The sequence below is a fragment of the Rhodococcus sp. NPDC060090 genome (assembly GCF_042729855.1).
GTDB lineage: Bacteria > Actinomycetota > Actinomycetes > Mycobacteriales > Mycobacteriaceae > Rhodococcus.
This window is the reverse complement of the sequence record NZ_JBHWXB010000001.1, coordinates 1-57,671: the sequence shown is the minus strand read 5'-3', so window position 1 is coordinate 57,671 and position 57,671 is coordinate 1. Positions and strand designations below refer to the sequence as shown.

Below are 57,671 nucleotides of genomic sequence, written 5' to 3'. Positions count from 1 at the left end.
GCGAGCTGTAGCAGCGCTTCGACTCTCGCGTGCCGGGCGAGTTTCGTGTCGTACACGGCATACGTGTCGCCGGTGCGGACGAGGAAGTCGCAGAAGCCCACGAACCGGCCGTCGAAGAAGGTGCCCTGGTAGATCACGTCGGCACCCGCGCGGGCAGCGTCGACCGTGGCACGCGCAGCCGCTTCGTAGCCGTCGCGCGTGTGGTCGGGGCGGGGGATGTGCACGACACCGTCGCCGAATTCGTCGCGGTAGCCGTCGAGGACGCGCTGCTCGTGGGCGTTCCCGAGACGGGCGGTGCGGTCGAGCATCCGATCGGCGACCCTCGCGGGACGCTGCCCTCGGCCGAGCACTGCGTCTACTGCGCTGAGCAGTGAGAACTCGCACTGGGCGGCATCGGCCAGATCCCGTGAGCTGTAGACCAGCACATCGTCGAGCAGAAACATCGGCGCAGCCTCCCGCGTGGTGTCGTTGCCCGACTATGGCAGACGCGGGTGACAGGCGGCGGTGACTGCGCGGATGTGTCTCCTGCGCAGATTCACCTGTCAGCGGTGATGCGAGGCCGCTGCGAGTGACGAGCAGCGGAGCTGTTCCCGATGGGCGATCGATCGGGCGCGCATGGCCTCCCGGTGGGCCAGGGTGGTGGCGCGCGTGGCCTCCCGTCGTGCGTCGTGTGCGCGTGAGGTACATCCGCCGCCCTCGATTCCGAGCACGGTCCGGCCGAGGAGTACCAGCCCCCACGGTCCGATGACCCACAGTGGCCACGGGTAGACCATCGATGTCGTCCCGAGCGATACGAGCGCCCAGACCAGCACGTTGATCGCACTCACGCCGAGCCAGGCGGACCATTCGACCCGTTGGTGGAGCGGCAGCCGAGGAGAGCGCGCGGTGACCGGCGGTGCGGGCGGGGTGCTCTGGGGAAGATCGGAAAACTGCGCACGCGCCTCGGCGACGATCTGCGAGGCGTAGACGGCAGCCGCCCTCCGGTCGAACTCTTCGATCGTGAGACGACCGGTACCGACATGCTGCGAGAGTTCACTGACGTACTGATCGCGTTCCGAATCGGAGAGTCTGTCGGAGTCGGAAGCGTAGGGGCTCTCGGTTGCCATGGGTCCTCCAGGCGGGATGCTCCATTGTGGAATGTCGTACTGTCCATGATGGATATGCCACAGTGGAATGTCAACACTTTTCGTGGTGACCGTTGAGGGAGGGAGCGCGCAATGGCCGGACGGCCACTGAATGCGACCGCGGCGTCGCTGCTGGGTTTTCTGCACGAGGGTCCGAAAACGGGCTGGGATCTGGTGACCACGGCGCAGGAGCGGATCGGCAAGTTCTGGTCGCTCACGACCAGTCAGGTGTACCGCGAACTCGCCGCGATGGAGCGCGACTGCCTGATCGAACCCGGCGAGAAGGGGCCGCGTGACCGCAAGCCCTACGCGCTCACCGACGCAGGCCGGGAGGCGTTCAGCGAGTGGATCGGCCGAGAACCCGGACCGGAGAACATCCGGCACCCGTTACTGCTCACCGTTGCGTTTGCTGAGCACCTGCCGCCGGAACGCCTCGCGGAGATGCTCGCCCACTACCGCGCAGCCCATGAACGTCAACTCGCGGGCTATGAAGATCTCCTGTCCCACCACGACCTGCCGAACTACTCGGCCGCCACCGTCGAGTTCGGAATCGCCTACGAACGCGCCGTCCTCGCTTGGATCGAAAGCATGGACAAGCGACTCGCGAACGAGGGATGACGACGGTCACCGCAGCGGGTCGAAGTGCCGCAGCATCGGATCGGTGGTATCGCCCGTCATCGAATCCGCGAGCAACCTGCCGGTCAGCGGGCCGAGCGCGACACCCCACATACCGTGACCGCCTGCGACGAACACCCGCGGCGACCGGGTGGCCCCGACCAGAGGCAGTCCATCGGCCGTGCACGGCCTCGAACCGACCCATTCCTCGGCCCGATCGTTCCAGTCGATATCGCGCAGGAGCGGACGGGTCGTGTCGACGATCGCCTGTATCCGTCGCGGATCGAGCGGTGCGTCGGGTTTCCGGAACTCCATCATTCCGGCGATGCGGAACCGATCGTGCAGGGGAGTGCACGCCACTCGCTGTACCGGGAAATACACGGGGTTCTTCGGCAGTTCGTCGGGCACCACACTGAAGCTGTACCCGCGACCGGCCTGAACCAGGGTGCGTACACCGAACTCGTGGGCCAGGGTGTTCAGCCGGGCACCCGTCGCGAGCACCACAGCATCGACGGACACGTCGTACCCGTTCGCGGAGATCACGTCGACCACGCCGTTGCCGGGGTCGCGCACTTCGGTCACGTCGAAGCCGGTGAGGATCTCACCGCCGCGTGCTCGTACCGCATCCGCGAGCGAGGCGACGAATCTCGGTGGATCGATGAATCGCTGGCCCCTGATCCGCACTCCCGCGCGCACCTTGTCGCCGAGCAGGGGTTCGAGCGAGTGCACCGCGTCGGCATCGAGGACATCGAAGTCGACTTCGCCACCCGTCGCCCGCACGTGATCGAACTCCTCGAGCAGGTGGTCGCGGTCGGTCTCCGCGGTGAATGCCGCGAGGAAAGGGTCGGCGTCGCGGGTCTGTTCGGCGACGCCGCCGTCGGCCAGGTCGTCGTACGCTCGCAACGCAACCCTGTTGGCCTGGGCAAATATTTCCAGCGACGCCATCTGATGTCGTCGGGTGCAGTGCCGGGCGAAGTCCACGAGGAAGCGGATGAGCTTCGGGTCGAGTGTGGGCGGCACATACACCGGTGACGACGGCGTGAACATCGATCGCAGCCCGTATTTCAATACCGACGGCTCCGGTAGCGGCAGGGTCAGGGCGGGCGCGAGCCAACCTGCGTTGCCCCACGACGCGCGGTCGCGAGTGGTATCGGCTCCGGGGCCGGTCCGGTCGACGACGGTGACGGCAAGGCCCCGTTCCTGCAGAAACCACGCGGTGGACAGCCCCACGATGCCGGCACCGGCCACAACCACTCGACGAATCGCCATGATGCACTCCTGTCGACGCAGAGGTACCTCTTACATCCATGATGGCCCACACGGGGTGTTCTGCACGCCAGGGCTCGGGCCGTCCTAATATTCGAGGAGGAAATCTGCTTGTCGAAGGGGACAGTGAGTTGAGTACACACGTCGAACAGCGCGAGTTCCAGGCCGAGGCGCGCCAGTTGCTGGATCTGATGATCCACTCGATCTACTCCAACAAGGACACCTTCCTGCGGGAGTTGATCTCCAATGCGTCCGACGCGCTGGACAAACTCCGCCTGGAGTCTTTCCGGAACAAGGACCTGAACGTCGACACGTCCGATCTGCACATCGAGCTCGTTGTCGACAAGGATGCCCGCACCCTCACCATCCGGGACAACGGCATCGGCATGTCGCGCGACGAGGTCGTCGACCTGATCGGCACCCTCGCCCGATCGGGCACCGCTGAGATGCGCAAGAAGCTGCGCGAGGCAAAGGACGCCGCGGCATCCGAGGAACTGATCGGCCAGTTCGGCATCGGTTTCTACTCGGCGTTCATGGTGGCAGACAAGGTCACGCTCATCACCCACAAGCCGGGGCAGGATGCCGGAACCCGGTGGGAGTCGAGCGGTGAATCCACCTACACGATCGAAGACGTCGAGGACGCGCCGCAGGGAACCTCGGTGACGCTTCACCTCAAGCCCGAGGACGCCGACGACCACCTCTACGACTACACGTCGCAGTGGAAGCTCGAGGAGATCGTCAAGAAGTACTCGGACTTCATCGCCTGGCCCGTCCGCATGGAGGTCTCCCGGACCACCAAGGGTGAAGACGGCACCGACGAGGTCACCTTCGAGACCAAGACCCTCAACTCGCAGAAGGCGCTGTGGGCCCGCTCGCGCGACGAGGTGTCGGACGACGAGTACCACGAGTTCTACAAGCACGTCGCCCACGCGTGGGACGACCCGCTCGAGATCATCCCGATGCGGGCCGAGGGCACCTTCGAATATCAGGCGCTGCTGTTCATTCCGACGCACGCCCCGTTCGACCTGTTCGCCCGCGAACGCAAGACGGGTATCCAGCTCTACGTCAAACGCGTGTTCATCATGGACGACTGCGAAGACCTCATTCCCGAGTACCTGCGCTTCGTCAAGGGCGTCGTCGACGCGCAGGACCTGTCGCTGAACGTCTCCCGCGAGATCCTGCAGCAGGACCGCCAGATCCGGGCCATCCGACGTCGTCTCACGAAGAAGGTCCTGTCCACTGTCAAGGACATGGCATCCCAGGACGCCGACAAGTACCGGACCTTCTGGAACGAGTTCGGCCGAGTGCTCAAGGAAGGGCTGATCTCCGACACCGACAACCGCGACACTCTGCTCGCGGTCTCGTCGTTCGATTCCACGGCGAGCACCGACGAACAGACCACCCTCGCCGGATATGTCGAGCGCATGAAGGACGGCCAGGACGAGATCTACTACATCACCGGCGAGTCCCGGCAGCTGCTCGAAAGTTCCCCGCACATGGAGGCGTTCACGGCGAAGGGCATCGAGGTCCTGCTGCTGACCGACGCGGTCGACGAGATGTGGGTGACGTCGGTTCCCGAATTCGAAGGCAAGGCCTTCCGGTCGGTGGCGAAGGGCGAGGTGGACCTCGACACCGAGGACGAGAAGAAGGCGGCCGAGGCCGGACGAGAGGAGCAGGAGAAGGAGTTCGGTGATCTCCTGACGTGGATGAAGGATGCGCTCGACGAGCACGTCAAGGAGGTGCGTCTGTCGTCGCGTCTGACGACGTCGCCGGCGTGCGTCGTGGGCGACACGTTCAGCATGTCCCCGGCACTCGAGCGCATGTACAAGGCGTCGGGTCAGCCGGTGCCGCAGACCAAGCGGATCCTCGAACTGAACCCCGGGCATCCGCTGGTGTCGGGGCTGCGCGCGGCACACGGTGACCGCACGGATGATCCGGCGCTCGCCGAGACCGCGGAGCTGCTGTACGGGATGGCCCTGATCGCCGAGGGCGGGGAGGTCGACGATCCCGCGCGCTTCACGCACCTGCTCGCAGACCGGCTCGCTCGCACCGTCTGAATCGGCACGGTCCGATTCGGCTTCCCCCCGGGCGATAGGCTCGGGGGTATGAGCGATGTGGCTGGAGTGTTGTTCGACATCGAGGGCGTGATCGTGACGTCGTGGGAGCCGGTGCCCGGCGCCGCAGACGTCCTCGCGGAGCTCCGCGCGAGCGGAGTGCCGCGGGCCTTCCTGACGAACACGACGTCGCGGACGTGTGCCGAGATCGCTGCAACGCTCAGCGATCTCGGCATGCCCGTCGACGCGAACGAGATCGTCACGGCCGCGTCGCTCACGGCGGAGTATCTGAAGCAGACCTATCCGGGTCGCCGATGCTGGGTGCTCAACGACGGCAACGTCGATGCCGATCTCGACGGGATCGATCGCGACGACGCCGACCCCGACGTGGTGGTACTCGGCGGTGCGGGGGAGGGGTTCACGCATCGGACGTTGAGTCGCGTTGCCGAGCTGATGCTCGACGGTGTGCCGGTCGTCGCGATGCACCGCGCGGCCAGCTGGCAGGGGCCCGACGGTCTGCGCCTCGACACGGGCGCCTATCTGCCGGGGCTCGAGGAGCTCAGCGGTCAGATGGTGGTGGCGGTGGGTAAGCCCTCGATGCAGGGCTTCCTCGCGGCCGCGGACCTCATGCGCGTCGAGCCGGATCGCATGGTGATGGTCGGCGACGATCTGTACGGCGAGGTGCTGCCCGGACAGCGGCTGGGGATGGCGGGAGTTCTGGTGCGTACCGGAAAGTTTCGTCGGTCCGTGCTCGAGCTCGCCGTCGACAAGCCGGACCACGTGATCGACTCCGTCGCCGATCTTCCGGAGTTGCTTCGATCGATGTGAAGTGGGTCTCGCCTGCGACTCGTGTGACCGGTACCCTGCGCCCGAGGGTTCTCTCCCTCCTTCTTCCAGCGCAGAGGAGCTCTTCTTGTCCATTCGTTCTCTCCGATCCGGCCTCTCCGGTCGTCGTGTTGCGCAGATCTTCGCGGCGGCTGCCGTCAGCGCGGCATCGATTGCCTTGGTGGGTGCCGGTACGGCGTCGGCCGCGCCCGTGACGTGTGTGTCGCCGCCGTCCGAGAATCAGATCCTGGTGTCGGATACGGCGAGCTGTGGTGCGACGGCCAGTGGTGAGGGCTTTGCGCGGGCATCGGCAGCCGACAGTGGCACTGCAGTATCGGTCGCCGAGTCCGCGGGTGCCGCCGAATCCCAGGCAACCGGGTTCGGTACCGCGCTCAGTGCGGCCCGTGACGGTGGACGCTCGTACGCGTACGCCCTCGGTGGCGGTCTGAGCCATTCGTGGGCGCAGGGTCCGGCGACCACGTTGTCGGTGGCCGGCTGGGGTTCGGGAGCGACGGCCGACACCACCGGTGTGACGTGCGTCGGTGCTCAGTCGTTCGCTCTCAACACCGCCACGGGGCAGTGGTGCGCCGTGGGCGTGGGCTCCACGCCTCGTTGATCGATGTGGTGCAGGGACCGTCTGCACCGTGACGAGGGTGGTGAGTGCAGGTAACCTTGCACTCACCACCCTCGAGTGCTAAAAATGCAGTTGGCACTCACGACAAACGAGTGCCAGGTCGGGACGGTGAGACCGGGAATTATCGACACCCCTGGTCGTCCGTCGCGGGCACTGATTCCGGCCGAAGGCGTTACTTGGGGCGACCGACCATTGGTCGTCCTGCGTGTCACCCCGATATCCGGAGGATCACTTCGCAATGGCCAAGATCATCGCGTTCGACGAAGAGGCCCGTCGCGGTCTCGAGCGGGGCCTGAACAGCCTCGCCGACGCTGTCAAGGTGACGTTGGGCCCCAAGGGTCGCAACGTCGTGCTCGAGAAGAAGTGGGGCGCCCCCACGATCACCAACGATGGTGTGTCCATCGCCAAGGAGATCGAGCTCGAGGACCCGTACGAGAAGATCGGCGCAGAGCTGGTCAAGGAAGTCGCCAAGAAGACGGACGACGTCGCGGGCGACGGCACCACGACCGCTACCGTGCTCGCCCAGGCGCTCGTGCGCGAGGGTCTGCGCAACGTTGCTGCCGGCGCGAACCCGCTCGGCCTCAAGCGCGGCATCGAGAAGGCCGTCGAGGCCGTCACCGCCAAGCTGCTCGACACCGCCAAGGAAGTCGAGACCAAGGAGCAGATCGCAGCGACCGCAGGCATCTCCGCCGGCGATCCCGCGATCGGTGAGCTGATCGCCGAGGCCATCGACAAGGTGGGCAAGGAAGGCGTCATCACCGTCGAGGAGTCCAACACCTTCGGCCTCCAGCTCGAGCTGACCGAGGGCATGCGCTTCGACAAGGGCTACATCTCCCTCTACTTCGCCACGGACGCCGAGCGTCAGGAAGCCGTCCTCGAAGACGCGTACATCCTGCTCGTCAGCTCCAAGATCTCGACGGTCAAGGACCTGCTGCCGCTCCTGGAGAAGGTCATCCAGTCGGGCAAGCCGCTCGTCATCATCGCCGAGGACGTCGAGGGTGAGGCTCTGTCCACCCTCGTCCTGAACAAGATCCGCGGCACCTTCAAGTCCGTCGCCGTCAAGGCTCCGGGCTTCGGCGACCGCCGCAAGGCTCAGCTCGCCGACATTGCCATCCTCACCGGTGGCGAGGTCGTCAGCGAAGAGGTCGGCCTCTCCCTCGAGACCGCAGGCCTCGAGCTGCTCGGCCAGGCCCGCAAGGTTGTCGTCACCAAGGACGAGACCACCATCGTCGAGGGCGCGGGCGATCCCGACGCCATCGCCGGTCGCGTCAACCAGATCCGCGCCGAGATCGAGGCATCGGATTCCGACTACGACCGCGAGAAGCTGCAGGAGCGCCTGGCCAAGCTGGCCGGTGGCGTTGCAGTCATCAAGGCCGGCGCTGCGACCGAGGTCGAGCTCAAGGAGCGCAAGCACCGCATCGAAGATGCCGTGCGCAACGCCAAGGCTGCCGTCGAAGAAGGCATCGTCGCCGGTGGCGGCGTGGCCCTGCTGCAGGCCGCTCCGGTTCTCGACGACCTCAAGCTCGAGGGCGACGAGGCCACGGGTGCCAACATCGTCAAGGTCGCACTCGAGGCTCCGCTGAAGCAGATCGCCTTCAACGCAGGCCTCGAGCCCGGCGTCGTCGCCGAGAAGGTGCGCAACCTTCCCGCCGGCCACGGCCTCAACGCCGCAACCGGTGAATACGAGGACCTCCTCGAAGCCGGCATCAACGATCCGGTCAAGGTCACCCGCTCTGCGCTGCAGAACGCTGCGTCGATCGCGGCTCTGTTCCTGACCACCGAGGCCGTTGTGGCCGACAAGCCGGAGAAGGCCGCCGCTCCCATGGGCGACCCGACCGGTGGCATGGGCGGCATGGACTTCTGATCCGGTCCTGACTGCTCGACCCAGAGCCGTACTGCGAGGCCCGACCCCACTCCGGTGGGGTCGGGCCTCGCTGCGTTGCACACCTCGATCTTTGTGGCGAGTGCCAAGATCTTGACTCTTTCGTGACCTTTCGGTGGGGACCGTGTAAAAACAACGGTGTAATTCCGGGCTGGTCGGGGAGCGCCGGACGAGTCCTCGCGACTCGTCGTGGGACGAGACGGTTTTCGAAGGGTGGGGTTTTGGGATCGATGTGGTTCCGGCGTGCGTGTGGCGTCGTGACGGTCGGATTGGCGGCCGCAGTATGTGTACCGGCGGGGGGATCGGCCGACCCGGTTCCAGGATCGTCGACCGTGGGGGAGCGAGCTTCGGAGCTGTCGCACATCGAGGTCGAGGACGACCGTACGGTCATCGCCCACGTGTATTCGGCGTCGATGGATACCGTCGTGCCGCTCCGGGTACGGACACCGGCCGACACCAGCGAGCCGCGGCCCACCCTCTACCTGCTCAACGGATCCGGCGGCGGGCAGGGTATTGCCACCTGGGACGAGCAGACCGACGTGGGCGAATTCTTCGCCGACAAGAACGTCAACGTGGTGACTCCGCTGGGCGGACGCTACAGCTACTACACCGACTGGGAACAGGACGACCCGGAGCTCGGCCGCAACAAGTGGACGACGTTCCTCACCGAGGAAGTGCCGTCCATCATCGACGAGCAGTTCGGGACCACGGGGGCCAACGCCATCGCGGGCCTGTCGATGTCGGGCACGTCGGTGCTCGGCCTGGCAACCGCTGCCCCCGAGTTGTACCGCGCTGTCGGTGCATACAGCGGATGCGCCGAGACGAGCACTCCCGTCGGGCAGGCATACGTCCAGGCTGTGGTGCGGGTCAAGGGCGGCGACCCCGAGAACATGTGGGGTCCGGTCGGTGGGCCGGGGTGGATCGAGAACGACCCGTATCTCAATGCGGAGAAGCTCCGCGGGGTCGAGTTGTATGTGTCGGCGGCGACGGGTCTTCCAGGTGAGCACGATCAGTTGAGTTCGAGGTCGATCAACTACGACCCGCTCGGCCTCGTGGGGCAGATCGTTGTCGGCGGGACCATCGAAGCGGCCGTCCATCACTGCACGGCCCGCCTTGCGGAGCGGCTCGAGGAGTTGGAGATTCCCGCACACTTCGAATGGCGGAACGGTACGCATTCCTGGGATTACTGGGAGGACGATCTGCACAAGTCGTGGCCCATGATGGCGGCAGCCATCGGGTTGTGACGGTGGCGGCAGCCATCGGGTTGTGACGGTGGCGGCAGCCATCGGGTTGTGACGGTGGTGGTAGCCATCGGGTTGTGACGGTGGCGGTAGCCATCGGGTTGTAGGACGGCATGATCTTCGGGCCGGCTCCGTCAGGGGGCCGGCCCGTGTGCTGTTCGGTGTCTGCAACTCGAGTTCCGCAACTTTGACCGTTTCGTGATCATTGTGGGTCTTCGTGGTGTAGAAATGGTTTCACCCCGGTCGGGCGAGACTCCGTAATCCAGGCTCGCCCGACCGGTTCCAAGGATTTGGGAGGCGGTCGGGTGGTCTCGTTTCGGCGAGCTTGTGCTGCGTTGTCCGTGGTTGCGCTCACGTGTATACCCCCGGCTCTTTTGGCAAATGAAGTTGCAGCACAGCCTGTTTCGAGCCTGTCTCACATCGAGGTCGAGGGTGATCGCACCGTCGTCGCACATGTCTATTCGGCGGCCATGGATCGCGTCGTCCCGCTGAGGGTGCGCACGCCGGCGGATGTGAGCGTTCCGAGACCTACGCTGTATCTGTTGAACGGGGCGGGCGGTGGTGAGGGGCAGGCAACGTGGGATGCCCGGACGGATATCGATGAGTTCTTCGCCGACAAGAACGTCAATGTCGTCACGCCCTTGGACGGATCCTTCACCTACTACACCGACTGGATACGCGACGATCCGGTGCTCGGCCGCAACAAGTGGACGACGTTCCTCACCGAGGAGTTGCCGCCGATCGTCGACGCTGCCTTCGGTACCTCGGGTGTGAATGCGATAGCGGGTCTGTCGATGTCGGGCACATCGGTGTTGAGTCTCGCGATTGCAGAACCGGAGCTGTATGAGGCGGTCGGCGCATACAGTGGGTGTGCCGAGACGAGTACGGAGCTCGGACAGCTCTACGTTCGCACGGTTGTCGAGAGTCGTGGCGACGCGGACGTCGAGAACATGTGGGGTCCGCTCGACGGGCCGGGTTGGGCCACCAACGACCCGTACGTCAATGCGGAGAAGTTGCGGGGCATCGATCTGTACGTCTCGTCGGCTACAGGGCTGCCCGGGCCGCACGAGAATCTGGGTGCGCAGTCGGTCGAGGGCGATCCGGGGCTTCTTGTGAATCAGATCGTGATGGGCGGCATCATCGAGGCTGCAGTGAACGACTGTACGCACCGGCTGGCTGCTCGCCTCGACAGCCTCGACATCCCGGCCACTTTCGAATTCCGTTCACACGGAACGCATTCATGGGGTTATTGGCAGGACGATCTGCATGCGTCCTGGCCGATGATCGCGAACGCTGTCGGGGCCTGATTCCTCGACGGACCGGCTGTGCTCGGCCGGGAAGGTTTCATTGTGATGGCGCATGTCGAAAATGTATGTGCGATAGTGTATTTCATACTTCGGAGCCCGAAAAGTAGTTTCGCGCAACATCTTGACGGTGCAGTTATCTCGCCGTAATGTGAAGTGCGGCACACCGTCACTGTAAGTGGTTGTGTCGCAGTGTCTTCGCTCATCCGACTGCAGGAGGAAGAATGGGTAGCACAACAATTACCGAAGTCATCGAGTTCATCTTCAACATACTCGGCCAGATGGCGACGTTCCTCAGCTGATTTACTCGCATGTCCCGGCCAGGGGTGAGTTCCCCGGCCTGATCGATCCGACACAGGAGGAACAATGGGTAGCATCTCGGCAGGCTTCGAAGCCATCAGCTCTTTTGTCCAGCTAATTCTCGCGATTGCTCCCGTGCTGCTGACAGGTTCGCTGTAGCGCGGATATATCACGAAGGCTGTGGATCTCGGGGATTCGGGATCCACAGCCTTCGTGGTGGTCATTCCGGGATCAGCATCCAGAGTGCGAGGTACAGCAGAACTGCCGTGCCGCCCGTGACGAATGCTGCGAGAACCGCGCCGGCCCGGACGAGATTGATGTCGACGGAGAAGTATTCGGCGATACCGCCGCACACGCCGCCGAGCATGCGCTGAGAGGTCGAGCGAGTGAAGGAGCGGGATGTGTTGCTGTCGAAGGTCATGATGGCCTCGTCTTCCTGTCGAATGGGTATACGGTCGGGTGGGTGTCAGCGGCAGACGACCGTCAGGCCGATACCGCGCCAGATCTTCGTTTCCTTGCGATCCCAGCTGTCGGTGCTGGAGTTGTACGTCGATTCGGTCTCGGTCCGGTAGCCGCGGTCGCGCTGCTCGGTCACCGTGCAGGCGCCGGAAACGCTTCCCGCACGGTTGGTGATCGAATAGGGCGTGCCCTGTGCGGTGAGCTTCGCGGTGGCAGCATGCTCTTCCATCCCGACGACGCTCGGCGCGGAATCCGCTGCGGCGACGCCGGTTCCGATGGTCAGTGCGGCAGCGCCTGCGAGCAGTGCAGTCATGATGGTCTTACGCATTGGCTTCTCCCGAAGTGTGTGTGAGGCTCGTTGGCTCGATGTATCGATCGTGCGCCACGGAGTCCCTCAGGCACATCGGGGACAGACCCCCGTCTGTACCCTGAACTTTCGATCAGGGTTACCGGTCTTCGACCGGAAGATGTCAGCGTTCGGTGCGCTTGGCGAGTGTCTTCCTGAAGACGATGAAGGGCAGCAGCAGCCGTGCAATCAGTGCCACGGCCCACACGATGACGGTCGCGAGAATCCAGGTCGTGATGCCCTCTATCCGTAGACCGTCGCTCACGATCGCCGTGACGATGAGCGCGAGCAGCGTCGAGATCAGCGCGCTGCTCCCGATGAGCACCGGCGTCTTGGTCATCGCAACCTGACGGATGAGGGGATCGAGGAGAATGGTCGCGACGGTGAAGATCACGACGGCGATGACGAACGCGAACGAACTCAGTGTCATGCCGGGAAGAACCCAGGCGCCGACGATCAGAGCAATCGCATTGGCGATCAGCGCGACAACCGTGCTGGCAAGGAGCCGGATCATGGTGAGAGCGTATCCCGGTGAGCTTCGGATCACCGGGAATTGCGGTGTGGAATCGAGTGCGTGGGGACGACCTCGAACATGGTACCGCCGGGAGTCATGGCACCATCGAAGACATGGCCGATCGGATGCGTGTTGCCCTTGCCCTCGGTAGTGGAGGAGCCCGCGGTTACGCCCACATCGGCGCGATCCAGGTGCTCGAAGAGCGCGGGTTCGAGATCGTCGGTATCGCAGGCTCGTCGATGGGCGCCCTCGTCGGCGGGGTGTACGCCGCAGGCATGCTCGATGAGTACACCCGCTGGGCGGAGAGTCTGACCCAGCTCGACGTTGTCCGCCTGCTGGACGTGTCGGTCACTTCGCCGGGCGTCATCCATGCGGAGAAGGTACTCAACAAGGTCCGCGATCTCATCGGTGATGTCGTCATCGAGGATCTCCCGATTCCGTTCACAGCTGTCGCGACCGATCTGGCAGCCGGACGCTCGGTGTGGTTCCAACGGGGACCGGTCGACGTGGCGATCCGCGCGTCGATTGCGATCCCCGGCGTCATCACGCCCTATGTCCTCAACGGCCGCGTGCTCACGGATGGCGGGACGTTGACCCCGCTGCCGGTGGCCCCGACGGTCGGAGTGTCGTCCGACCTGACGATCGGGATCAGTCTCGGTGCCGAGGAGCGAGGTCGGACGCAGTCGCCCGAGAACGTCAGTGCCGAACCGCGGCCTGCGGAGGAGTGGGTGGGGCGTTTCCGCAGATCCGCGTCGCAGTTGCTCGACAGCGATATCGTCCGCTCGGTGGTCGGCCGGTTCGGCGGGGCTGCATCCGACGAGAGACTCGACCCGGACACCACGGACACCGACACCGGCACCACGGAGACCGAAACCGCGGGCGTCGACGACGACATGCCGATCGGTCCGGAGGCGGTCGCGGCCCCGAAATTCAGCCGCGTCGCGGTCATGAACCGCTCGCTCGACATCATGCAGTCCGCTCTTGCCCGTCATCAGCTCGCCGCGTATCCGCCGGATGTCCTGGTCGAGGTCCCGCGCACCGCGTGCCGCAGCCTCGACTTCCACAAGGCCTCGGAAATGATCGCGCTGGGGCGGTCGCTCACCGAGTCTGCGCTCGACGCCGCAGGACTCGGAATCAACTCACCTCGGTCTGCCGACCAGGAAGACGATTCGGGCCTAGTCTGAATCGGTGGAAACCGTACCGATTCAGCTTCCCGACGGCACGACGACGACGGTCCGCTTGTTTTCCGGACCTGATCACGACCACGAGACTCGACTCGACTCGTCGCGGGCCGTCGTGGTGATCGTTCCGGGACTCGGAATCCCCGCCGGCTACTACGAACCGTTCTCGCGGGCCCTCACCGACCACGGATTCGACGCCGCGATCTGCGAACTCGCCGGTCAGGGCGACAGTCGACCGAGGCCCGGACCCGACAGCGAATACGGCTACCACGAGATCGTCGCCGTGCACTTCCCGGCGATGTTCGAGGTGGTGCGCGAACGATTCCCCGACTCCACCCCGTTCCTGCTCGGGCATTCGATGGGCGGTCAGCTCGGCGCGCTGTACGCGTCCCGCATTCACGGTCGGCTCGGTGGGCTCGTGCTCGTCGCCTCGGGCACCCCGTACTACCGACACTTCCCCGGCGCACACGGCCCCGGTCTGCTGTTCGGTTCCACGGCGATGTCGCTCACGGCGAGCGTGGCCGGGTTCTGGCCCGGTGACCGGATCGGTGTCGCGGGCTTCGGACGGCAGTCGCGTCCCCTGATCTCCGACTGGGCGCGGCTCGCGCGCAGCGGCCGGTTCGAGCCGTCCGCCGCCGACATCGACTACGAGAAACACCTGGCCCGATTGAATCTTCCGGTCCTGTCGATCACGATCGAGGGCGACGATATGACGCCGGTGGCCTCTGCTCGACACCTCGTGGACAAGCTGCCCGCAGCCGAGGTCACCACCTGGCACCTCGATCGGCCGCTCGGTCACAACGGCTGGATCCGCGACAACGACGACACGGTCGAGCGCATCGTGGTCTGGCTGCGCGACCGGTGAGGCACTGAGATCCATCGTGTGGATCCGAGCAACCGGGCTCGGATCCACACTGTTCGTTACAGCTTCTCGGCCAGGAACGTGAAGGTCAGCGCTGATTTGAACGCCGCCTGCGCGTTGTCGGCGGCGCCGCCGTGCCCGCCCTCGATGTTCTCGTAGTACCAGACCTCGTGACCCTGCTCCTCGAGGAGCGCCACCATCTTGCGGGCATGCCCGGGATGCACGCGGTCGTCACGGGTGGACGTCGTGATCAGGATCGGTGGGTACGTCGCATCGGGATCGGTGTTCTGATACGGCGAATACTCGGACAGGAACGTCCACTCGTCGGGGTCGTCGGGGTCGCCGTATTCCGCCATCCACGACGCGCCGGCGAGCAGCAGGTGATAGCGCTTCATGTCGAGCAGCGGGACCTGACACACGATGGCGCCGAACAGCTGCGGATAGCGGGTGAGCATCACACCCATGAGCAGTCCGCCGTTGCTTCCGCCCTGGACCCCGAGTTGTTCGGTCGTCGTGACACCTCGCGCAACAAGATCCTTCGCGACCGCGGCGAAGTCCTCGAACACCTTGTGGCGGTTCCCCTTCAGCGCCTGCGTGTGCCAAGTGGGGCCGTACTCGCCGCCACCGCGAATGTTCGCGATCACGTAGGTGTTTCCGCGTTCGAGCCACGCCCGGCCCACACCGCCGCTGTATGCCGGGACCATCGAGTTCTCGAATCCGCCGTACCCGTACAGCAAGGTCGGTGCCGCCGTGTCGGTGTTGCTGCCGACGACGAAGTAGGGGACCTGCGTGCCGTCGTCGGAGGTCGCGAAATGCTGTGTGACGGTGATGTCGCCGGAGTCGAAGAACGAGGGGGCCTGCTTGATCGACTCGAGCGGTTTCCCCACCGTGCCCGACAACAGGGTCGCAGGGGTCGTGAATCCGCTGGAGTTGAGGAAGAATTCGTCGCCCTCGCGAGGGTCGACGTCGATGATCGACGTCGTCGTCGCATCCGGGAGCCCGTCGAGTTCCTCGTCGGTCCATCCGTCGGGGCCCGGGGTGAGGACGCGCATGCGGGTCTGGACGTCGCGCAAGGTGACCATCAGCAGATGGTTCTGCGTCCAGGTGTACTGCTCGAGCGACGTGTGCTCGTCGGGAGTGAACAGCACGGTCATGTCGCGCGAGCCCTCGAGGAACGAGGGGTAGTCGGTCGCGAGCAGGGAGCCTGCGGGATGGCCGAGCCACTCCGAACGGGGACGCACGAGCATGTGGTCGCGATACACGCTGACCCGCGCGTCGTCGGGGACGTCGAGCTTGATCAGGGTGCCGTCGGGCTTCAGTTCGTACTGGTACGCGGCGTAGAAATCGATGGCGCGGTCGACAAAGCTGCGCTCGTAGCCCGGGGTGTTGTCGTGGCCTGCGCCGACGGCGACGTCGGTGGTCTCGCCCTCGAACACCGTTTCCGCGTCCGCGATCGGGGTGCCGCGGCGCCAGCGTTTCGCGATCCTCGGATAGCCCGAATCGGTCAGGGAACCGTCTCCGAAGTCGGTTCCGACGAAGACGGAGTCGACGTCGATCCAGCTGATGTCGGTTTTCGCTTCGGGGAGTTCGAAACTGTCCGCACCCGACACGAACTGTCTTGTCAGCAAGTCGAATTCGCGGATGACGGTCGCATCAGCGCCGCCACGCGAAAGGCTGATCAGCGCGCGATTCTGGTCGGGTCGCAGGACCTGAGCGCCCGACCACACCCAGTTCTCCCCCTCTTCCGCAGCCACGGCGTCGAGATCTACGAGGACATCCCACTCGGGGTCGTCGAGGACGTACTGGTCGAGGGTGGTGCGTCGCCACAGGCCACGTACGTGCTCCGCGTCGCGCCAATAGTTGTACAGGTACCGGCCGCGGCGTCGGGCGTAGGGGATACGTGCGTCGGTGTCGAGGATTTCTCGGATCCGCGATTCCAACGTCGTGAAGTCGTCGGTGCGGGTGTAGCCGTCGACGGTGCGGTCGTTGCGTGATCGCACCCAGTCGAGTTGCTTCTCGCCGGTGACGTCCTCGAGCCAGAGGTGGGGGTCGGTGGTGTCGCTCATGACCCTATTTCTACCTGGACCGGAGCGGATGGCGGCCGACGGCGAGGTCCGGGGAGGTGTCGACGGTACGCTCACGACCGTGCAACTCACCCCCTCCGACGCACAGATGTACTGGCTCGCGGAGCGGATTCGCAGTGATCAGTTTCTGCTGTACTGCTTCGCGGGCGATGCCGACGCCGATGCGGTGCGTACCGCCGTCCGGCGACGTGTCGCGCGGGTGGGGGAGCTCCGGTGCAGAATCCGCGACGTGCCGAAGAACCTCGACTACCCGTATTGGGAACCGAGGGAGTACGGCGACGACCTGGTGGTCGAGCACACCCTGACCGACCACACGTGGGCCGAGCTGCAGGGGTGCCTGGGGCCGCTCGTGGCCACCTCGATCGATGCGCGGACGAGCCCGTGGCGGGTGCACGTCTTCGCGGGTGTCCGCGACGCTCCTCGCTGTGACGGGTCTGCAGTTGTTGTGGTGTTCCAGGTATCGCACGCATTCGCCGACGGTGCTCGGGCGACGGAATTGGTGCGCGCACTGCTCGGCACCGAGGAGCCACCGCGCTCATCGGCTCCGGACGTCGTCTCGATGCCTGCGATGCTGGCACGGTCGCTCCGGTTCCCGGTCCAGTTCGCGCGACTCGTTGCGGCCGGTCGCAGAGCCGCAGCCGCGTATCGGGCCCTGGCCGATGCAACGACCGCCGGTGAGATTCCCCCGCCCGCTGCAGGGCGACTCCTCGTCGGTGTCAATACCGACCCGGGGTTCGAGCGAGCCGTACGCACGGTCGTGTGCCCAGCCGAGGACTTCCGCGGAGCCGGCGTCACCGTCACCGTGTCGGCGCTGACTGCGATCTCCGTCGCCCTGCCCCGCTTCCTGGAGTTGCGCGGTGAGACGGTGCCGGATCGGCTCGGCGCCGAGGTCACCATCGCGGTCGACGCGATAGGGGAGTCGAACAACAACTACCGCAACGCCGGTGTCGACCTGTTCGTGACCGAACCGGATCTGTCCGCGCGGGCCGCGCTGATCGCTGACGACATCGCTGATCGTCGCGCACGACTGGCGAGCCCGCTGTTGGCACAACGTGATTCGGCGAACGAGTTCGTTCCGGCGCCGCTGCTGAAGTTCGGGGTCGATCGGTACTCATTGGGCGAGGTTCCCGAGACCGTCACAGGGAACACGGTGGTATCGAGCGTGAACCGCGGCCGCGCCGACCTCGAACTCGCGGGTGCCCCGGTCGTATTCAGCGCGGGATTCCCGGGGTTGTCACCGGTGATGGCCCTGACCCACGGCGTGTACGGCCTCGGCGACACCGTCACGATCGGTATCAACTCGAGCCCCCGTGTGGTGCCCGACGTCGACGAGTACGAGTCGATGCTGCGGGACGCGATCGGCGAGGTCCGGGTCGCGCTCGGCGGGTGACCGCGACATACGCGCGCTCGGAAGACACGGGCGTCCCGTCGGCGCGGTGTGCCTATCCGTATGGGTCGCGGTATGCCTATCCGTGTGGGTCGCGGTTGTGTGATGTCTTCCGGCGTCGCGCGTCCTCGTGGGCATGGCGGAGGAGGTCGGCGGCGATGGCCGACGTCCGGGCGCCGGAATCGACGATCGCGATCCATCCCTGAGCTCGATAGACCGGATGGGGAAGGACGGTGTCGGCGCCGCGGACGTCCACCGCGGACTCCGTTGCCCGTGGGTCTTCGCCGGTGAGTTCGGTGAACTTCGCACGGCCGACGTGGATGTTCAGTCTCCACCGGTCGGGTGGGTCCAGCTCGGACTCGGTGTCGCCGGGATAGTTCTTCGTCACGATCGTCGCGAAGGGCTGCTCGCGCTGGGGGACCCGTCCGTCGGGGGAGAAGTAGAAGAAGTGATCGCCCCACGTGGCTTCCGGAAACTCGCTGCCTGCTTCGGGAGCGAGTTCGACGACGCCCTCGAAGCCGCGCACCATCTCGAGAATCTGCTTCATACTCATGGTTCAAGTGTGTAGTTGAAGTGCTTATGGAGGGTTTCGGCAATGGTGCGCGTCGATGCGGTTGACCTGAGCACGCGCGCTGTCGCTGCGGCCACGGGCTATTCGGTACAGCAGATCCGAGACCTCGAAGCACACGGCGTCCGACGCTGCACCCAGAAAACACAATGGATACCGCGTGTTCTCCGCGCGGCACATCCGCGACCTGCATGCCTACCGCGACCTAGCGGTGGCCGTCGGTCCGGTGGAGGCGCGGAGAGTGATGCGTGAGATTCGTGTCCTCCCGCCGGCCGATGCGCCTGTCCCTGTGGCATTGCTCCACGTCGAACTCGCTTGCGAGCGCGATCACGCACTCGAAGCACGGCGGGCTCTTCTCCTCATCCGTGCGGAGTCGGAGATCGACGTCGAGCCCGCCGAGAGCGACACCATGACGATCACCGAACTCGCCGGGGCCCTCGGTGTTCGTGCCTCGGCACTGCGCTTCTGGGAGAAAGAGCGTCTCGTGACGCCGCGGAGGGTGGCCACGAACGCGGGATCCGCCCGCCGCTACCCGCTCGCAGCGATCCGCGAGGCTCGCATCGTCGCGACGTTGCGCGCCGCCGGCTACCGCATACCCGACGTCCGCAGAGCCCTCACCGATCTTCGCGACCTCCAGGACATCGACGTGTCGCTGAGGGCGCTGGACTCGAGGATCGACGACATCGCCGCGCGAACACTGTCGCTGTTGCGTGCCGGGGCCGTCCTTGCCGAGATCATCGCCCCTCGATGAGACGGCCGGGGCCACATGTTGTACTGGTCGGCACGACGTGAAGGGGGACACATGGGTACGTATGTAGTGACGGGTGCGGCATCCGGGATGGGCAAGGCCAGTGCCGAGCGACTGCGCGCGGCGGGGCACACGGTGATCGGGATCGATCTGAGGGATGCCGACGTCGTCGCGGATCTGTCGACGACCCAGGGGCGGTCGGCCACGATCCGGCAGACGCTCGACCTTGCCGACGGACGCCTCGACGGCGCCGTCCTCGCGGCAGGGCTGGGCCCGATCGCGGGGAAGGAAAAAGTGATCGCCGAGGTCAACGTGCGGGGCGTGATAGACCTGCTCGTCGGCTGGCGACCGGCCCTCGCTGCGACCGGCAACAGCAAAGTGGTGGTGTTCGGATCGAACTCGACGACGGCGACACCCGGTGTGCCGAACTCGGCAGTGAAGGCTTTCCTCGCAGGAGACCTCGACAAAGGCGTCAAGCGTGCAGGACGCATCTCCGCTGCGGCAGCCCCGTTCACGTACGCGGCGACGAAGATTGCGGTCACCCGGTGGGTTCGTCGCAATGCGGTCACCGACGACTGGGCCGGTTCCGGGATTCGCCTCAACATCATTGCACCGGGTGCAATTTCGACGCCATTGCTGGAAACGCAGCTGGCCGGTCCGCAAGCGAAGCGGGTCGAGGGCTTCCCGGTGCCGATCGGTGGTTTCGGTGACGCCGAGCAGATCGCCGAGTGGGTCGAATTCATGCTGTCCCGCGCAGCGGATTTCATGGTGGGAAGTATCGTGACGGTGGACGGCGGGACAGAGGCGTACTTCCGCTCGGGCGACTGGCCTGTTGCCGTTCCGCTCAGTGGAGTGCCCCGGTACCTGCTCCAGATGTTCCGTTTCCGTCCCTGACACTCCGTGCACGCCCGCCCGCATCATCCGATCGGCTGATACGGATCCGACCCGCTCGGTCGATGTGAACACCCGGGGCCGGCGGGCACGCTCTATGCATGCCCATCGTTGAAGTGACAGACCTGTACAAATCGTACGGAGATCGCACGGTCGTCGACGGCGTCAGTTTCGACGTCGACGACGGAGAGATCTTCGGGATCCTCGGCCCGAACGGGGCGGGGAAGACCACCACCGTCGAATGTGTGTCCGGTCTGCGGGCACCCGACCGAGGCACGGTCCGTGTGGCAGGGCTCGATCCCGTCGCCGACCATCGCGCCGTCACCGAAATACTCGGCACGCAACTTCAGCAGAGTGCGCTGCAACCGAAGCTGACCGTGCGCGAGGCGCTCGGCTTGTACGCGTCGTTCTATCCCGATCCGGCAGACGGCATGGTGCTCGCGGAGCGACTCGGTCTCGCGCCGGTCTTCGGCACCCGATTCGCGAAGCTGTCGGGTGGTCAGCAACAACGGCTGTTCATTGCCCTCGCCTTGATCGGACGGCCGCGCGTGGTGGTGCTCGACGAGCTCACCACAGGCCTGGACCCGCGCGGTCGACGGGAAACCTGGTCGCTGATCGAGGAGGTCCGCGACTCAGGGGTGACGGTTCTGCTCGTCACCCATTTCATGGAAGAAGCTCAGCGCTTGTGCGACCGCGTCGCAGTATTCGACGCGGGTGCGATCAAAGCGCTCGGCAGTCCCACCGAGCTGGTCGGACGGTCGGCCTCGGCCGTTGTCGTGTCGTTCCGCCCGACCGGTGGGTTGCTCGATCGGTCCGAGTTCGAAGCACTTCCCGGCGCATCGGCGGTGCGGGGCGACGGCGAGCGGATCGTCATCGAGGGCAGCGACGACACCGTGGACGCGGCGCTGTCACTACTCGCGCGACGCGGACTGTCCGCCGAGCGACTCCGCGTCACCGACGCCACACTCGACGACGCATTCCTCGACATCACCTCCTCGGAGCCCGGACATGCAGGGAGCTGACATGCAGACCACAACCAATCCAGCGGTGGCAGTACTGAGCACCGAAGCCCGGCTGTTCGGGCGTGAGCCCGCCGCGATGTTCTGGATCCTCATCTTCCCCGTGGGGCTGCTGACGATTCTCGGGGTCATTCCGATGTTTCGGGAGACCGACCCGAATCTCGGCGGCCTCCGCCTGATCGACCTGTACGTGCCGGTGACCGTTCTCCTGGCGATGATCGTGGCCGGCATTCAGACCATGCCCGGTGTGTTGTCGTCGTATCGGGAGCGCGGAATCCTGCGGAGGCTGGAGGCGAGCCCCGCGAAGCCCACCTATTTGTTGATGGCGCAGATCGTCGTGCATGCGGTGGCTGTCGCTGTCTCCGTCGTTCTCGCGTTGCTCGTGGGTCGTGTCGTGTTCGACGTCGCGCTACCGGCGCAACCGTTCGGCTACGCGCTGGCCGTCGTCCTCACGCTCGCCGCCGCCCTGAGCATGGGTGCGGCGATCGCGGCGGTGTCGTCGTCGATGCGGGTGGCGCAGACAGTGGGCACGATAGTGTTCTTCCCCATGATGTTCTGCGCGGGAGTGTGGCTTCCGGTGCAGACGATGCCCGACCTGCTCCGCCGGGTCGTCGAAGTGACACCGTTCGGTGCTGCCTCACAGATCCTCGATCAGGCGGCGTCGGGTTACTGGCCGAGCATGACCGGTGTCGCGGTGGTGGCGGGCTGGGCGATCGTGCTCACGGCAGCCGCAATCAAGTGGTTCCGTTGGCAGTGACGGATTCGCCGGTCACTCTGGAGACTGTGACTGCATCTCGTCCGGGAACCTCGTGCGTGGAACCGGCATCGCATTTCGGGGAAGACTCGTGGAGCCGGTTCCACCGCTGGAGCCCACCGGTATTGCTTGCACTCGGGATCGTGCTGTGTGTCGGGACGGCGTCGATGGTGATGACGCCCGCCGAATGGATTCCGGTGTCGGTGCTGACGGTCGTCGCGGCGGCCTTGGAAGTATGGTGGTGGCGCACCGGTCCGGGCACCGGGGCTGTGTACTACATCCTGCGGACTGTGATTGCGTTCGCCTTGAGCTGGTTCAATCCGTTCTTCGCGATCTACGCTCTGGTGGGCTATTTCGATGCACCGTGGTTGATCACCGAACGCTGGGCCCGTCTCGGTCTGCTGGCGACGGCAGTGACGATGGCCGGGTCACAGTCGGGAGGTCTACCTCCTTCGAATTCGATGCAGTGGACAGTGTTCGGCTTGCTGTTCGTGCTCAATGCAGTGATCTCGATGGTGATGTACCGGATCGGCGAGCGCGACCTGCGCCGGACCGAGGAACGGATCGAGGCCATCACCGAACTCGAACGTATGAACACCCGCCTCGAACAAGCACTTTCCGAGAATCGTGCGTTGCACGCCCAGCTGGTACAGCATGCGCGTGAGGCGGGGATCGACGACGAGCGGCGTCGTCTTGCGGCCGAGATCCACGACACCTTGGCGCAGAGTCTCACCGGGATCATCACGCAGCTGCAGGCCGCAGGGGACGCCGAGGATCCCGATGCGGCGCGGCGCCATGTCACTGTGGCGGCAGACCTCGCACGGCGCAGCCTCGGTGATGCGCGGCGCTCGGTGCAGAATCTCGCACCGGAAGCACTCGAACACGACACACTCGAGTCGGTGTTGGCCGAGTCGGTGGATCGCTGGTCCGTCGAGCACGGGATCCGGACGGACTTCACAGTGACGGGGGATGCGGAACCGCTGCACGACGACATCGCCGTAACGTTGCTGCGAATCACCCAGGAGGCTCTCGCGAATGTCGCCAAGCACGCTTCGGCGCACCGTGTCGGTGTCACAGTGTCGTACATGGGCGACGAGGTGAGTGTCGATATCCGTGACGACGGGCTCGGCTTCGATCCGGCGGCGGTGTCGGCGGACGGATTCGGGATGAAGGGGATGCGTTCCCGTGTTGCCCGCGTGGCCGGTGTCATGGACGTCGAGTCCGAAATCGGCGCCGGAACAGCGGTCTCGGTGCGGGTACCGCAGGTGCGTGCGGGATCGGTGTCGTGAGCAGCGGATCGCGGGGGATCACCGTGCTGATCGTCGACGACCATCCCGTGGTCCGCGACGGCCTGCGCGGAATGTTCGCGGCCTCGGGCGAGTTCACGGTTCTCGGTGAAGCGGGGGACGGGCGTGAAGCGGTGGCGCTCGTCGCCCGGCTGGATCCCGATGTGGTGCTGATGGATCTACGGATGCCGCGAGGCGGCGGTGTCGACGCGATCGCCGAACTCTCGTCGAGACAGGTTCGTAGCCGGGTCCTGGTGCTCACGACCTACGACACCGACGCCGACACCATTCCCGCGATAGAAGCGGGTGCCACCGGGTATCTGCTCAAGGACGCACCGCGCGACGAACTGTTCGCTGCCGTGCGTGCGGCCGCGGAGGGGCGTACGGTGCTGTCGCCGGTGGTGGCGTCGCGCTTGATGTCCCGGGTGCGGGGTGCAGACACTCCACGGTCGCTCAGCTCCCGCGAACGGGAGGTGCTGGCGCTCGTGGCGAAGGGGACGTCCAATCGCGAGATCGCGCGGGTGTTGTTCATCAGCGAGGCGACAGTGAAGACGCACCTCACCCATATCTTCGGGAAGCTCGAGGTGTCGGACCGCGCCGCGGCGGTGGCCGCCGCCTACGAGCGCGGAATCCTCGGCTGAGCTTGCGAATCGGGTGGTGCGATGCCGAAGAGCATCGCGTCGATGCCCGCGACGAACGCCGCGTCGTTGTCGAGTGGAGCGGCCGGGGAGTCCGGGCCGGCGCCGGTGAACAGCGCTGCCAGGTGCGGATAGTCGCCGTGCGCGAGCATGGACGCCACATGTCCGGCACCGCCGCCCGACCGGGAGGCGACCACCCCGACGGATTCTTGTCGGGCGAAGTTCGCCACCCATCCGCTCAGCAGTGCGACACCCATCATGCCGTCCGTCGTCCGCGCCATCGCGGAGTGGAATCCGATCAGCTCGGTGGTTGCTGCACTGCGGGAGTTGTTCGGTTCGGGCACCGCGGTGGCGGCCGACTCGGCATGGCCGATGCACCACCCGGTGGCGGCCGCGTTCGGATGGATTGCGCTGATCCTCGCGGTGACGGTGCCCGTTGCGGTGAAGCGGTACGGCGTGCAGAGGTGAGTGCGAAAACTCACCCTACTCGCGGGTAACCGGACCATCAGCAGACAGCGGGATCGGGCAGGACTACCCTCTATGGCTGTGACCTCACACTATGACGTCGTTGTCCTCGGAGCCGGTCCCGGTGGGTACGTCGCTGCTATCCGCGCGGCGCAGCTGGGATTGAGCACCGCCATCATCGAGCAGAAGTACTGGGGCGGTGTCTGCCTCAACGTGGGCTGCATCCCCTCGAAGGCTCTTCTTCGCAATGCCGAACTGGCACATCTCTTCACCAAAGAGGCCAAGACCTTCGGCATCTCGGGAGACGTGTCGTTCGACTTCGGTGCAGCCTTCGACCGCAGCCGCAAGGTGGCAGACGGTCGCACCAAGGGCGTGCACTTCCTCATGAAGAAGAACAAGATCACCGAGTACGACGGTAAGGGCTCGTTCGTCGACGCCAAGACCATCGAGGTGGCGCTCACCAAGGGCGGCACCGAACAGGTGACCTTCGACAACGTCATCATCGCCACGGGTTCGGTCACCAAGTTGCTGCCGGGCACGCAGCTCAGCGACAACGTCGTGACCTACGAGGAGCAGATCCTCACCCGCGAACTTCCGGGCTCGATCGTCATCGTCGGCGCCGGCGCCATCGGCATGGAATTCGGCTACGTCCTGAAGAACTACGGGGTCGACGTCACGATCGTCGAGTTCCTCGATCGTGCCCTGCCGAACGAGGATGCCGACATCTCCAAGGAGATCACCAAGGCGTACAAGAAGCTCGGCGTCACCATCAAGACGGGTGCTGCCGTCCAGAAGATCACCGACAACGGCTCGAATGTCACCGTCGAGATCAAGGACAACAAGTCCGGCAACGTCGAGACGATGACCGTCGACAAGGTGCTGCAGTCGGTCGGTTTCGCCCCGCGCGTCGAGGGCTTCGGCCTCGAGAAGACCGGCGTCGAGCTGACCGATCGCGGCGCGATCGCGATCGACGAGCGCATGCGCACCAACGTCCCCGGCGTCTACGCCATCGGTGACGTCACTGCGAAGCTGCAGCTTGCGCATGTCGCCGAGGCCCAGGCCGTCGTCGCCGCCGAGACCATCGGCAATGCCGAGACCCTCGAACTCGGCGACTACCGCATGATGCCGCGCGCGACGTTCTGCCAGCCGCAGGTCGCGTCGTTCGGCTTGACCGAGGAGCAGGCGAAGGCTGAAGGCTACGACATCAAGGTCGCGACCTTCCCGTTCACGGCCAACGGCAAGGCACATGGACTGGGCGACCCGAACGGTTTCGTCAAGCTGATCGCCGACAAGACCCACGGCGAACTCATCGGCGGCCACCTCATCGGCCCCGACGTCTCCGAGCTGCTGCCCGAGCTGACGCTCGCGCAGAAGTGGGACCTGACCGTCAACGAACTGGCGCGCAACGTCCACACGCACCCCACGCTCAGCGAGGCTCTGCAGGAGGCCATTCACGGCCTCGCAGGACACATGATCAATTTCTGATCTTCCGGTGCGGGTCGACCCCCGCGCGGATGTACCGGCTCAGCCCGCGGTGACTTGATCGTCACCGCGGGCTGCTGTCGTCTCGGACCTCTTCTGCCCGGGGCGTAGGACGAGCTCGACGAGGCAGTTCCCGTCCTGCGGGTCGGGGAAGACGTCGACGGTGTAGGACGCGCCGAGAGTGGTGGCGTGGTCGTCGAGGACTCTCTGGATCAGGCCGCGTTGGATTCCGCGCACCACTTCAGGGTTGCTGCGGGCGATCTCGGCGAGCGGGCACGTGCAGAGCGTGATGCTGTGCGTGCCGAATGCGTTGGTGGCCGTGCGTGTTTCGAAACCCAACTGCTCGAGGGATTCGATGACGAGTGCTCCGGCGTCGGTCGTCGGCTTCGGAGCAAATCCGAGTATTCCAGCCCAGTCGTCGCCGACCTCGACTGCTTTCCGTTCGCGCTCGGCCGCACTCCCTCCGATGCGGGCCGCGAGCAGGGCGATGAGATCGGTGTACGACGGCTCGCGTACCGCGACGTACCCCATGCGGGGGCGGCCGACCTTCTCGGCAGGTAATGCCTGGGTGCGGACGAGTCCCTCGTCGACGAGGCCGGAGAGGTGGAACCGGATCGTCGTTACGTGCAGGTCGAGCGCGTCCGCGAGGTGATGGGCATCGAGGGGCCCCGTGGACTCGCGCACCAGGTCGAGAACCCGCTCGCGCTGCTTCACCCGCCGTGTCAACTCGCACTCCTGTCGCGATCCCGGGTGACCTCAGGTGAGGCTCACCTTATTAAAAGGAGAGAAATCCCCTATAGTCGTCGCCATGAAGGCTGCGACCGACTCACCGTCCACGGTACGACCGGCACGACGGGCCCTGGGCACTGTGGCTACCCTTGCTCTCGCGCTCATGGCGGTCGCGTCGGTGGTCGTCGCCGTAGCCGCTGTCATCGTTGCCGTCGAGGTGCGGGAACAGGACCAGCGACCGGTTGCAGAGTCGACGTCGAACGCCGCGATCCTCGCAGCGCTGCAGTCCCTCGCGGCCGACCGGGGAGCCTCTGCACCCGCTCCCGCGGTGGCTCCGGCTCCTGAAGCGGACGTACCCGATGGTGCGATGCCCGACCCGGCTCCTGCCCCTGCTGCGGTTGCCGCTCCTGTCCCCGCGGCGAGCGTGTCTGCACCTGCCCAGGCACCCGACGAACCGGCCGTTGCGGCGCCGTCGGTCCCCGCGCCGAGCGCAGCGCAACTGACCACTGCACTGCATTCGGCGGTCGACCCCGCCGGTTCCCTCGCGTACCGGCAGTCGTATGTCGAACGCGGTGCGGAATCCGGACCGGTTCTCGAACAGATCGGGACGCGGGCGGGGACGATGCTGCGTGTCGTTCGGCCGCGCGTGATCGACCCGATCGACTTCGACGGAACGAACGCGTCGGGTCGCCTCCAGGTGACGTTCGCCGGCGCCCCCGGCCCCGAGACGCCGCTGCGCCTGACCTTCGTATACCTCGACGGAATGTGGAAGCTGTCGGCGCGCAGTGTGTGTGATGTGGCGTCGTTCAACGGGTTCTCGTGCCCTTCCGGGTACGTCCGGTAGCGGCGCGGTCGCTCGGTGAGAACAGCGCGGTCCACCTCTTGACCACGAATCGGATGACCAGATCCACGAGAAGTGCGCAGATGATGATCGCGAGCGTCCATGCGAACAATGCGGGTGTCTGGAGCAGCGTCCGGGTCTGCGCGATCGCCGCGCCTACACCGTCCGGCGCCGACAGCAGTTCGGCCATCACCGCGACCCGCACCGACCCGGACGCGACGGCTCCCGTCGCCGCGACGATCGGCGGAAGGATCGACGGCACGACGATGAACACGAGTCGTCGGGCGCGACTCAACTGCAGGCCGGTGCCGAGCTCGAGCAGATGCGGGTCGATCGACCTCAACGCCGACGCGGTGGCTGCGGCGATGATCGGCACCATCACGGTCGCGCAGACGATGATCGTGATCGACGGATCGCTTCCCATCCACAGCACCAGGCACACGATCAGCACGATCGGTGGAAGGCCCTGCAGGATCGCGCGGATCGGCGCGAGCACACCGTCGGCGAACGGCGATACCGTTGCGGCCCAGCCGAACAGGACCCCGACGGAGAGTGCGAGCACCGTCGCGGTGGCGGCGCGCATGAGTGTGAGCGCCAGCTCGGTCGCGAGCGAGCCGTCGGTCACGATGTCCCACAGCGCGTCGAGCGTCTGCGCCGGACTCGGCATAACGGCGGGGGACCGACCCAATGACAGCTGATGCCAGATGGCCAGCAGCACAGCGACACACAGCGCGGCGCCGACGGCGTACTGCGGTGACCGGCCGGCCACGGACGGTGCGTTCACGATCCGCGGTTCCCTCCGTAGAAACCGTCTGCAGGCATTTCGCCGCCGATAGAGTCCGGCACCGTGGTCATCAGCGACTCGTAGAGCAGCTCGGTATCGGTGCGGCCCTCTGCGGCGGGCAGATAGGTCGGTCGCAGGTCCGGCAGTACCTGACCGGCCACGTCGGCGGGGATCGGGACGATGTCGGCGATCGCGACCGCGCCCCGCTGTGGGTCGGACACGACCTCGATGACCGAGCCGAGCAGATTCGTCTGCAGGGCGCCGACGAGATCCGGGTACGCGCGCGCCACTTCGCCGCGGAGTACGAATCCGGCGAACGGCAGGGACGACGCGTCGGTCTGCTCCACCCACAGGTCCTGCAAGCTCTGTGCTTCGACGACGCTGTCGCTTGCTCCGGCCACCACCGTCGAGAGATGTTCGGGGAGAATCGCATACTGCATCGACCCCGACGTCAAGCCGGTCGCGATGTCGAGCGGTGTGGGGTGGTACTGCAGAGTGACATCGGGATTCTCACCGTCGTAGGTCATCCCGGCGCTGTCGAAGATCTGTCGGGCCACCAGGTCGATGATGTCGTTCTGGAACGGGATGTGCACGGTGTGTCCGCGCAGATCGTCGAGTGCTGTGCCTTCGGGGCCCATCAGGTGCACGATGTTGCCGCTCACCGTGCCGACCAGCACGAGATCGATGCCCTGCGCGCACAGGTTCGCCGCGATGTTGATCGGCATGGCGGCGAGGTCGTAGTTTCCGGCAATGAAGTTGGTACGCAACTCCTCCGGGGTGCTCGCGGTCCTCGTGGAGGTGGTGGCGATATCGAGGTCGTCGAGTCGGGTCAACGGCGCGGCCATGGCCACGTTGTTCGCGACACCGACGTTCAGAGAGTCGGGAAGGCCCGAGTCGGCGCCGCTCACCGGGGTCTCGGCTCCGCAGGCCGACGTGTCGTCGTCGGTGCCGCACGCGGTGAGCAGCATGGTTGCCACCGACAGCGCGACGACCAGTGTACGAATTCTCGAGGAGGAATGATGACGGTTCACGGAGTTCCTTTGATCGAATTCGACAGGGTGGGCCTGTCGCGCGGTGGCAGGGTGATCGTCGAGGACCTGTCGTTACGTCTCGACGCCGGTGAAATCCTGGTGATACTCGGCGAATCAGGGCTGGGCAAGACCACGGTGCTGCATGCCGCCGCCGGACTGCTCGAACCGTCGGCCGGCACCGTCACCCGCCGGGTCGAGCGCCAGGGAATGCTGTTCCAAGAAGCACGGCTGCTGCCGTGGATGACGGTGGGGAGGAACGTCCGACTCGGTGCACGGGGGCGGAGCGTGTGGTCGTCGGGGTCGCATCCGGAGGTCGATCGGGCGCTCGACGCGGTAGGGCTCGGGGACGTTGCCGATCTTCCACCCTTCCGGTTGTCCGGCGGAATGCAGCGCCGCGCGGCACTGGCCCGGGCGCTGTTCGCGCGTCCGTCGGTCGTGTTTGCCGATGAACCGTTCGCGCACCTGGATTCCGCGTCGGCAAAAACCGTGGGTGTCGCGCTCGGGCGCGCTGCGGCCGAAGGCGCAGGCGTGTTGATGACTGCGCATGAGATCACCGACGTCTTCACCACCATGGGAATTTACCGTACATTATTCCTGTAAATAGGATGTGGACCGAGAGAGGCCGAAGACTATGAACGACAAGCACACAGCCGACGACGCACTGCCGCTGGCCGACCGGGATGCTGCTCACCTGCCCGGACACTGGCTCCTCGCACGCCTCGGCAAACGCGTCCTGCGTCCCGGTGGGAAAGAACTGACCGAACGGATGCTTGCCGACGCGAAACTGCGCGGCGTCGACGTCGTCGAGTTCGCGCCGGGTCTCGGCCGGACCGCCCAGAACATCCTCGACTACGCACCGAAGAGCTACGTGGGCGTCGAATCCGATGAGAGCGCAGCCTCCCTGACCCGGAAGGCACTCGGCGGCGCGGGGAAGGTCGTCGGTGGTGAGGCCTCGAAGACCGGACTCGACTCCGCAACCGCGGATGTCGTCGTCGGCGAGGCGATGCTCACGATGCAGACCGACAAGCACAAGTCCGAGATCATCGCGGAGGCGCTGCGCGTGCTGCGTCCGGGCGGGCGCTACGCGATCCACGAACTGGCGATCGAACCCGACGAGGTCGACGACGAGATCAAGACCGAGATCCGCAAGTCTCTTGCGCGGTCCATCAAGGTCAATGCACGTCCACTCACCGCGGCGGAATGGACGAAGCTCCTCGTCGACGCCGGGTTCGAGGTCGAAACCGTGGGCTTCGCGCCGATGGCGCTGCTCGAACCCCAGCGCATCCTCGCCGACGAAGGTCTCGTCGGTACAGTGAAATTCGTGGGCAACGTACTGCGGGACTCCGACGCTCGGGCACGGGTGCTGCAGATGCGGTCCACGTTCACGAAATACAAGAAGCACCTCGTTGCGATCGAGATCATCGCGAAGAAGAAGGCGGCATGATGACTGACACAACCGGTTCCGACGCCACCATGACGGTGATCGAGGGACTCACCCACCTCGATGTCAAGGACGGCGACGTCCCGCGCCTCGAGAAGCTCGTGTCGAGGCCGGGCGCCACTGTGATCCGGATGGGGTTCGCCGCGGGGCAGGTCCTGAAGGACCATCGTGCACCGGCTCCGATCCTGGTGCAGGCCACCAGCGGTGACGTGTCGTTCAGCACCGCAGACAAGACGGTCTCGCTCGTTCCGGGCACGGCAGTGCACGTCGACGAGGGAATCATGCACAAGCTCGTCGCCAACACGGACTCCGTGGTGGTGTTGACGATTCTGCGCTGACCTGTTCGTGGGTCTCCATGGAGTGAGCGGAGTCGTTGCGTGAATGGAGACCCGCAACAGAACTCGAATCAATGTTCGACAATCCCTTGTCATGCGAATATGTGTTCTATAGAATTCGATCATGGGTGGGGACCTCTGGAAACTCGACAACACACAACGCATGGCCGAGACGCTCGCCGTCTCCGCCGAAATCCATACCTGGCAGGTACACCGCGTCGACCTGATGATCGCGATGATCGAACGCGACACCGCCCGCGAACACGGCCACCGCAGCCCGGCCCACTGGCTCGCCGCCGCCACCCACCTCGAACTCGGTGAATGCCACCGCATCGAAACACTGGCACGGCTACTGCGACTGGAACCGGAAGTACGCGAAGCATATTCATCCGGTCTGTTGGATGCGGAGAAGGCACGGCAGATCGCCTACTTCTGCCAGCACTACCCCCGCACCATGAACCCCTGCGACTTCGAGAAAGCCCGCACCATCCTTATCGAGCACGCCTCCGACAAGGTCGCCACGAAAGCGACCGTCCGGGCCGTGATCCGCCGACTCGAACATCTCTACAACACCGGCGACGGACCACCACCGGGCGAAGACTCCTCACGCAACGAACTGTTCGTCTCCACCACCTGGCACGGCCGGGTCGTCATCACAGGCGAGTTCGACGCCGTCACCGGTGCCCGCCTGCGGCATCTCCTCTCCCCACTTTCCGCGCCGAGGCCTGAAGTCAACGGTGTCAAAGACGATCGGCCGGCGTCGAAACGCACCGCCGATGCGTTCGATCAACTGTTGCAGTTCGTCGAAGCCGCCGGCCTCGTCCCGGTCGAGGGCGGGGTGAAGCCGCACGTCACGGTCACCGCCTCCATCAAAGATCTGACGACGAACACTGCGGTGAAAGAACTGTTCACGAACAGTCCCGAGCACGGGTATGCGACCGAGCCCTGGGCGGGCCCATTGTCGATCGACGCCGCCCGGATACTCGCCTGCGATTGTCAGGTCACCCGGATCCTGCTCGACGAACACGGCGTACCGCTCGCACACGGGCAGACCCGCCGCACCGCAAGCAGGGAGCAGCGACGCGCGCTAGCGGTCCGAGACGGCGGATGCGCCTTCCCCGGGTGTTCGACACCGCCCGCGTGGGCGGCTGCGCACCATATTCATCATTGGGTCGACGGCGGCGACACCGACCTCGACAATCTGGTGATGTTATGCGGACATCACCACAGGTTGATGCACCACACAGACTGGCACGTGGAAATCACGGAAGAGCGGCGGCCGCAGTTCATTCCACCCGCGAGTGTCGATCTGTTCCGGACACCGATCCCGGGAAACCGACCGGACCTGGTCGCCTGACCCACCGAACATCTCCAGCCACCGTCACCAGGGCACCCGTGTGCCCTGGCAACGGCGAGTGCGCTCAGGCCATTCGCAGGTACTCCACCCAGCCGCCGAACTCGGTGATGTCCGCGCCGTCCGCGGATGCATCCTGGGTGCACCCGAATCCGACCACCCAGCGGCCGTCCGCCAGTTCGACGCTCGTCAGTGTCATCGGGGCGGGCAGAGCCGCGAGGAACCGGCCGAGACCGGCTTCGGATACACGGAACAATTCGCCGACGATCGACGCGCCCTCGCCTGGGCGGTGCCGCACCAGGCCCGGCTTGGGTGGTGTGGTGTTCAGTGCCATCAGCCGGTACGCGTCAGAGGTATACACCTGCTCGGAGAAGCGGGCACCGAGGTCCTCGAGCTGGAAATGCAACGGCTGGCCCAGCAGGTGTGCTCCGAACACCGCGAGCTCGACGCCGGAGTCGACGAACCGTGGTGCCTCGACACCGGTGAGACGCGCCGCGATGTCCACGGCCACCTGATCGTCGAACGCGGGCACGACCGCCATCACACCGAACGGATGCCCCTCCGGCGTGGGCACACCAGGCACCGCGACCGCAGCCATGTCGAGCAGATTGCAGAAATTGGTGTAGGTACCCATCCTGCGGTTGATTTCCACCGGGTCGGCCTGCACCGCAGCGATTGTCGGATGCTCCGTGGTGGTGGGTAGCAGGAGACCGTCGAAGCCCTCGAGCACCGCGCGCGCGTATGCCCGCGTGTGGACCAGAGAATCGAGGTCGGTCACGAGTTCGTGCGCAGCCGGTTTCTGTGCCGACGCGACGATCGCTGCGACGGTGGGATCTGCGCCTGCCCGCTCGGTGTCGAGGAATGTGCCGACGGCCGCGTAGCGTTCGGCGACCAGCGCCCCGTCGTACAACAGGGTTGCGGCGTCGAGGAGCGGGGAGATGTCGACCTCGGTGATCCCGATGCCCGACCGGCGGGCTTCGGCCACGGTCGCATCGAATGCGTCGCGGTACTCGGCGCACAGCGCGGTGAGATCCTCCGGTCGAGGCACGGCGAGCCGGATCTGTGCGGGAGCGGCGAGTCGTACGTCGGTGGGCCATGTGCGACTGCGCGGATCGCGTTCGTCCGGTGCCGCCATCACCGCAGCAGCCTTCGTTGCGAGGTCGAGAGACTCCGCGAGCACGGTGAGGCAGTCGTAGTCGACGCACGCGGGCACCACTCCGTGCGTAGGAATCACCCCGAGCGTGGCCTTGATGCCGACGATGCCGTGCAGAGCGGCGGGGACGCGACCGGATCCTGCTGTGTCGGTGCCGATTCCGATGTCGGCGATACCGAGGCCGACGGCAGCGGCGGAACCCGAACTCGATCCGCCGGAGATCCGTTCGGGATCCCACGCGCAGCGCACGGCGCCGTACGGACTGCGGGTTCCCACGAGACCGGTCGCGAACTGGTCGAGATTGGTTTTCCCGAGAACCACCGCTCCCGCGTCGATCAGGCGGGAGACCCCCGACGCCGTCGTCTGGGGTGTGTATGCGAACTCGGGGCAGCCCGCGGTGGTCGGCAAGCCGGCTACATCCACGTTGTCCTTGACCGCGACCACGAACCCCGCGAGCGGAAGCGTCTCGCCCGCCGCGACACGTGCGTCGACGGCGGCGGCGTCGGCGAGGATGTCGGTCGCGTCGCGCAACGTGATCCACACCTCGGGGCGGTCGACCTCCTCGATACGGCTCAGTGCACGTCGTGCGCGGTCGGTCGCGGTCGCGGTGGAAGTGACGACATCGGTGGTCATTCGACAGGTCCGATCACGAGAAGGGGGGTGCCCGGCGCTACCTTCGCGCCCGGAGCGACGAGCACCTTCAGGACTGTTCCGGCCCGTTCGCTGCGGACCGGCATTTCGAGTTTCATCGCCTCGAGGATCACGGCAGTGGTGTCGGCGTCGACGAACTGCCCTGCGGTCACCTCGACGCGCCACACGTTACCGACGAGAGACGCCTCGACGACGGTGGAACCGTCCGGCATCCCGGCCAGTGGGTCGGCTGTGGTGGAGACCTCGACAGGTGCGGCCTCGACGCGGTCGAACTCGCCGGAGTCGTGCCACGCCTTCTTCTCGATCTCGAAGGCGGCGGACTGCTTCGCGTCGAACTCGGCGATGGACTCGGCGTTGTTCTCCAGGAACCGGAGATGGTCTGCGAGAGCGAATGTTCCCTCCGCGATGTCGGCGTCGAACCGCCCGGCCTTCGACGCGGCCCGGTACTCGAGTAGTTGTTCGGGGGAGACGGGCTCCCACACGATGCGGTCGAAGAATCGGAACAGCCAGGGCTTACCGTCCTCGAACGGTCCGGTCTGCCGGTAACCGGACCAGATCGGCACTGTGCGACCGACCAGTTGGTAGCCGCCGGGCGATTCCATCCCGTAGACGCAGAGGTACTTACCGCCGATACCCACGGCATCCGACGGTGTCCACGTCCGGGCCGGGTTGTACTTGGTGGTCACGAGTCGATGACGCGGATCGAGCGGAACAGCAAGAGGCGCACCGAGATACACGTCGCCGAGGCCGAGGACGAGATATTCGGCATCGAACACGGTGTCGCGGACCTCGTCCACGGAGTCGAGACCGTTGATGCGACGGATGAATTCGATGTTGGACGGAAGCCACGGGGCTTCGTCGCGCACCCCGCTGCGATACCGCGACAGTGCCTCGGAGATCGACGGGTCGTCGAACGAGAGCGGGAGCCGGACCGTGCGGCTGGGCACCACCAGATCGTGGGTCGCGGGCAGTTCGACTTCGAGATCCTGGAGCACACCGAGCAGCCGGTACTGGGGGAGGATGTCGGGGTCGAAGTGGAGGTGCAGCGACCGTACACCCGGGGTGACGTCGATGATGCCGGGCACGTGCGTCGCGGCCAGTGCTTCGGACAAGGCATGGACGCGCATCCGCAGGCCGAGGTCGAGGGTCATCTCGCCGTACTCGACAAGGATGTTGTCGTCGCCGCCGCGCAGGTACGCCACCTCGGGTCGGTCGAGCATCGTTGCGAAGTGGCCGAGGCGCCCGCCGTCCAGCGTCGTACGCGCAGCGATCGGTGGCACATCGACGGCGCGGATCGCACCGTGGCGGAGGGCGACGGCGTCCTCGTCGGAGACAGGCACGAACCGAATGGAGTCGCCTGGGCGGATCTGGCCGAGCTTCCAGCGATGTCCCGACACCACGGTCAGTGGGCACGCGAAACCGCCGAGGCTCGGGCCGTCGGGGCCCAGGAGGATCGGTGTGTCGCCGGAGACGTTGAGGGCCCCGACGCTGTACGGGTTGTCGTGCAGGTTCGACGGGTGCAGCCCGGCGTCGCCGCCGTCGGTGCGCGACCACGTCGGCTTGGGGCCGTCCAACCGGATACCGGTGCGGTTGGCGTGGGTCTGCACGGTCCACGTCTCGTCGTAGAACTGCGCCATGTCCTCGGGAGTGAAATAGGCGGGTGCGGGCTGCGGGCCCTCGGTCACCGCGAGATGCCAGGTATGACCGAATTCGGGTCGCTGATCGTCGGGTACGGGGGCCGGGTCGGTGTCGGCGTCGGCGTCGGCGAGGCCGAGGACATCGCCGGTAGCGATCGCCGCGCCCGTGAGCCCGCCGAAACCGCCGAGCGTGAACGTGGATGCGCTGCCGTGAAAGAGTGGCACGTCGAGTCCGCCGCGTACCGCCACGTAGGTGCGCAGCCCCACGTCGGCCGGAGTTCCGATGTCGAGCTCCCCGCCGGCGGGCACCTCGATGGGCTCCCACATCGATATGGGCTCGCCGTCGAGCGTGATGTTCGTGGGTGCTCCGGTGACGCACACGACCGTGGAATCGGAGAAGCTCAATCGTGGTCCCTGGAGCGTACATTCGATCGCGGCGGTGCCTTCGGCGTTGCCGACCGCGATGTTCGCAGTGCGCAGCGACAGATCGTCCATCGGCCCGGACGGGGGAATTCCGACTTTCCACAACCCCGTTCGGCCCGGGAAATCCTGGATGGTGGTCATGGTGCCTGCGCGCAGGACGTCGATACGTCGGCGGGTGCCGGGGATGCCGGCGAGGGTGGCGGTGGTGTGCTCGGCGGACAGGACGGACGGATCCGCGCAGATCGTCTGCAGCAGAGCCAGGTTCGTCTGGACCCCGTAGATATCGGTGTCGTCGAGCGCCTCTGCCAGCCCTGCGAACGCGGTGCGGCGGGATTCGCCGCGCACGATCACCTTCGCGATCATCGGGTCGTAGAACGAGCTGATCTCGGTGCCGGTGTCGACCCACGTCTCGATGCGGGTGTGGGCGGGGAACTCGACGTGTGTGAGCAGGCCGGAACTGGGCCGGTAGTCCCGGCCGGGATCCTCCGCGTACACGCGGGCCTCCACGGCGTGGCCGGTGATCTCGGGTCCCGAATCGGGCACCGCGTCGAGCAAGGTGGTCTCACCGCCGGCGAGACGCAGCATCCATTCGACGAGGTCCACGCCGGTCACCTCTTCGGTGACCGGATGCTCCACCTGCAGACGAGTGTTCATCTCGAGAAACGACACCTCGCCGCGCGAGGTGTCGTACACGAACTCGACGGTGCCTGCCGAGCGGTACTGCACCGACGACGCGAGAGCCCGCGACGACGAGAGCATCTGCTCGACGATCTCGTCGGGCAGGTTCGGTGCGGGGGCCTCCTCGACGACCTTCTGGTTGCGTCGCTGCAGCGAGCAATCACGCGTGCCGAGGCTGACGGTGCGGCCCAGACCGTCGCCGAACACCTGGACTTCGACGTGGCGGGCGTGGGCGATGAACCGTTCGAGGAAGACACCCGACGACGAGAAGTTCGCCGACGCGAGCCGCAGAACCCTGTCGTACGCCTCGCGCAGGTCGTCGGGGCCGTGACAGGCCTGCATGCCGATACCACCGCCGCCGCCGACGGCTTTGAGCATCACCGGGTATCCGATGTCGTCCGCTGCGGCGAGAGCCTCGTCGACAGAACCGAGCAGGCCGCTTCCGGCAACGAGGGGGACCCCCACGGCGCGTGCTGCCTCACGTGCTGTGTGCTTGTCGCCGAATACACGCAACTGGTCAGCGGTCGGGCCGACGAACGCGATCCCGGCGGCTTCACACGCGACCGCGAACTCGGTGTTCTCGGAGAGGAATCCGTAACCGGGGTGAATTGCGCCTGCTCCGGAGGTGAGTGCCGCCTCGATCACGAGGTCGGCGCGAAGATACGACTCTGCGGCGGGCGCCGGACCGAGACGCACGGCCATGTCTGCCGCTTCGACATGTGCAGCGGACGCATCGGCATCCGAATACACCGCCACGGTCTTCAATCCCATCAGATGCGCGGTGCGCATGATGCGGCACGCGATTTCACCGCGATTCGCGACGAGAAGGGTGTCGAATCCGAATGCCACGGCGTGCTCCTTCGAAGTGGGCGGGCGAACAACGGCCACAAGGCACAGCGCGGAAATGAATGTGCCGCTGCTGTATCCGTCGTTGTGGACACTGCTGTATACGCTATGGGCCCGGTGTTTCGTCCCGGTTTCCTGCGGTAAAGCGTCGGTTAGGAAGAGCTGTCACCGCTGGTGCAGGGGGAGTACTCGATGCCGGAAGCGGCCGGCACGTCGAAAGAAGCCGGCACATCGAAAGAAGACAGGAGCGTTATTCGTTGCCGAAGTCGCGGTCGAGACGAAGCACACCGATGGTGGTGGCGAGACCGTCGTATTGCGTGACCAGGAGACAGAACTCGATCATGCGTCGATCGTCGAAGAACTCCGCGAGCGCCGTCCACGTCTCGTCGGTGAGGTTGCGAGTGCCGATCAGCTCGTCGACCGCGGTCAGGAGCGCGCGCTGACGTCGGCTCAGGCCATCAGCCGACGGTCCGGTGACGATCCGTTCGCGGATCTCGTCGTGGATCCCGGCGCGACGGCCGAGACGCGTGTGGTGATCGAATTCGTAGTCGCAGCGGCGAAGGTGGGCCACACGCAGAATGACCATCTCGGCTTCGAATCTGCTCAGCTTGCCGAACGGCATGAGCATGCCCGAGTAGTGCAGCCAACCGCGGAACAAGCGACCCGATCGGCCGAGTGTGCTGAACAGGTGCGCGTCGGGTGTGCCTGCGGCGCGCGACAGGGCCTTCCACACAACCCAGTTGATCGGGCCGAGTTCCTTCAGCCGTCCGGGCCGGATTCGTGGCGTCACGGTCGTAGTGTGCATGAGAGGCGGCCGTCAGTCACGCGCGACACGTGCCCGTCATTCCCACCTACTCTCAGTCACGGAGCGCCTGCGCGAAGCGCGCCATTGCACGGGCTTCCTCTGCGCGCCTGATCACGACGTCCCGGGATGTGTCGATGTGGCCGAGAAGTACCCGGTGCGCGTCGTCGAGTTTGCCGTCGAGCAGCAGTTCGGCGACCGCGATGTGCTCGTCGATGGTCGCTGTCATGCGGTCCGGAGTCAGGTAGTCGAACATTCGCACCGGCCGGACCTTGCCGTTCACTGTGACGAGTGCGTCGCGCAGCGCGCGGTTGCCGGACGACGCGAGTACCGCCAGGTGATACTGCTCGTCGAGCTCGACGAAACCGGCGTCGGGGGCGGGTGGGCTGCTGCGCAGCAGGTACCAGCGTTCGAGTTCCGGGCCGAGGACGGCGGGATCGTGACGGATCGTCGGGTTTTCGAGTGCGCGACGAATCCCGTGCAGTTCGAGGGTGATGCGCAGTTCGTACAGGTCGGCGAGGTCGTCGAAGCGCGGGCGATACGGGAACAGGCCACTGGTGCGACGCTCCACGAGGCCGTCGGAGACCAGCCTGGCCAATGCTTCCCGCACCGGTGTGCGCGACACGGCGTAGCGATCGGCGAGTCTTTCCTCGCCGAGGCGTTCGTCGGCCGCGAGGCTGCCGGACATCAGGTCGTCGCGCAACGCCCGATACACCCGGTCGCGGTGTGTGCCGGTCGGCATCAGATCGCCATGGCTTCGCGGACGGTGTGTGCTGCGTCGGCGCCGCCGTCGCCGGTGGAGGTGACGCGGCCGGATTCGACGACGTAATAGCGCAGGGCGTTGTCGAGGGCGAATCCGATGTGCTGTTCGACGAGCAGCACCCCGAGTTCCCCGGAGCGGCTGAGTTCGACGATGGTGTTCTCGATCTCTGCGACGACGGACGGCTGGATGCCTTCGGTGGGTTCGTCGAGGATGAGCATGCGCGGTTCGGTGATGAGTGCCCGCGCGATCGCGAGTTGTTGTCGCTGACCACCGGACAGCAGACCGGCGCGTCGGTCGAGGAGGGGGACGAGCGCGGGGAAGAGATCGAGCATGTCGGCGATCAGCTTCTTGCCGTTCTTGCGTCCGTCGGCGACGACCTGCAGGTTCTCGGCGCAGGTGAGCTGGCCGAACGACTGCTGGCCCTGCGGCACATAGGCGAGTCCGCGTGCGACACGGGCGGCGGGGCGCAGTCCGGTGATGTCCTCGCCGTCGAAGAGGATCTTTCCTCCCGTGACGGGCAGCAATCCGACCGCTGCACGCAGAAGCGTGGTCTTGCCTGCGCCGTTGTGACCCATCACGGCGACGACACCGTCCCGGGGTACGTCGAGGGAGACACCGTGGATGATCTCGGTGCGCCCGTATGCGATGCGCACATCGACGAGTTCGAGCATCTCACGCCTCCTGTACTGCAGCGGTGGTCCCGAGGTAGACCTCCTGGACCTGCGGATTGTTCTGTACTTCCTCGACGGTGCCGTCGGCGATGACCTTGCCGCGGGCGAGCACCGTCACCGAGGTCGCGAACGCGCGCATGAAGTCCATGTCGTGTTCGACGACCACCACGGTGCGCTGCGCGCCGATCCGGCGGAGCAAGTGCCCGGTCTCTTCGCGTTCATCGCCGCTCATGCCGGCGACGGGTTCGTCGAGGAGCAGCACGTCGGCGTTCTGCACGAGCAGCATCCCGATCTCGAGCCACTGCTTCTGGCCGTGGGCGAGGATCCCCGCGGGTGTGTCCCGGTGCGCGGTCAAACCGATAGTCTCGAGGGCCTGCTCGATCTCGGGGAGTACATCCTTGCGTCGGCGGAGCAGCTGCCATGGTGAGCGGCCGGCGCCGGCGGCGATGTCGAGATTCTGCAGCACCGACAGTTCCTCGAACACCGACGCGGTCTGGAAGGTGCGGCCGACGCCGAGACGCGCGATCTTGTGGGTCTTCTTGCCGAGCAGTTCGACACCGGATCTGGTGACCGATCCGGTTGCGGGGACGAGACCGGTGACAGCGTCGACGAGTGTCGTCTTGCCGGCACCGTTGGGGCCGATGAGGAACCGCAGGTCGCCCTGGAACAGTGTCAGATCGACGCCGTCGACGGCGGTGAACCCGTCGAATTCGACACGCAGATCACGTATTTCGAGATACTCGGCGGACATACCTGCGTTGCCGCCGTATTCGGGTGCACTCATCGGGCCGGCTCCAATTCTGGTTCGGACGAGGACGTCGTCGGATCGTCGGTGGAATTCGTCTTCGCGCGACGTCGGCGGAGCTTGGCGAGCCCGGCGATGCCCGCGGGGAAGAAACCGATGACGACGATGAACAACAGGGCCTGTGCATACGTCCAGGCGGACGGGAAGCTCTCCGACAGGGTGGTCTGGGCCCATGCGACACCGATCGCGCCGAGAACGGGGCCGAGCAGGGTGGTGCGACCGCCGATGGCGACACCGATGAGGAACGCGATCGAGGGGACGATTCCGACGTCTGCGGGGGAGATGATGCCGACGATGGGCACGAACATCGCACCTGCGATGCCGGCGAAGAACGCGGCGACGGTGTAGGCCACCACTTTGATGTTGGCGGGGTCGTATCCGAGAAACCGGACGCGTTCCTCCTGGTCGCGGACGGCAACGAGCAGTTCGCCGTAGCGAGACTGCATGAGCTGGCGGGTCGCGGCGACGACGAGCAGCAGGATCGCGGCAACGATGAAGAACAGCATCCGCTTGTTGACGGAATCCGACAGGTCGAACCCGAAGAAACTCCGGAAACGATTGAGACCGTTGGATCCTCCGGTGGACTGCTGCCCGATGAGCAGGATGGCGAAGGCTGCGGCGAGGGCCTGCGACAGGATCGCGAAGTAGGCACCCTTGACGCGACGCTTGAAGACGCCGAGACCCAGCACCAGGGCGACGAAGGCCGGGAGCAACGCGATCGCAAGGATGGTCACCAGCGGCGAGGAGAACGGCACCCAGTATGCGGGTAGTTCGCGGATGCCTGCGATCTGCATGAAGTCGGGGACGGTGTCGCCGCGGAGTTCGGCGTCGGCCATCTTCAGATGCATCGCCATGATGTAGGCGCCGAGACCGAAGAACACGCCCTGTCCGAGGGTGAGCATGCCGCCGCGGCCCCACGCGAGTCCGATGCCCACGGCCACGATCGCGAAGCACAGGAACTTGCCGAGCAGTCCGAGCCGGAAGTCGGACAGTACTGCGGGAGCGACGCCGAACAGCATCAGTGCGGCGAGAGCGAATCCGGCGGCTGTGCGCAAGGGTCCGGGTCGGGTGAGGTCGCGGGCGTGGAAGGTCATCAACATCAGACCAGGCTCCTTGTCTTGACCGCGAACAGGCCCTGCGGGCGGGCCTGGAGGAAGATCACGATGAGTACGAACACGATCACCTTCGCGATCGAGGCGGTGGTCGAGTATTCGATGAACGAGTTGAGCAGACCGAGGGCGATTGCGGCGATGACGGCACCTTCGATACGGCCGAGACCGCCGATGACGACGACGAGGAACGCGTCGATCAGATAGGCAGACCCGATCGTCGGGCTCGTCGACCCGATGAGCGTCAGTGCTACCCCGGCGAGGCCCGCGAGCCCGGAGCCGAGGAAGAAGGTGGTCAGGTCGGTGCGGCGGGACGAGATCCCCACCGTCTCCGCGAGATCGCGGTTCTGCACGACCGCGCGGATCCGTCGTCCCATCGGTGTGTACTTCATCGCAGTGATCAGGGCGATCACGCACACGGTGGCGAGTACGAGGATGAACAGGCGGGTTTTCGGGACCACCGCTCCGAGGATCTCGACGCCGCCGGAAAGCCACTCCGGTGCAACGACGTTGACGGCCGGTGCGCCGAAGATGTCGCGGGCGAGCTGCTGGAGGAGCAGGCCGACGCCGAATGTGACGAGCAGCGTGTCCAGGGGGCGGTGGTACATCCGCCTGATGAGGGTGACCTCCAGAAGGACACCGAGTGCACCGCCGACGAGGAAACCGGCGAGGAGAGACACGAACAGTGAGACGCCGGCGGACGAGATCACCTGTTGCACCACGAAAGCGGTGTAACTACCGGCCATGATGAATTCGCCGTGGGCCATGTTGATGACGCCCATCTGACCGAACGTCAGCGACAGCCCCAGTGCTGCCAGCAGTAGGATCGAACCGATACTCAATCCTGTGAACAACTGTCCTGCAACAATATCCATGTCGGTACTCCTCGTCGACGGTGGTACCGGTCAGTTCCCGGAGAGGGACGCGGCCCAGTCGTAGGTCTCGAGGTACGGATCGGGATCGACCGGTCCGTCGGACTCCCAGATCGTGTAGATCAAGCCGTCGCCGCGGATCTCACCGATGCGGGCGGTCTTGGTGATGTGGTGGTTGTCGCCGTCGATCGTGACGGTGCCTTCGGGTGCTTCGAAACTCACCCCGTCGGCCGCTTCCTGAATCGCCGCGACATCGAACGATCCGGCCTTCTCAACGGTGTTCTTCCACAGGAATACCGAGGTGTAGGCGGCTTCCATGGGGTCGGACGTCGGTTTCGCGTCACCGTACTTCGCCTTGTATTCCTCGACGAACGAGGTGTTCTCGGGTGAATCGACGGTCTGGTAGTAGTTCCAGGCGGTGAGCTGGCCCTCGATGTTCTGCGCGCCGATACCCACGACCTCTTCTTCGGCGATCGAGACCGACACGACGGGCATGTCGGCGGCCGTGATGCCGGCGTTCGTGTACTCGCGGAAGAACGCGACGTTGGAATCGCCGTTGAGCGTGTTGAATACGGCATCGGCGTCGGCGGTGCGAACCTTGTTGACGATGGTGGAGAAGTCGGTCGAGCCGAGCGGGGTGTAGTCCTCACCCTTGATCTCGATGCCGTTCGCATCGGCGTAGGCGCGGATGATCCGGTTCGCGGTCTGCGGGAACACGTAGTCGCTGCCCACGAGGTACAGGGACTTCACGCCCTGCTCCTTCAGGTAGTCGAGTGCGGGGACGATCTGTTGGTTGGTTGTCGCCCCGGTGTAGAAGATGTTCGACGACGACTCGAGGCCTTCGTACTGGACGGGGTAGTACAGCAGCGAATTCCGGTCTTCGAACACCGGCAGCATGGCCTTACGGCTCGACGACGTCCATCCGCCGAACACTGCTGCGACACAGTCGGAGCTGATGAGCTTCTCCGCCTTCTCCGCAAACACGGTGGGCTCGGAGGCGCCGTCTTCCGCGACGATCCGGATCTGCTTGCCGAGTACCCCACCGTCGGCATTGATCTGCTCGACGGCCAGGGCGATCGAATCACGCACGGTGACCTCGGAGATCGCCATGGTGCCGGACAGCGAGTTCAAGGAGCCGACCTTGATGCTGTCGCCTGCGGTGTCGACGCACGACGCCGACGCAGAGGCGGATGCATCTCTGTCGGAGGTGTCACCGGCCTTGCTTCCGCACGCGGTGAGTGTGAGTCCGACAGCGACCAGCGCTGCGGCGCTCGTGGCGAACTTGGATCGGGCAACTGTCATGGGGTGTCCTTCGTGGAAGGGGACCGGGCGGCGTATACAGCGCTGTATCCGTGGATCCATACGATAGGCCGGAGTTATTGCGCCGGAGTGTCTCCCGGTGACCGTTCCGTGAAGTTGATGACGTCGTTGTTACGTCGTGCTCACACCCTTCTCGCGCGGAGATCGGCTATCCGCAGCTCGACGGACGCCGCTCGAGCCCGAAGCCAGTCGCGATCATTTCTGCTTTCCGCTGCCACGATCGCAGTCGCGGATAACAAATTTCCGCGCGGGAAGGGTCAGGCGGGGTCGAGTACGGAACCCATGACCCGCTCGACTGCGATCTCGATGACGACGCGCCGGGGGTTCGGGCGGGGCTCGCGATAGCGCGCGGCGTAGAGACGTTCGCCCTCGGCGACGGACTCACTGTCGCGTGCGACCCGTGCCGGGCCTTCCAACGTCAGCCACCGCCCGCCGTCGACGTGGCTGACGGAGGCATATCCGCAGCGTTCGGCGTTGAGCGTCTTCTGCGAACCTTCGAAGGTGATGACCCGGGCGAGGCCGGCCGTCGGATCCCACGTGAACCCGACCGCGACGACGTGAGGCGTCCCGTCCTTGCGCAACGTCGTGAGGGTTCCGAGGTGGTACTCGGACAGGAACTGGAGGGCCTTGTCGCCCAGTGCGTCGGGGGTGCGTGCCATGTGGGTAGAGGATACTCAGCGCACGAGGTACGGCGAGACGGAGCTGCGGTGTTCGTTGATGTCGATGTCCTTCCCGAGGGGAGGGAAGGCGCGCTGTGGGCAGTTCATCCGCTCGCACACTCGGCAGCCGGAGCCGATCGGAGTGCCGGGGTTCGACTCGTCGAGTTCGAGGCCTTCGGCGTAGACGAGGCGGTGCGCATGGCGGAGTTCACACCCGAGGCCGATCGCGAAAGTCTTCGACGGCTGCCCGAAGCGGGCGGCGCGGCGTTCGACGGTGCGCGCGACCCACAGGTAGCGACGGCCGTCCGGCATCTGCGCGATCTGCGTCATGATCTTGCCCGGGTATGCGAACGTCTCGTACACGTTCCACAGCGGGCAGGTGCCTCCGCTGGTCGAGAAATGGAAGCCGGTGGCTGATTGCCGTTTGGACATGTTGCCCGCCCGATCGACGCGGACGAACGAGAACGGTACACCGCGCAGTTTCGGACGTTGCAGCGTCGAGAGGCGATGCGCGACCGTTTCGTAACTCTGACCGTAGAACGCGGAGAGACGCTCGATGTCGTAGCGGAAGTCCTCGGCGATCTCGTGGAACTGCGAATAGGGGAGGATCAGCGCTGCTGCGAAATAGTTCGCGAGTCCGAGGCGTGCGAGCGCGCGCGACGAGTCGCTGGTGAATCCGCCGTCGTCGACGAGCTTGTCGATGAGTTCGCCGCACTCGAGGTAGGCGAGTTCGGTGGAGAGCTTGAACACCTGCTGTCCTCCGGACAGCTGCGGCGCGATCTCGAGCACCCGGGTCTCGGGGTCGTAGCGGTGCAGGACGTTCTCGCCGAGGTCGATGCGTTTGACGACCTGCACGTCGTGGACCGCGGCCATGCGTTTGGCGATCTCGCCACCCACATCGCCCCGGTGGAATCGGATCCGGTTGGCGAGCTCCTCGGCGGCGGTGTCGAGTTCGTGGAGATAGTTCTGCCGCTGGTAGAAGTAGTCGCGGACTTCCTCGTGCGGCATGGTGATCGCGCCACTTCCACTGCCATCGCTGTAACGGTCCTCGGTTGCGGCGGCGAGCTGTGCGGTGGTGTTGCGGAAACGGCGGTGCATGTTGACCATCGCGCGCGCCAGACCGGGGTGCGCCGCGACCATTTCGGCGATCTCCTGGGCGTCGGATTCGATGCCCATCTCCTGGTCGAGCGCGACCTCACGCATCTCGGCGATCAGACGGGTGTCGTCCTCGGAGGAGAAGAACGTCGTGTCGACGCCGAACACTTCGCTGATCCGCAGCAGCACCGGCACGGTCAGGGGCCGGACGTCGTGTTCGATCTGATTGAGATAGCTCGCGGAAATCTCGAGTGTCTTGGCGAGTGCGGCTTGGCTGAGTCCACGCTCGGTCCGTAGCTGGCGCAGGCGGGCGCCGACGTAGGTCTTGGCCATTCGCCCAGCGTAAGACGCTCCTTCCAGCTTTGCAACGTAGGGTTCGCAGCTTGTTAAGGAATGGGTGTCTGCTCGCTCTCCAACCCCAGCCATGAGCCGGGAGCGAACGCTTCGAAATGGATAGATGCCGGCGACAGGCCTGCGGAGATCAGTTCGAGACGGATCGACCGCATGAACTCGACCGGACCGCACACGTAGGTATGCGCGTCGGTGGGCAGCGGGACTCGGGTCAGCGGGTTGCGGCCGTCGTCGTGCATGCCGTCGTAGTCGGTGTAGCGCAGGAAGAGCTCGGCGTTGGGCAGTGCCTTCACGAGCGTGCTGAACTCGATGCGCCGCGCATGCTCGTAGGCGGACTTCTCCACGTGCACGATCGTCATCTCGCGTCCGGGATTGTATGTGGCCAGGTGTTGGAGGGTCGCCATGGTGTTGGTGACCCCGATTCCAGCGGAGATCAGGAGCAACGGTGCGTCGTCGTTGTCGATCACGACGCCGCCGAACGGGTGGGAGACGGCGAGCTGGTCGCCGTCTTCGACCTTGTCCACGAGAATCGACGACACGAGTCCACCTCGCACCCGTCTGATCGACAGCGCCCACTCGCCGGACTGGCGGCCGTGGGTCACCGTGTACTGGCGGATCTGTTCGGTGCCGTCGGCGAAGCGAATGCGGACCGAGGTGTACTGGCCCGGGCGGTGGTTGCGGAACGGTTTGCCGTCGAGGGGCCGCAGGAACAGGGTCGCGGAGTGGGAGCCGTCGTACTCGCGCGCGGCAACGAGAGCCTGTCTCCACACCCGGCCGTCGGTCACGCCCGCATCCTGGTACAGCTGCGATTCCTGTTCGGCCAGGGAATTGGCCATGAGGGTGTAGACCTCGTTCCACGCGCCTGCCACCTGGGGAGTGACGGCGTCGCCGAGAACTTCTACGATCGCGGCGAACAGATGGGTGCGCACGACCTCGTAGAGGTCGGCCGTTACGCCCAAGGACGCGTGCTTGGCGGCGATCCTGGCCATGATCGCGTCGATATCGCTGGGCTCCCGGGTGACGAGCAGTGTGGCGAAGGACGCGACGGAGCTCGCAAGTGCCTGCTGCTGTGTGCGGTTCGCTTGATTCGACCTGTTGAACAGGTTGGTGCGCAATGAGGGGACCGCGGCGAACAGCTTCTGATAGAACACCTCGGAGATCACGCCGATGTGTGCCCCAACCACGGGCAGGGTCATCTCGATGATCGGTCGCGACGTGGGTGAAAGGATGACTGCTCCTCGGTTGTGCGGATGGCAACCGAAGCAGGCGCCGCGCAGCACTGCGCGACCGGCCCCGATCCGGTCGTGCGGCACATCGTACGACCGCCCGGTGTTTTCAAGGTCATTTACGTGGCGTGTGTACGCAACCAAATCCTGTGAAGGCGGTCACATCACAAATTCCGCGAGGGTCGGCCGAGCGGGTGGCCGTGACGAGATGCCGTATCGCACTGTCGGTGATCCGCGATACCGCAAAAGTCGAGGTCAATACTACCGACGGGTAACTTGCCTCGCTCGCTGCGCGGTCGTTGGTCTCACCATTGATTAGCAATCTTTGCAGAGTGGGGCGCGAAAATTGCCGAGATTGGCATTAGCAACAGGTAGCGGTGGATTTTGAGTTGTGTCATTGTCGTCTTGTACATCCGAATGGTCCGCAAAGGATGTGAAGTAGTACAGCCGTACTGCTGACGCCGAGCGGAGTAGATCTAGAGAGTGGAGCTTTGATGTCGACCACCGGCACCCCGAGGACCGCTGAAGAAATCCAGAAGGACTGGGACACCAACCCCCGCTGGAAGGGAATCACCCGCAGCTACACGGCCGAGCAGGTCGCCCAGCTGCAGGGCTCCGTCGTCGAGGAAGCCACCCTCGCTCGTCGTGGTTCGGAGATCCTGTGGGATCTCGTGAACAACGAGGATTACATCAACTCGCTGGGCGCCCTCACCGGCAACCAGGCCGTTCAGCAGGTCCGCGCCGGCCTGAAGGCCATCTACCTGTCCGGTTGGCAGGTCGCCGGCGACGCCAACCTGTCCGGCCACACCTACCCGGACCAGTCGCTGTACCCGGCGAACTCGGTTCCGCAGGTCGTTCGCCGCATCAACAACGCGCTGCTGCGCGCCGACGAGATCGCCAAGGTCGAGGGCGACACCTCCGTCGACAACTGGCTCGCTCCGATCGTCGCCGACGGTGAAGCCGGCTTCGGCGGCGCCCTCAACGTCTACGAGCTGCAGAAGGCCATGATCGCGTCCGGCGTTGCCGGTTCGCACTGGGAGGACCAGCTCGCGTCGGAGAAGAAGTGCGGCCACCTCGGTGGCAAGGTGCTCATCCCGACCCAGCAGCACATCCGCACCCTGACCTCGGCTCGCCTCGCGGCCGACGTCGCCGACGTCCCGACGGTCGTCATCGCCCGCACCGACGCCGAGGCCGCGACGCTCATCACGTCCGACGTCGACGAGCGCGACCGCGAATTCCTCGACGGCACCCGCACGGCCGAGGGATTCTACGGCGTCAAGAACGGCATCGAGCCCTGCATCGCTCGCGCCAAGGCCTACGCCCCGTACTCCGACCTCATCTGGATGGAGACCGGAGTGCCGGATCTCGAGGTCGCCAAGAAGTTCGCCGAGGCAGTCCGCAGCGAGTTCCCCGACCAGCTGCTGGCCTACAACTGCTCGCCGTCCTTCAACTGGAAGGCTCACCTGGACGACGCGACCATCGCGAAGTTCCAGAAGGAGCTCGGCGCGATGGGCTTCAAGTTCCAGTTCATCACCCTCGCCGGCTTCCACTCGCTCAACTACGGCATGTTCGACCTGGCTCACGGCTACGCCCGCGAGGGCATGACCGCCTTCGTCGACCTGCAGGAGCGCGAGTTCAAGGCTGCAGAGGAGCGCGGCTTCACCGCGATCAAGCACCAGCGTGAGGTCGGCGCAGGCTACTTCGACCGCATCGCCACCACGGTCGACCCGAACACCTCCACGGCTGCCCTGAAGGGCTCCACCGAGGAAGGCCAGTTCCACTAGGAGCTGGACTGTACCGCCTCTCCGCGGTTTCAGCGCACCATTCAGGCGGCCCGCACCTCGCGTTGCGGGCCGCCTGTCCGGAATCCGGGGGCTAATGGGCGTGCCCGGTGAGTTACCCATGTACTCGCCTACATCCGTTGTCACCGAGCACAGGCAGGTTGAGGAGATTCGAGTGACCAGCGACAAGATTCAACGCGTCGGTGTGCTCGGCGCCGGCACCATGGGCTCGGGTATCGCCGAGGTGTGTGCGCGCGCTCATGTCGACGTCCTGGTGTTCGAGCAGACCCGCGAACTCGCGGCAGCCGGACGCGCACGGATCCTCCGGTCGCTCGACCGCGGAGTGAGTACCGGGAAGATCACCGAACGCGAGCGTGAACAGGCCGCATGGCGGCTGCGCTTCACCTCCGATCTCGAGGACTTCGCCGATCGACAGCTCGTCGTGGAAGCCGTCGTGGAGGACGAGAAGGTCAAGGCGGAGATCTTCGCGGAGCTGGACAAGGTCGTCACCGATCCTGATGCGGTACTCGCCTCCAACACGTCGTCGATCCCGATCATGAAGCTCGGTATCGCCACCTCATCACCCGACCGCGTCATCGGCATGCACTTCTTCAATCCGGTACCGGTACTCCCTCTGGTCGAGGTCGTGACCACCCTCAAGACCAGCCGCGCGGTGTCGGAACGCGCGGAGGCCTTCGCCGGCGACATCCTCGGCAAGCAGGTCGTCCGATCGTCCGATCGAGCTGGGTTCATCGCGAACGCACTGCTCGTGCCCTATCTTCTGTCGGCGGTGCGGATGGTCGAATCCGGTTTTGCCACCAAGGAGGACGTCGACAAGGCGATGGTGCTCGGGTGCGCCCATCCGATGGGTCCGCTCGCGCTGACCGATCTCGTCGGGCTCGACACCGTCAAGTCGATCGCGGACTCCATGTACGACGAGTTCAAGGAGCCGCTGTACTCGGCGCCCCCACTGCTGCTCCGTATGGTCGAGGCCGGACTGGTCGGCAAGAAGTCGGGAGCCGGCTTCTACGAATACGCCGACAACGGTCGTGCGACCAAGAAAGCCGGCTAGTCGGGCAGCGCCCACCGCGATGTGCACGAGGGAGAGGTCGATTCCGACATGGCAGGCCACGGTTCGAGCGTCCTCGGTTATCCGCGCATCGGACCTCGCCGCGAACTCACGCGTGCTCTCGACTCCTACTGGCACGGCGACGGTACACGCGACGAGATCATCGCGGTCGGTCGTGAACTGCAGGAGAACATGTGGCGGGAGCTGTCCGCCACGGGGTTGACGCAGGTCCCCGGCAACACATTCTCTTTCTACGACCACGTACTCGACACTGCACTCCTGTTCGGCGCGATCCCGGAGCGGTTCCGCCCGCTCGCCGACGAACTCGACCCACTCGACTTCTACTTCACGCTGTGCCGGGGTCGCGCAGACTTCCCGCCCCTCGAACTCGTCCGCTGGTTCGGCAGCAACTACCACTACCGTCAGCCCGAACTCGACGAGCACACCCGCTTCGGGCTGAACTCGGCCGCGCTGCTCGGCGAATTCGATCGAGCTATGGCCGAGGGCATCGAACTTCGGCCCGTCGTGCTGGGGCCCGTGTCGCTGCTGCTGCTCTCGACGGTCGCGCCGACCTCCCCGCGGAACGGGTTCTCGACACTCGATCTGCTCGATCCGCTGCTCGAGCAGTACGAATATTTCTTCGAGCAGCTCGCGAAGCGCGGTGCCACGTGCGTGCAACTCGACGAGCCGTCGTTCACCGAAGACCGCAGCGCCGACGAACTCGCGGCCCTGAAGCGCGCGTACGAAGTGCTGTCGCATGCACCGCTGCGGCCCCGCCTCCTCGTGACCGGACCGTACGGCCATTTCGGTGAAGCGCTGCCGATTCTGGCGTCGTCGAAGGTCGAGGCACTCGGTCTGGATCTCGTCAACGGCCGGATGACTCCCGAGGAACTCGCTGCCGTGCCCGGCCTGAAGCGCAAGCGGATCTACGCCGGCGTCGTCGACGGCCGCAACGTGTGGAAGGTCGACCGGCGCCGCACCCTCGAATACCTCCAGTCGCTCGACGAGGTCGCGCCCGATCTCGTCGTCTCCACGTCCTCCTCGTTGCTTCACGTGCCGTACGACCTGCTCATCGAATACGACATCCCCGGTGACGTCGCCGAACGGCTCGCGTTCGCGAAGCAGAAGGTCGGCGAGGTGGTCTCTCTCGCGAAGGCGCTCACCACCGGGGCCGAGGAGAAGTGGCGCCGGCCGCCCGTGTCGGTGCATTTCAAGCAGAAGCACACCGTGCGTGCGCGCCTCAACGCACTCACCGCCGAGCATCGTGTCCGCGTCCCCTACGAGGAGCGCCGCGCCGCTCAGCAGAAGCGGCTGAAATTGCCACCCGTTCCCGCTACGACCCTCGGTTCGTTCCCTCGGTCCGCCGAGGCGCGCAAGGCCCGGCACGAACTCGAGCGGGGACGACTGTCGCACGAGGAGTACATCACGCTCATCGAGGCCGAGATCGAGTCGACGATCCGGCTGCAGGAGGACATCGGCCTCGATGTCCTCGTGCATGGCGAACACGAACGCAACGACATGGTGCAGTACTTCGCCGAACTGCTGGAGGGCTTCGCCACCACACACTTCGGTTGGGTGCAGGCCTACGGCTCGCGCTGCACACGTCCGCCTGTCCTGTACGGCGACATCGTGCGGCCGAAGCCGATGACGGTCGAGTGGACCGCGTTCGCGCAGTCGCTCACCGACAGGCCGGTCAAGGGAATGCTCACCGGACCCGTCACCATGCTGGCGCGTTCCTACGTGCGCGCGGATCAGCCGCGGCACGAGACCGCCGACCAAGTGGCACTCGCGATCCGAGACGAGATCAAGGACCTGGAGAAGGCGGGTATCGCAATCATCCAGGTCGACGAACCGGCGATCCGTGAACTACTGCCGCTGCGGCAGGACGGGCGCGCCGAGTACCTGGACTGGGCTGTCGACGCGTTCCGCCTCGCGACCGGCGGGGCCCAGCCAGGAACCCAGATCCACACGCACCTGACGTACTCGGGTCAGAAATCGGTGGTCGACGCCATCGAACGGCTCGATGCCGACGTCACTGCGATCGTCGCGACCAGGTCGATCGGGTGGGTACTCGAAGCGATCAAGGATCGGGCCCTGACACACGGCGTCGGGCCGGGCGTCTACGAGTCGCGTTCGGCGCGAATCCCCGACATCGACGAACTCGACGAGTTGCTGACCGAAGCAGCGAAATCGGTGGACCTCGACCGGCTGTGGGCGAATCCGGACGGTGGTCTCGAGTCCCGCCGAAACGGGCAGCTCGAGCCGTCACTGCGCAACCTCGTCGCTGCGGCGCGCAGGCTGCGTCGTCGTGCCGACGCAGCCCGGGCCTGACGCCGGGAACGACCGTCGCGCCGGGCCCGCGGGCGCGGGATCGTTCACGGGGGAGTAGGCATAGAGATATGACCGACACGGCTGTTCCGACCATCACTGCTGCTGCCTACACCGCCACCTCCGCGGATTCTCCACTGACCAAGACGACGATCGAACGCCGCCCGCTGGGGCCGCGTGACGTGCTGATCGAGATCGAATTCGCGGGCATCTGCCACTCGGACATCCACGTGGCCCGCAACGAATGGGGCGGTACGAAGTACCCGATCGTGCCCGGTCACGAGATCGTCGGACGCGTCGCGGCCATCGGCTCCGAGGTCGAGAAGCACCACGTCGGCGACCGGGTCGGCGTCGGATGCTTCGTCGATTCGTGCGGTGAGTGCGAACCATGCAGCACAGGCTTCGAGCAGCACTGCGTCAACCGGGTCACCGCGACGTACAACTCCGTCGACCGCGACGGCCAGATCACCCAGGGTGGCTACTCGACGCACATCGTCGTCACCGAACACTTCGTGCTGAGCGTGCCGGACGGGCTCGATCCCGCCGCGGCGACGCCGTTGCTGTGCGCGGGCATCACCTTGTACTCACCGCTGAAGCGGTGGAAGGCGGGTACCGGCACCAAGGTCGCGATCATCGGTATGGGTGGTCTCGGACACGTCGGCGTCAAGATCGCCGCTGCGCTCGGCGCGGAGGTGACCGTGCTCAGCCACACCCTGGCGAAGAAGGAGGACGGACTGCGTTTCGGTGCCGTCGATTACCGCGCGACCACCGATCAGACGATCTTCAAGGAACTTCGCGGCAAGTTCGACCTGATCCTCAACACTGTGTCGGTCAACCTCGACCTGGATCGGTACCTGTCGCTGCTGTCGCTGCAGGGCGTCCTGGTCGAGCTCGGGTTGCCCGAGAATCCGTTGTCGTTGCGGGCGTTCTCCCTCGGCAACAACGACCGGGCGATCGCGGGATCGAACGTCGGAGGCATCGCACTGACTCAGGAGATGCTCGAGTTCTGTGCGGCGAACGGCATTGCCGCCGAGATCGAGTTGATCTCGGCGGACCACATCAACGAGGCCTACGACCGTGTCGTGGCGAGCGACGTACGGTACCGATTCGTCATCGATGCTGCGACATTCTGAGCCGGGCGGGCAACGGGGTCGGGTCAGAAATTGTCACCGAGCTGATCCCGCAGTTGTGCGAGAGTCTTTGCCAGCAGACGAGAGACGTGCATCTGCGACACCCCGACCCGTTCGGCGATCTGCGTCTGGGTCATGTTGCCGAAGAACCGCAGCATGACGATGGACCGTTCGCGTTCCGGTAGCGCATCGAGCAGAGGGCGCAGAGCTTCGCTGTTCTCGACCTCGTCGAGGGCGGCGTCGTATTCGCCGAGTGTGTCGGCCAGCGTGAGCCCGTCCTCGGTCTGAGACGACGAGCGGTCCACGGAAATCGTCGTGTAGGCATTTCCTGCGACCAGCCCCTGCAATACCTCTTCCTGGTCGATACCCAGTTCCTGCGCGAGCTCGTTCGCGGAGGGCGCGCGCCCCAGACGCTGCGACAGCTCGGCAGTGGCATGGCTCAACGACAGGTGCAGTTCCTTCATGCGACGTGGTACCCGCACGGCCCAGGCGGTGTCGCGGAAGTGCCGGCGGACCTCACCCATGATGGTGGGCACCGCGAAGGATACGAAATCGGCTCCGCGGTCCGCGTCGAACCTGTCGACAGCGTTGACCAGACCGAGGCGCGCGACCTGCACAAGATCTTCGAACGCCTCACCACGACCGTCGAAGCGGCGCGCGATGTGTTCGGCGAGTGGCAGGCAACGTTCGACGACGCGCTCACGGATCGCGAAGCGCTCCGGGCTTTCGTCGTCGAGCTCGGCGATCTTCTTCAGCTCGTCGATGACGTCGGTGTACTCGTCGTTCGATCTTCCCGTTGTCCGGCTCACCGAGCGGCGCTACCTTTGGAGATGGCAAGTCCGATGGTGCTCACCGTTGCACCGCTGGCGTCGGTATCGGAGGATACGGACACCGAATCGGTGAGCGAGTTGAGTACATGCCATCCGAACGAGCGAGGCTGGCTGCTGGATGTCCCGGTGTGGGTGTGCGCCGACAGGTTGATGTTCACTCGGGACACGGTGACCTCGAACGTGCACGACAGGGTCGACATGTCCGTCGAATTCATGATCAAGCGGGTGGCTGCCTCGTCGATGGCAAGTTTGATGTCTTCCACCGCGTCGAGGTCGAAATCGTGCTGCAGTGCGATTGCTGCGGCAACCGCGCGCAGCACCGAAAGCTGCGCGGCGTCGGCTTGTACTCGTAGCTCGACTATCGGATGGGTGCGTTCGTGTGCCGAATCTGCCGACGCGGATTTCGCCATGAGTGTTGTTTCTCCGTGACTGCGAGTTGGGTGCGTGGTGCGGGGCCTGTGTCGTCGGTGTATGTCCGTCCGTGAGACTACCCAGCCGGTGTGAGTTCAATCCTCGGGGTGATTCCTTCGGAAATGTATCCGGTCCTTCGGACGGTCCGGACCGCACGCTGTGCTCGCCGAATCCGATCGGGTTGAGTACCTGTCGTCTCTGCACTATCGTTGAATGCGGTTGAGCACACAGCCTGGAACTCGAAGGTGCCATTCGGTACGCGGTGTTCCAGTAGACGCTCCCGCGTCACTATGACTGGCACCGCACCTGTAGCGCCTTTCAAATTTCTCAGATGTTGGGAAGTGCAATGACTGCTACAGAGATCCTCACTCCGCCGCTTCGGTCGATGCAGGCCGTCCCGCCCAGCGGTTCGATCAGCTTTGGCATCGGCGCGCAATTCTGCGCGCAGAAAATCAGCTCGACACTGGTTCGTGTCGGTGTTGCCGGCGAAATCGACATTCGTAACGCTGCTGCGCTGAGTGACTTCGCGCGAGGACAGCTTCGCTCCTCATCACGTTTGATTCTCGATCTGTCAGAGGTCGAATTCTTCGGCACGGCGGGCCTGCGAGTGTTCCAGGAGCTCGACGGGGAGAGTGGCGGGGCCGGGGCGCGTTGGGCGCTCGTCTGTGGGAGGCCGGTTCAGCGACTGTTGCGCATCATCGACCCCGACCAGCGTGTTCCCGCATACACCTCGCTGGAAGGTGCCATGAGAGCGCTGCACCCCGCAGCCTGAAACCATCCGAAGATCGCGGCAGGCTGTAGTGGTCAGCGGGTCGCGAAGACGTTGCCGTGCAGGGTGAATCCTTGTGCGGCAACGCCTTTTCGACCAGGCCATGGGCTGTTCCTGCGGGACGCACTACCGCGTCCCTACCTGGGCGGTGGATGAAGCGCGACGTACGGGAATGCACCGGTCGTATACGCGCGCCGTGTCTGCCGCGACACGATCCCAGGAGTATCTCGCGACTGCACGGTCGCGGCCGGCGATCCCGTAGGAGTCGCGTGTCGTCGGATTGCCGAGTAGTCGGCGCGTAGCCTTCGCGAGTGCTTCGGGTGAGCGTGGCGGCACGAGAAGGCCGGTCATGCCGTCGACCACGGTGTCGAGCATTCCTCCGACCGCGGCCGCGATCACCGCTCGTCCACACGCCATGGCTTCGAGAGGGACGATGCCGAACGGTTCGTACCAGGGGTCGCATACGACGAGGTCCGCCGAACGCAGGAGTGCGGGCATCTGTGCGCGTGTGATCTGGCCGGGCATCTGTACGCGGTCGTGCACGCCGTGCCGTCGTGCAACTTCGGTGAGTCGTGTTGCTTCGGGATCGCCGGACAGGTCGCCGTCCAGTGGGCCCCCGGCCACGACGAGTTCGGTGTCGGGAAGCATCGTCAACGCCTCGATCGCGACGTCGAAACCCTTTCGGGGAACAAGTCTTCCTGCGGTGACGATACGATGCTTCGCTCGACGGGGGAGGATGGTGGAGCCGGTCGGTTGGAACTGGGTCGGATCTACACCACAGGGAACGACCGAAGTGCGCGAGCGAGGCAGGCCCATCCTTGCGAGCTCGAACACTTCGTCGGAGCAGGTCGCCACCACTCTCGCGGCACCGCGGGAAAGGAGCTTCTCGAGACGGATCCGGTCCGGTGGGCTGGTATCTGCGGAGCCCTGATGGCGATGCTTCACCACGCCCAGTGCGTGGAAGGTCTGCACTGTCGGAATTCCCAGCTCCCGCGCTGCCAGTTGAGTGGCGATCCCTGACATCCAGAAGTGTGCGTGCGCGACATCCGGAAGATCGCGAGACCATTCTTGCTCGAGGAACGCTCCGAACTCTCCCATGAGGGGCAGTAGTTCGTCCTTCGGTAGCTGTTCGGGTGGGCCTGCCGGAACGCGCACCACCTCGTAGTTCTCCTCGGTGCGCACCCGTTCGGGAAGATCGGGCCTGTCGCGGCGGGTGTACACCACGACCCGGTGTCCGGCACGTGCCAATGCAGCGGAGAGCTCGGCGACGTGGACATTCTGACCACCGGCGTCGGCGCCACCGAGGGCAGCGAGTGGGCTCGCGTGTTCCGATACCATCGAGATCTTCATCGGCTTCCTTTCCGATGGACGGTGGCCACCAGTGGTTTCCAATCGGAGAGAAATCGATCGAGACCGTATGCCTCGTCGGCCGAAACAAGTTCGTGCGCAGGGAATTTCGCGACAGTGCGCGGACCGGGCCACCCGCACCGGCCGCGTCCCCACGGGCCGGCGTCGGGCAAGGAGGGCAGCAGGTAGTTGTGCGGGCCCTGTGCGAACGAGGTCGTCCAGGAGCTATGCACGTGCCACAGAAGTATGTTGTATGGTTCGCCCGCCATGGAGAAGGGGTTCCCGTGCCGTTTCCGGCCAAACCTCTCGGTGGTCGGGCAGTATTCTTCCAGCCCGATTCTTCCAGCCCGCTGGCGCTAGCCTCGCGCTTTCACGCCGAATTGGCGGTGGGCCTGTGTCGATCACGAAGAAAGGTGCTCTGAACTGCAAGAATATGACTTGCTGAGGGTCATGTTCGCGCGAGTTCGAGGAGCACCTTTCCGGTGACGAAGTCTACTGGTT

Annotated in this window: 54 protein-coding genes (1 of these 54 running past the window's edge); 27 read left to right on the top strand and 27 right to left on the bottom strand. The window is 65.4% G+C overall.

Annotated features, from left to right (window positions below; all coding sequences use genetic code 11):
* On the bottom strand, positions 1-443 hold the 5' portion of the coding sequence (locus ACFWCF_RS00270) for a TM0106 family RecB-like putative nuclease (RefSeq protein WP_378555794.1). 3,022 nt of this gene lie to the left of the window's left edge; only the first 443 of its 3,465 coding nucleotides appear in the window; the start codon lies at positions 441-443; the stop codon falls past the left edge of the window.
* Between the two features lie 99 nt (positions 444-542).
* Positions 543-1,106, bottom strand: a complete 564-nt coding sequence (locus ACFWCF_RS00265) for a DUF1707 domain-containing protein (RefSeq protein ID WP_378555792.1) — start codon at positions 1,104-1,106, stop codon at positions 543-545.
* A 111-nt stretch (positions 1,107-1,217) separates the two neighbouring features.
* Between ACFWCF_RS00265 and ACFWCF_RS00260 the strand changes: the two genes are divergently transcribed.
* On the top strand, positions 1,218-1,742 hold the full coding sequence (locus ACFWCF_RS00260; RefSeq protein ID WP_378555790.1) for a PadR family transcriptional regulator: 525 nt from the start codon (positions 1,218-1,220) through the stop codon (positions 1,740-1,742).
* A gap of 6 nt (positions 1,743-1,748) precedes the next feature.
* Here ACFWCF_RS00260 and ACFWCF_RS00255 read toward each other — a convergent pair whose 3' ends face one another.
* Positions 1,749-3,008, bottom strand: coding sequence for an NAD(P)/FAD-dependent oxidoreductase (locus tag ACFWCF_RS00255; protein WP_378555788.1), 1,260 nt, complete (start codon positions 3,006-3,008; stop codon positions 1,749-1,751).
* Positions 3,009-3,136: 128 nt separating this feature from the next.
* Between ACFWCF_RS00255 and htpG the strand changes: the two genes are divergently transcribed.
* From htpG to ACFWCF_RS00225, 6 genes are all read left to right on the top strand, one after another.
* Positions 3,137-5,062 (top strand): molecular chaperone HtpG, encoded by a 1,926-nt coding sequence (gene htpG / locus ACFWCF_RS00250; RefSeq protein WP_378491212.1) that lies wholly within the window; start codon positions 3,137-3,139, stop codon positions 5,060-5,062.
* A gap of 48 nt (positions 5,063-5,110) precedes the next feature.
* Entirely contained in the window at positions 5,111-5,887 is a 777-nt protein-coding gene (locus tag ACFWCF_RS00245) for an HAD-IIA family hydrolase (RefSeq protein ID WP_378555786.1), read from the top strand.
* A gap of 85 nt (positions 5,888-5,972) precedes the next feature.
* On the top strand, positions 5,973-6,500 hold the full coding sequence (locus tag ACFWCF_RS00240) for a DUF6764 family protein (protein WP_378491214.1): 528 nt from the start codon (positions 5,973-5,975) through the stop codon (positions 6,498-6,500).
* Between the two features lie 256 nt (positions 6,501-6,756).
* Complete coding sequence (groL, locus tag ACFWCF_RS00235; protein ID WP_378555784.1) at positions 6,757-8,382, top strand: chaperonin GroEL; 1,626 nt, start codon at positions 6,757-6,759, stop codon at positions 8,380-8,382.
* A gap of 248 nt (positions 8,383-8,630) precedes the next feature.
* Positions 8,631-9,644: an alpha/beta hydrolase gene (locus ACFWCF_RS00230; RefSeq protein WP_378556628.1), complete on the top strand. Its 1,014-nt coding sequence runs from the start codon at positions 8,631-8,633 to the stop codon at positions 9,642-9,644.
* A gap of 356 nt (positions 9,645-10,000) precedes the next feature.
* Positions 10,001-10,948, top strand: a complete 948-nt coding sequence (locus tag ACFWCF_RS00225; RefSeq protein WP_378556626.1) for an alpha/beta hydrolase — start codon at positions 10,001-10,003, stop codon at positions 10,946-10,948.
* A 517-nt stretch (positions 10,949-11,465) separates the two neighbouring features.
* Here ACFWCF_RS00225 and ACFWCF_RS00220 read toward each other — a convergent pair.
* The 3 genes from ACFWCF_RS00220 to ACFWCF_RS00210 form a co-directional block, all read right to left on the bottom strand.
* The gene (locus ACFWCF_RS00220) at positions 11,466-11,666 is read right to left on the bottom strand and encodes a PspC domain-containing protein (protein WP_378491216.1); all 201 of its coding nucleotides are present in this window, start codon (positions 11,664-11,666) and stop codon (positions 11,466-11,468) included.
* Positions 11,667-11,711: 45 nt separating this feature from the next.
* Positions 11,712-12,032: a hypothetical protein gene (locus tag ACFWCF_RS00215; protein WP_378555782.1), complete on the bottom strand. Its 321-nt coding sequence runs from the start codon at positions 12,030-12,032 to the stop codon at positions 11,712-11,714.
* A 142-nt stretch (positions 12,033-12,174) separates the two neighbouring features.
* On the bottom strand, positions 12,175-12,564 hold the full coding sequence (locus ACFWCF_RS00210) for a phage holin family protein (RefSeq protein ID WP_378555780.1): 390 nt from the start codon (positions 12,562-12,564) through the stop codon (positions 12,175-12,177).
* A gap of 113 nt (positions 12,565-12,677) precedes the next feature.
* Here ACFWCF_RS00210 and ACFWCF_RS00205 point away from each other — a divergent pair, with 113 nt between their 5' ends.
* Positions 12,678-13,748, top strand: coding sequence for a patatin-like phospholipase family protein (locus ACFWCF_RS00205; protein WP_378555778.1), 1,071 nt, complete (start codon positions 12,678-12,680; stop codon positions 13,746-13,748).
* A gap of 4 nt (positions 13,749-13,752) precedes the next feature.
* Positions 13,753-14,610: an alpha/beta fold hydrolase gene (locus ACFWCF_RS00200; RefSeq protein ID WP_378555776.1), complete on the top strand. Its 858-nt coding sequence runs from the start codon at positions 13,753-13,755 to the stop codon at positions 14,608-14,610.
* Between the two features lie 56 nt (positions 14,611-14,666).
* On the opposite strand, the gene ACFWCF_RS00195 is transcribed toward ACFWCF_RS00200, so the two are convergent.
* A complete protein-coding gene (locus tag ACFWCF_RS00195) occupies positions 14,667-16,673 on the bottom strand; it encodes a prolyl oligopeptidase family protein (RefSeq protein WP_378555775.1) in 2,007 nt (668 codons plus the stop codon).
* A gap of 79 nt (positions 16,674-16,752) precedes the next feature.
* Here ACFWCF_RS00195 and ACFWCF_RS00190 point away from each other — a divergent pair, with 79 nt between their 5' ends.
* The gene (locus ACFWCF_RS00190) at positions 16,753-18,081 is read left to right on the top strand and encodes a wax ester/triacylglycerol synthase domain-containing protein (RefSeq protein ID WP_378555774.1); all 1,329 of its coding nucleotides are present in this window, start codon (positions 16,753-16,755) and stop codon (positions 18,079-18,081) included.
* Between the two features lie 76 nt (positions 18,082-18,157).
* Here ACFWCF_RS00190 and ACFWCF_RS00185 read toward each other — a convergent pair whose 3' ends face one another.
* Positions 18,158-18,631 carry a DUF6194 family protein gene (locus ACFWCF_RS00185; protein ID WP_378555772.1) on the bottom strand — a complete coding sequence of 158 codons (474 nt, stop codon included), beginning with the start codon at positions 18,629-18,631 and terminating at the stop codon, positions 18,158-18,160.
* A gap of 175 nt (positions 18,632-18,806) precedes the next feature.
* On the opposite strand from ACFWCF_RS00185, the gene ACFWCF_RS00180 reads away from it, so the two are divergent.
* The 6 genes from ACFWCF_RS00180 to ACFWCF_RS00155 all read left to right on the top strand — a co-directional run bounded on the left by ACFWCF_RS00180 (position 18,807) and on the right by ACFWCF_RS00155 (position 23,985).
* Entirely contained in the window at positions 18,807-19,397 is a 591-nt protein-coding gene (locus ACFWCF_RS00180) for a MerR family transcriptional regulator (RefSeq protein WP_378555770.1), read from the top strand.
* Between the two features lie 51 nt (positions 19,398-19,448).
* On the top strand, positions 19,449-20,288 hold the full coding sequence (locus ACFWCF_RS00175; protein WP_378555768.1) for an SDR family oxidoreductase: 840 nt from the start codon (positions 19,449-19,451) through the stop codon (positions 20,286-20,288).
* Positions 20,289-20,386: 98 nt separating this feature from the next.
* A complete protein-coding gene (locus tag ACFWCF_RS00170; protein WP_378555766.1) occupies positions 20,387-21,307 on the top strand; it encodes an ABC transporter ATP-binding protein in 921 nt (306 codons plus the stop codon).
* Position 21,308: 1 nt separating this feature from the next.
* A complete protein-coding gene (locus ACFWCF_RS00165) occupies positions 21,309-22,061 on the top strand; it encodes an ABC transporter permease (RefSeq protein WP_378555764.1) in 753 nt (250 codons plus the stop codon).
* A 56-nt stretch (positions 22,062-22,117) separates the two neighbouring features.
* Positions 22,118-23,347, top strand: a complete 1,230-nt coding sequence (locus ACFWCF_RS00160; RefSeq protein WP_378555762.1) for a sensor histidine kinase — start codon at positions 22,118-22,120, stop codon at positions 23,345-23,347.
* Positions 23,344-23,985 carry a response regulator gene (locus ACFWCF_RS00155; RefSeq protein ID WP_378555760.1) on the top strand — a complete coding sequence of 214 codons (642 nt, stop codon included), beginning with the start codon at positions 23,344-23,346 and terminating at the stop codon, positions 23,983-23,985. The genes ACFWCF_RS00160 and ACFWCF_RS00155 overlap by 4 nt, the downstream gene beginning before the upstream one ends.
* On the opposite strand, the gene ACFWCF_RS00150 is transcribed toward ACFWCF_RS00155, so the two are convergent.
* A complete protein-coding gene (locus tag ACFWCF_RS00150; RefSeq protein ID WP_378555758.1) occupies positions 23,961-24,464 on the bottom strand; it encodes a hypothetical protein in 504 nt (167 codons plus the stop codon). The two genes, ACFWCF_RS00155 and ACFWCF_RS00150, sit on opposite strands and share 25 nt — an antisense overlap.
* 64 nt (positions 24,465-24,528) lie before the next feature.
* On the opposite strand from ACFWCF_RS00150, the gene lpdA reads away from it, so the two are divergent.
* Positions 24,529-25,932 carry a dihydrolipoyl dehydrogenase gene (gene lpdA, locus ACFWCF_RS00145; protein ID WP_378491232.1) on the top strand — a complete coding sequence of 468 codons (1,404 nt, stop codon included), beginning with the start codon at positions 24,529-24,531 and terminating at the stop codon, positions 25,930-25,932.
* Positions 25,933-25,971: 39 nt separating this feature from the next.
* Here lpdA and ACFWCF_RS00140 read toward each other — a convergent pair whose 3' ends face one another.
* Positions 25,972-26,655, bottom strand: a complete 684-nt coding sequence (locus ACFWCF_RS00140; protein WP_378555756.1) for a helix-turn-helix transcriptional regulator — start codon at positions 26,653-26,655, stop codon at positions 25,972-25,974.
* Positions 26,656-26,737: 82 nt separating this feature from the next.
* On the opposite strand from ACFWCF_RS00140, the gene ACFWCF_RS00135 reads away from it, so the two are divergent.
* Positions 26,738-27,502 (top strand): hypothetical protein, encoded by a 765-nt coding sequence (locus tag ACFWCF_RS00135; RefSeq protein WP_378555754.1) that lies wholly within the window; start codon positions 26,738-26,740, stop codon positions 27,500-27,502.
* Here ACFWCF_RS00135 and ACFWCF_RS00130 read toward each other — a convergent pair.
* Both ACFWCF_RS00130 and ACFWCF_RS00125 read right to left on the bottom strand, forming a co-directional pair.
* Positions 27,465-28,283, bottom strand: a complete 819-nt coding sequence (locus ACFWCF_RS00130) for an ABC transporter permease (protein WP_378555752.1) — start codon at positions 28,281-28,283, stop codon at positions 27,465-27,467. The two genes, ACFWCF_RS00135 and ACFWCF_RS00130, sit on opposite strands and share 38 nt — an antisense overlap.
* Entirely contained in the window at positions 28,280-29,314 is a 1,035-nt protein-coding gene (locus tag ACFWCF_RS00125) for an ABC transporter substrate-binding protein (RefSeq protein WP_378555750.1), read from the bottom strand. The genes ACFWCF_RS00130 and ACFWCF_RS00125 overlap by 4 nt, the downstream gene beginning before the upstream one ends.
* A gap of 9 nt (positions 29,315-29,323) precedes the next feature.
* Here ACFWCF_RS00125 and ACFWCF_RS00120 point away from each other — a divergent pair, with 9 nt between their 5' ends.
* The 4 genes from ACFWCF_RS00120 (at position 29,324) to ACFWCF_RS00105 (ending at position 32,447) form a co-directional block, all read left to right on the top strand.
* Positions 29,324-29,914 (top strand): ATP-binding cassette domain-containing protein, encoded by a 591-nt coding sequence (locus ACFWCF_RS00120; protein ID WP_378555748.1) that lies wholly within the window; start codon positions 29,324-29,326, stop codon positions 29,912-29,914.
* A gap of 31 nt (positions 29,915-29,945) precedes the next feature.
* Entirely contained in the window at positions 29,946-30,758 is an 813-nt protein-coding gene (locus ACFWCF_RS00115) for a methyltransferase domain-containing protein (protein WP_378491238.1), read from the top strand.
* Positions 30,755-31,093 carry a cupin domain-containing protein gene (locus ACFWCF_RS00110; protein WP_378491239.1) on the top strand — a complete coding sequence of 113 codons (339 nt, stop codon included), beginning with the start codon at positions 30,755-30,757 and terminating at the stop codon, positions 31,091-31,093. Before ACFWCF_RS00115 ends, ACFWCF_RS00110 begins: the two co-directional genes overlap by 4 nt.
* Positions 31,094-31,214: 121 nt before the next feature.
* Positions 31,215-32,447: a DUF222 domain-containing protein gene (locus ACFWCF_RS00105; RefSeq protein ID WP_378555746.1), complete on the top strand. Its 1,233-nt coding sequence runs from the start codon at positions 31,215-31,217 to the stop codon at positions 32,445-32,447.
* Between the two features lie 64 nt (positions 32,448-32,511).
* Here ACFWCF_RS00105 and atzF read toward each other — a convergent pair whose 3' ends face one another.
* The 12 genes from atzF to ACFWCF_RS00045 form a co-directional block, all read right to left on the bottom strand.
* A complete protein-coding gene (atzF, locus tag ACFWCF_RS00100; protein WP_378555744.1) occupies positions 32,512-34,230 on the bottom strand; it encodes an allophanate hydrolase in 1,719 nt (572 codons plus the stop codon).
* Positions 34,227-37,835: an urea carboxylase gene (gene uca, locus ACFWCF_RS00095; RefSeq protein ID WP_378555742.1), complete on the bottom strand. Its 3,609-nt coding sequence runs from the start codon at positions 37,833-37,835 to the stop codon at positions 34,227-34,229. Before uca ends, atzF begins: the two co-directional genes overlap by 4 nt.
* A 247-nt stretch (positions 37,836-38,082) precedes the next feature.
* On the bottom strand, positions 38,083-38,622 hold the full coding sequence (locus ACFWCF_RS00090; protein WP_378555740.1) for a carboxymuconolactone decarboxylase family protein: 540 nt from the start codon (positions 38,620-38,622) through the stop codon (positions 38,083-38,085).
* Positions 38,623-38,689: 67 nt separating this feature from the next.
* Positions 38,690-39,376 (bottom strand): GntR family transcriptional regulator, encoded by a 687-nt coding sequence (locus ACFWCF_RS00085; RefSeq protein WP_378555738.1) that lies wholly within the window; start codon positions 39,374-39,376, stop codon positions 38,690-38,692.
* Complete coding sequence (gene urtE / locus ACFWCF_RS00080) at positions 39,376-40,068, bottom strand: urea ABC transporter ATP-binding subunit UrtE (RefSeq protein WP_378555736.1); 693 nt, start codon at positions 40,066-40,068, stop codon at positions 39,376-39,378. Before urtE ends, ACFWCF_RS00085 begins: the two co-directional genes overlap by 1 nt.
* A gap of 1 nt (position 40,069) precedes the next feature.
* Positions 40,070-40,852 (bottom strand): urea ABC transporter ATP-binding protein UrtD, encoded by a 783-nt coding sequence (gene urtD / locus ACFWCF_RS00075; RefSeq protein ID WP_378555734.1) that lies wholly within the window; start codon positions 40,850-40,852, stop codon positions 40,070-40,072.
* Entirely contained in the window at positions 40,849-41,973 is a 1,125-nt protein-coding gene (gene urtC / locus ACFWCF_RS00070) for an urea ABC transporter permease subunit UrtC (RefSeq protein ID WP_378555731.1), read from the bottom strand. The genes urtD and urtC overlap by 4 nt, the downstream gene beginning before the upstream one ends.
* Positions 41,973-42,857: an urea ABC transporter permease subunit UrtB gene (urtB, locus tag ACFWCF_RS00065; RefSeq protein WP_378555729.1), complete on the bottom strand. Its 885-nt coding sequence runs from the start codon at positions 42,855-42,857 to the stop codon at positions 41,973-41,975. The genes urtC and urtB overlap by 1 nt, the downstream gene beginning before the upstream one ends.
* A gap of 30 nt (positions 42,858-42,887) precedes the next feature.
* A complete protein-coding gene (urtA, locus tag ACFWCF_RS00060; RefSeq protein WP_378555727.1) occupies positions 42,888-44,156 on the bottom strand; it encodes an urea ABC transporter substrate-binding protein in 1,269 nt (422 codons plus the stop codon).
* A gap of 275 nt (positions 44,157-44,431) precedes the next feature.
* A complete protein-coding gene (locus tag ACFWCF_RS00055) occupies positions 44,432-44,833 on the bottom strand; it encodes a TIGR03618 family F420-dependent PPOX class oxidoreductase (protein ID WP_378555725.1) in 402 nt (133 codons plus the stop codon).
* Between the two features lie 15 nt (positions 44,834-44,848).
* Positions 44,849-46,261, bottom strand: a complete 1,413-nt coding sequence (gene ramB / locus ACFWCF_RS00050; RefSeq protein WP_378493020.1) for an acetate metabolism transcriptional regulator RamB — start codon at positions 46,259-46,261, stop codon at positions 44,849-44,851.
* A gap of 53 nt (positions 46,262-46,314) precedes the next feature.
* Complete coding sequence (locus ACFWCF_RS00045; RefSeq protein ID WP_378555723.1) at positions 46,315-47,475, bottom strand: globin domain-containing protein; 1,161 nt, start codon at positions 47,473-47,475, stop codon at positions 46,315-46,317.
* Positions 47,476-47,999: 524 nt separating this feature from the next.
* Between ACFWCF_RS00045 and aceA the strand changes: the two genes are divergently transcribed.
* From aceA to ACFWCF_RS00025, 4 genes are all read left to right on the top strand, one after another.
* The gene (gene aceA / locus ACFWCF_RS00040) at positions 48,000-49,289 is read left to right on the top strand and encodes an isocitrate lyase (protein WP_378493022.1); all 1,290 of its coding nucleotides are present in this window, start codon (positions 48,000-48,002) and stop codon (positions 49,287-49,289) included.
* A gap of 172 nt (positions 49,290-49,461) precedes the next feature.
* A complete protein-coding gene (locus ACFWCF_RS00035; protein ID WP_378555721.1) occupies positions 49,462-50,358 on the top strand; it encodes a 3-hydroxybutyryl-CoA dehydrogenase in 897 nt (298 codons plus the stop codon).
* Positions 50,359-50,406: 48 nt separating this feature from the next.
* The gene (gene metE, locus ACFWCF_RS00030) at positions 50,407-52,686 is read left to right on the top strand and encodes a 5-methyltetrahydropteroyltriglutamate--homocysteine S-methyltransferase (protein ID WP_378555719.1); all 2,280 of its coding nucleotides are present in this window, start codon (positions 50,407-50,409) and stop codon (positions 52,684-52,686) included.
* A gap of 68 nt (positions 52,687-52,754) precedes the next feature.
* Positions 52,755-53,816, top strand: coding sequence for an NAD(P)-dependent alcohol dehydrogenase (locus tag ACFWCF_RS00025; RefSeq protein WP_378555717.1), 1,062 nt, complete (start codon positions 52,755-52,757; stop codon positions 53,814-53,816).
* Positions 53,817-53,839: 23 nt separating this feature from the next.
* Here the strand turns inward: ACFWCF_RS00025 and ACFWCF_RS00020 are convergent, their stop codons facing one another.
* Entirely contained in the window at positions 53,840-54,622 is a 783-nt protein-coding gene (locus tag ACFWCF_RS00020) for a SigB/SigF/SigG family RNA polymerase sigma factor (RefSeq protein ID WP_378555715.1), read from the bottom strand.
* A complete protein-coding gene (locus tag ACFWCF_RS00015; RefSeq protein WP_378555713.1) occupies positions 54,619-55,053 on the bottom strand; it encodes an ATP-binding protein in 435 nt (144 codons plus the stop codon). Before ACFWCF_RS00015 ends, ACFWCF_RS00020 begins: the two co-directional genes overlap by 4 nt.
* A 386-nt stretch (positions 55,054-55,439) precedes the next feature.
* On the opposite strand from ACFWCF_RS00015, the gene ACFWCF_RS00010 reads away from it, so the two are divergent.
* On the top strand, positions 55,440-55,826 hold the full coding sequence (locus ACFWCF_RS00010; protein ID WP_378555711.1) for an STAS domain-containing protein: 387 nt from the start codon (positions 55,440-55,442) through the stop codon (positions 55,824-55,826).
* Between the two features lie 123 nt (positions 55,827-55,949).
* Here ACFWCF_RS00010 and ACFWCF_RS00005 read toward each other — a convergent pair whose 3' ends face one another.
* The gene (locus ACFWCF_RS00005; protein ID WP_378555709.1) at positions 55,950-57,173 is read right to left on the bottom strand and encodes a glycosyltransferase; all 1,224 of its coding nucleotides are present in this window, start codon (positions 57,171-57,173) and stop codon (positions 55,950-55,952) included.
* Positions 57,174-57,671: the final 498 nt, after the last annotated feature.

Bases quoted from the DNA above. Each gene is read 5' to 3' on its own strand.
- ACFWCF_RS00135 (WP_378555754.1), top strand. From the start codon at position 26,738: ATGAAGGCTGCGACCGACTCACCGTCCACGGTACGACCGGCACGACGG.
- groL (WP_378555784.1), top strand. From the start codon at position 6,757: ATGGCCAAGATCATCGCGTTCGACGAAGAGGCCCGTCGCGGTCTCGAG.
- ACFWCF_RS00025 (WP_378555717.1), top strand. From the start codon at position 52,755: ATGACCGACACGGCTGTTCCGACCATCACTGCTGCTGCCTACACCGCC.
- urtC (WP_378555731.1), bottom strand. From the start codon at position 41,973: ATGTTGATGACCTTCCACGCCCGCGACCTCACCCGACCCGGACCCTTG.
- ACFWCF_RS00230 (WP_378556628.1), top strand. From the start codon at position 8,631: ATGTGGTTCCGGCGTGCGTGTGGCGTCGTGACGGTCGGATTGGCGGCC.
- ACFWCF_RS00255 (WP_378555788.1), bottom strand. From the start codon at position 3,008: ATGGCGATTCGTCGAGTGGTTGTGGCCGGTGCCGGCATCGTGGGGCTG.
- ACFWCF_RS00110 (WP_378491239.1), top strand. From the start codon at position 30,755: ATGATGACTGACACAACCGGTTCCGACGCCACCATGACGGTGATCGAG.
- atzF (WP_378555744.1), bottom strand. From the start codon at position 34,230: ATGACCACCGATGTCGTCACTTCCACCGCGACCGCGACCGACCGCGCA.
- urtA (WP_378555727.1), bottom strand. From the start codon at position 44,156: ATGACAGTTGCCCGATCCAAGTTCGCCACGAGCGCCGCAGCGCTGGTC.
- ACFWCF_RS00170 (WP_378555766.1), top strand. From the start codon at position 20,387: ATGCCCATCGTTGAAGTGACAGACCTGTACAAATCGTACGGAGATCGC.
- ACFWCF_RS00195 (WP_378555775.1), bottom strand. From the start codon at position 16,673: ATGAGCGACACCACCGACCCCCACCTCTGGCTCGAGGACGTCACCGGC.
- urtD (WP_378555734.1), bottom strand. From the start codon at position 40,852: ATGAGTGCACCCGAATACGGCGGCAACGCAGGTATGTCCGCCGAGTAT.
- ACFWCF_RS00105 (WP_378555746.1), top strand. From the start codon at position 31,215: ATGGGTGGGGACCTCTGGAAACTCGACAACACACAACGCATGGCCGAG.
- ACFWCF_RS00265 (WP_378555792.1), bottom strand. From the start codon at position 1,106: ATGGCAACCGAGAGCCCCTACGCTTCCGACTCCGACAGACTCTCCGAT.
- ACFWCF_RS00220 (WP_378491216.1), bottom strand. From the start codon at position 11,666: ATGACCTTCGACAGCAACACATCCCGCTCCTTCACTCGCTCGACCTCT.
- ACFWCF_RS00010 (WP_378555711.1), top strand. From the start codon at position 55,440: ATGCAGGCCGTCCCGCCCAGCGGTTCGATCAGCTTTGGCATCGGCGCG.
- ACFWCF_RS00115 (WP_378491238.1), top strand. From the start codon at position 29,946: ATGAACGACAAGCACACAGCCGACGACGCACTGCCGCTGGCCGACCGG.
- ACFWCF_RS00215 (WP_378555782.1), bottom strand. From the start codon at position 12,032: ATGCGTAAGACCATCATGACTGCACTGCTCGCAGGCGCTGCCGCACTG.
- ACFWCF_RS00005 (WP_378555709.1), bottom strand. From the start codon at position 57,173: ATGAAGATCTCGATGGTATCGGAACACGCGAGCCCACTCGCTGCCCTC.
- ACFWCF_RS00055 (WP_378555725.1), bottom strand. From the start codon at position 44,833: ATGGCACGCACCCCCGACGCACTGGGCGACAAGGCCCTCCAGTTCCTG.
- ACFWCF_RS00205 (WP_378555778.1), top strand. From the start codon at position 12,678: ATGGCCGATCGGATGCGTGTTGCCCTTGCCCTCGGTAGTGGAGGAGCC.
- ACFWCF_RS00185 (WP_378555772.1), bottom strand. From the start codon at position 18,631: ATGAGTATGAAGCAGATTCTCGAGATGGTGCGCGGCTTCGAGGGCGTC.
- ACFWCF_RS00210 (WP_378555780.1), bottom strand. From the start codon at position 12,564: ATGATCCGGCTCCTTGCCAGCACGGTTGTCGCGCTGATCGCCAATGCG.
- ACFWCF_RS00015 (WP_378555713.1), bottom strand. From the start codon at position 55,053: ATGGCGAAATCCGCGTCGGCAGATTCGGCACACGAACGCACCCATCCG.
- urtE (WP_378555736.1), bottom strand. From the start codon at position 40,068: ATGCTCGAACTCGTCGATGTGCGCATCGCATACGGGCGCACCGAGATC.
- ACFWCF_RS00165 (WP_378555764.1), top strand. From the start codon at position 21,309: ATGCAGACCACAACCAATCCAGCGGTGGCAGTACTGAGCACCGAAGCC.
- ACFWCF_RS00045 (WP_378555723.1), bottom strand. From the start codon at position 47,475: ATGACCCTGCCCGTGGTTGGGGCACACATCGGCGTGATCTCCGAGGTG.
- ACFWCF_RS00085 (WP_378555738.1), bottom strand. From the start codon at position 39,376: ATGCCGACCGGCACACACCGCGACCGGGTGTATCGGGCGTTGCGCGAC.
- urtB (WP_378555729.1), bottom strand. From the start codon at position 42,857: ATGGATATTGTTGCAGGACAGTTGTTCACAGGATTGAGTATCGGTTCG.
- ACFWCF_RS00260 (WP_378555790.1), top strand. From the start codon at position 1,218: ATGGCCGGACGGCCACTGAATGCGACCGCGGCGTCGCTGCTGGGTTTT.
- ramB (WP_378493020.1), bottom strand. From the start codon at position 46,261: ATGGCCAAGACCTACGTCGGCGCCCGCCTGCGCCAGCTACGGACCGAG.
- ACFWCF_RS00175 (WP_378555768.1), top strand. From the start codon at position 19,449: ATGGGTACGTATGTAGTGACGGGTGCGGCATCCGGGATGGGCAAGGCC.
- aceA (WP_378493022.1), top strand. From the start codon at position 48,000: ATGTCGACCACCGGCACCCCGAGGACCGCTGAAGAAATCCAGAAGGAC.
- ACFWCF_RS00245 (WP_378555786.1), top strand. From the start codon at position 5,111: ATGAGCGATGTGGCTGGAGTGTTGTTCGACATCGAGGGCGTGATCGTG.
- metE (WP_378555719.1), top strand. From the start codon at position 50,407: ATGGCAGGCCACGGTTCGAGCGTCCTCGGTTATCCGCGCATCGGACCT.